Source organism: Pelomonas baiyunensis (assembly GCF_043555935.1).
GTDB lineage: Bacteria > Pseudomonadota > Gammaproteobacteria > Burkholderiales > Burkholderiaceae_C > Pelomonas > Pelomonas baiyunensis.
The window spans coordinates 225,585-279,250 of record NZ_JBIGIB010000005.1 but is presented as its reverse complement, the minus strand read 5'-3'; the positions used below and the strand labels follow the sequence as shown (position 1 = coordinate 279,250).

The following is a 53,666-nucleotide window of genomic DNA, read 5'->3' as shown; positions in this document are numbered from 1 at the left end:
ACCCCTGTCGAAGGTCAGGACGCTCAGGCCACCCAGCCGAACCAACCGGCCAGCGTGTCGAACAGCAGCGTTGCCACCGCGATGGGAATCGGCAGGCCGAGCAGCGTGCCCGCCACGTAGCTGCGCCAGCCCACGCCCGACAGCGCCAGGGTGTAGTTCAGCGCCGGCACCGAATGAAACGCCAGCCGCAAGGCGGCCACGCTGCGCACGGGGTGGGCGTCCAGCCGCGCAAACAAGCGCCGCGCCACCGGCCCTTTGAATTCACGCAAGGCATCGCCCCCCAGCGCACGCACCACCACAAAGGTCACCGTGCAGGCCACGCAGGCCGCGCCGTAGGTGGCCAGGCCGCCGGGCAATGGCCCCAGCGCCAGCACCGCGGCCGCCAGAAAAAAGGCGCCCGGCACGTGGGCCAGGTTCGCCAGCGCGAACAGCGCCGTGAACGCCGCCAGCCCCGACACCGGATGCGCCAGCACCGCCTCGCGCAGCGGCTGCAGCCCGATGTGGCTGCGCAAGCCGCTGAAGTGCACCACCGCCCACAGCAGCGCCGTGAACAGCAGCAGCGCCACCCAGCGCCCGCGCAACGAGGCGGGACGGCGACGGAGGGCGGGCGGCAGGGTCAACGCTGGGGCTTGGCGGGCTTCTTGGCGCCCGAAGTATCCGCTGGCGCCACCACGCCCTTCACGGCCGCCTGGGCCAGCTTGAAGAACACATCGGTGTTGTCGATGACGCCAGTGAAGGCCAGCGCCCCCGGGCCGTAGGCCGACAGCGGCACGTCGGTGCCGGTGTGCACGGCTTGCTCGCCCGGCACCTGGCCAGTGACCAGGTAGTCACCCAGCGCGTCGTCACGCTCCTGCGCATTGGCGGGATACCACTTCAGCGGCGCTTCGCCGGCGAAAGGCTGCTGGCTGTCACGCTGCGGGGTCTTCTTGGTGCGCCAGTCTTCGTAGCGGTCGGCATTGGCGCCGTAGCCCACCAGCAGGCGGTGGTCGATGTCGGTGGTCTGCGGGTAGCCGTCGGCCGCCAGTGCGTAGCGCGGGAACCCGGCCTTCTCGTAGGTGCCCACCACGCTGTTGCGCAGGTTGGCCGCGCCCTTCTTTCCGGCCAGTTCCACCAGCTTGGCGTCGGTCACCATCGAGCCGCCGATCAACGCCGCGCCCGAGCATTCATGGTCGGCCGTCACGATCACCAGCGTGTCGCCGTGCTCGGCCGCAAAGTCCTGCGCCACGCGCACCGCGCGGTCGAACTCCAGCGTGTCCAGCATCCAGCGCTCGGTGTCCATGTTGTGGGCTTGCTTGTCGATGGACGCGCCTTCGATCATCAGCACAAAGCCCTGCGGCGCGCGCTTCAGCACGGCCAGGGCCTTGGTGGCCATTTCGTCGAGCATGGGCTGGTCGGGCAGGCCGAAATCGTCCACCACGCTGCCGCCGCCCAGGCCGTTCTTTTCAGTGCCGCGGCGGCCGTTGATCTTGTCCAGCGCCACGTTCATGTTCGAGAACGCGAACAGGCCCAGCAGCGGGCGGGCCGGGTCGGCTTGGTCCAGCGCGGTCTTGGTGGGCGCGTAGCTGAAGCCGGCGGACTGGAAGTCGCGGATCAGGTCACGGCCCTTGTCCAGCGCCCCAGGGGCGGCACCCCAGCGCTTGACGATGTCGGCCGTGTGTGCCTCGGTGCTGGAGAAGGCGTAGTCGAACGTGTCGGTGCGGGCCGAACCGGGCGTGCCGGCCGGCAGGAACCACTTGCGGCCGCCGCCCATCAGCACGGTCAGGCCGGTGCGGCTGCGGTCGTCGAAGAACTGGTCCACGATGCCCGTGCCCGCCCCGCGGTTGCTGGTGTGCACCGCATTGCCGGCCGGCGTGGCGTCAAACACATCGGCCGTGGTGACGATGCCCAACTGCTTGCCCTGCGTACGGTGCAGGTACTCGCTGAGGTACTCGATGCGCGGGTTGTCGAAGGCGTCGACGGTGTCGTCCGGGAACACGCCCTCTTCGTTGTTGTTGTTCTTGTTGCCGCTCACATACGACGTCATGCCGGGCGACGAGTCAGTCACGATGGAGTTCAGCGACGCGGTCTTGACCATCGCCGTGGCGCTGAAGCTGTCCATGGCCAGCGGCCGCATCGCCTTGCCCTGCGCATAACCATGCACGATGCGCGCGGCCGTGCGCTGCGAGGCGCCCATGCCGTCGCCCAGCAGGATGATGATGTTCTTCACCTTGGGGCCCATCGCGGCGGTGAACGGCACCACGTCGAAGTTGCCCGTGGCCACCACCTTCTGGCCGTCGGCCTGGGTGGCTTCCACGCGGAACACGTGGCGGCCAGCCGCCTCGCTGCTGACCGCGCGCACGGTGGCAATGGCGGTTTCAGCCGCCAGTCCCTTGGTGCAGCCACTGGCGCAGTCGCGCAGGGCCACCGGTGCGGCCACCGGCTTGCCGTCGATGAAGAAGCGCGCAGCCGTGATCTTCTGGCCGGCATCGGGCTTGACCGTGGCCTGCAGGTCAAAGCGCTGCCCGGGCAGGAAGCGTGCAATCACCGGCTCGGGCTGGCCGCTGGAGAAGAGTTCGGAAGGCGGCGTCAGGCGCGACACCGTGGGCGCAGCCAGGGCCGGAGCCGACAGCGCGATCAACAACAGAGCAGTGGGTTTCATGGTGAGGCGTTCCAACAGGAAATCGGGCGTCAATGCACAGAGGCCGCGTGCGGGGCGGGCGAGCTGGCTTGCGCCGCCAGCGCGCCGGGCTCCAGCTCCAACCGCAGCCACGAGACACGGCCCGTGGCGTCTTCCGCCGGGCCGTATTGCAGCCGGCCCACCACGGCCACCGGGCCGGCCTGGTGGGCGACGATGCGGTCCCGCTGGCCCGGGGGCAGCAGCACGGTGACGGTGGTGGCGGGCAGGTCATCGGCTTCGCCGTCGGCGTGCTCCGACATGGCCACCGGCCGCGGCGTCAGCAAGAACTGACCGGCCTGGGGCTGCTCGCGCTGCACCATGAAGCCCACCAGCCGCACCGGCTGGCCGTGGGCGGCACGCAGCTGCGGCGTGGGCTCCAGCCCGTGAGGGCCGATGGGCAGCACAAAGAAGTCTCGCCAGGCCAGCGGGGTCGGGGCCGTATCGGCCCAGGCAGGCGCGCCCCCGATGCTCAACCAAGTCATCAACAACAGCAGCGAAGCAGCGCGGCGCAACATCATCCAAAACGAAGCCAAAACGGCAACAGGCAAAGCGCGCATCCTGGCGCCCGTGCATGACAGGGCCGTGAACAGCGCGGGCCACCGACCTGCGGCCCCAGCGCCGCACCTACAGTGGCACCTGTCTCGTTGAGCGCCGTGACTGGCGCCACTGCCCGCCACTGCCCGCCATGCCTCCTGCCCTTCCTGCCGCCCCGCCCGCACCCGTGTCGTTCGCTCAGGCCTTGCGCTTCTGGCTGCAACTGGGCTTCATCAGCTTTGGCGGCCCGGCCGGGCAAATTGCGTTGATGCACGCCGAATTGGTGGAGCGCCGACGCTGGATCAGCGAGGCGCGCTTCCTGCACGCCCTGAACTACTGCATGGTGCTGCCCGGGCCCGAGGCCCAACAACTGGCCACCTACATTGGCTGGCTGATGCACCGCACCGCGGGCGGGCTGGCCGCCGGGCTGCTGTTTGTGCTGCCCTCGCTGGTGTTGTTGATTGGGCTGTCGTGGGTGTACCTGGCCTGGGGCCACGTGGCGGCGGTGGCCGGCGTGTTCTACGGGCTCAAGCCGGCCGTGGCCGCGCTGGTGGCGCAGGCGGCGCACCGCATGGGCAGCCGGGTGCTGAAGAACGGCTGGCTGTGGGCGCTGGCCGTGGGCGCGTTCGTGGCCATCGCCGTGCTGCAGTGGCCCTTCCCGGCCGTGGTGGCCGCCGCCGCGCTGCTGGGCCACCTGGGCGGCCGCTGGCGCCCGCACGCGTTCTCGCTCAAAAGCGGGCACAGCGCCTCGGCCGCCGCCGGCCACGCGCCTGCGCTCATTGACGACGACACCCCCACCCCACCCCATGCCCGCTTCAGCCGCAGCGGTTGGGTGCGGGTGGCCGGCCTGGGCGTGCTGCTGGGCGGCGCCGTGCTGGGCGTGCTGATGCTGCTGCCCAGCCCGAGCACCACGCTGGTGGACATGGCGCGCTTCTTCACCCAGGCCGCGCTGCTCACCTTTGGCGGCGCCTACGCCGTGCTGCCCTACGTGTTTGACGGCGCAGTGCAGCAGCACCAGTGGCTGACCGCCGCGCAAATGATGGACGGCCTGGCCCTGGGCGAAAGCACGCCCGGCCCGCTGATCATGGTGGTGGCCTTCGTGGGCTACGTGGGCGGCTGGACCCACCAGGTCTTTGGCCCGCAGGCCCTGGCCCTGGCCGGCGCGGCGGGCGCTTGTGTGGCCACGTTCTTCACCTTCCTGCCGTCGTTCGTGTTCATCCTGGCCGGCGGGCCGTTCATCGAATCCACGCACGGCAAGCTCGGGTTCACCGCGCCGCTCACGGCCATCACCGCCGCGGTGGTGGGCGTCATCCTGCATCTGGCCCTGTTCTTTGCGGGCCACGTGGTCTGCCCCCATGGCTGGAGCGCGCCGCCAGACCTGGCCGCCACCGCGCTGGGCGTGGCGGCAGGTGTTGCGCTGATCCGGCTGCGCTGGGGCGTGCTGCCGGTGCTGGGCGCGTGCGCCGCGGCCGGCTGGGCACTGCAGGCGGCCGGGGTGGCCTGAACGCGCCGCGCTTTCAGCGCGCTGTCCGCCTTGGCCGACCCGGCCTCATCACGCAAGCCGACCCAGGCACACTCAAGCCATGCCCACCGTCTTCCGCACCCGCACCGCCGTGCGCCGCACCCTGGCCGCCTGGGTCCTGCCTGCGCTGGCCGCCACACTGATTGGCTGCAGCTTGGTCAACCCCCTGGCCAACGGCTACCTGGACATTGAAGCCACCGAGCTGCAAGCCCGCCTGAACCCACGCTTCCCGGTGCAGCAATGCAAGCTGCTGGTGGCCTGCGTGGAACTTGCCAACCCGCAACTCACGCTGCCCGAAGGCGGCGACCGCATCCACCTGCTCCTGGACGCCCGCCTGAGCCTGGGCACCCGCGAGCGCACCGGCCAAATCGGCCTCTCCGCCCGCCCGCGCTACGCCGCCGACGAGGGCCAGTTGTTCCTGGACGACCTGCAAATCACCCAACTCAATTTCGCCGGCCTGCCCGACGACTACGCCGCGCTGCTGCGCCAACGTGCGCCCAGCCTGGTGCAAGGCCAACTGCGCGCGCACCCGGTTTACGTCATCAACAACGCCACCACCCGCGGCACCCTCGCCCGCCAACTCATCAAAGACGTGACCGTGGTGGACGGCAAGCTGCGCATCCGCTGGACGCCGAAGGGGTGAGGCGCTGGTGGTGAGTTGGGGAGTGGCCGGGCCGCCTTCACAGGCGGGTGCGCGGCAAGGTGTTGGTAGGCCGTATTGGACTTGAACCAATGACCAAAGGATTATGAGTCCTCTGCTCTGACCAACTGAGCTAACGGCCCCCAGGAGGAGCGGCGGATTCTAGTCAGCGCTGGGACAGGGCCTGGCCGACCATGCGGCTGGTGATGTCGACGATCTGGATCATGCGGTCGTAGGCCATGCGCGTGGGGCCGATGACGCCCAGGGTGCCGACGACCTGCCCGTCCACCTCGTAGGGGGCGGACACGATGGACAGTTCCTCGTAGGGCACGACTTGGCTTTCGCCGCCGATGTAGATGCGCACGCCCTCGGCGCGGCTGGAGGTGTCCAGCAGGCGCATGAGTTGGGTCTTTTCTTCAAACAGGTCGAACAGGCGGCGCAGGCTGCCCATGTCGTGGCTGAAGTCTTGCACGGTGAGCAGGTTGCGCTCGCCGGACACGATGACCCGTTCTTCCTGCTGGGCCATGGCCTCGCTGCCCACCTCGACGGCGGCGCTCATGAGGCCGGCGATCTCGCCGCGCAGGGCGTCCACCTCCAGGCGCAGCCGCTCGCGCACCGCTTCCAGCGTGAGGCCGGCGTAGCCGGCGTTCAGGCGGTTGCTGGCCTCGGCCAGCTCGGATTGGGTGAGGTCTTGCGCGGTGAAGATGACGCGGTTTTGCACGTCGCCGTCGGGCGACACGAGGATGACGAGCACGCGGCGCTCGCCCAGGCGCAGGAATTCGATGTGGTGGAAGACGCTGGGCTTCTTGGGCGCGGTGACGACGCCGACGAAGCTCGACAGGTTGGACAGCATCTGCGCCGCGCTGGCGATGACGCGCTGGGGTTGGTCAGGCTGTAGCTGCGCGGTTTCCACGCCGATGAGGCCCGGCTGGGCGGTCAGCATGGTGTCCACGAACAGGCGGTAGCCGCGCGGCGTGGGAATGCGGCCGGCGCTGGTGTGGGGGCTGGCGATCAGGCCCAACTCTTCCAGGTCGGCCATGACGTTGCGGATGGTGGCCGGGCTGAGCTCCAGGCCCGAGGCCTTGGAGAGCGTGCGCGAGCCCACCGGCTGGCCATCAGCGATGTAGCGTTCGACCAGGGTTTTCAGCAGGGATTTGGAGCGCTCGTCGAGCATTTCTCCATTCTATGAACAGGCCCGCGGCTCCCGGGATCCGCAGGACCCCTGTGGTGTAATTTGCCGCATGGCCGAGCGCTTCAGACATGTCGCCATCGTGGGCAAGCATCAGGCGCCTGGCATTCGGCCGGTGCTGGAGGAAATTGCCCAGTTTTTGTGCAGCAGCGGGCTGGATGTTTCGCTGGAAGCCGACACCGCACTCAACACCGGGCTGACCGATTACGACGCCCTCTCGCACGACGAGCTCGGCAAGGTTTGCGACCTGGCCGTGGTGATTGGCGGCGACGGCACCATGCTGGGGTTTGCGCGCGAGATGGCGCCCTATGGCATTCCGCTGCTGGGCATCAACCAGGGCCGCCTGGGTTTCATCACCGACATTCCGATCGAGCGCTGGCGCGAGTCCCTCGCCCCGGTGCTGGCGGGCGACTACGAGGTGGAGCCGCGCGCCATGCTGGAAGGCGAGGTGTGGCGCGACGGCGAGGCTATCTTCACCGGCCTGGCGCTGAACGACGTGGTGGTGAGCCGCGGCGCCACGGCGGGCATGGTGGAGTTGAAGATTTCGGTGGGCGAGCATTTCGTGGCCAACATGCGGGCCGACGGCCTGATCGTGGCCTCGCCCACGGGCTCGACGGCGTACGCACTGTCGGCCGGCGGGCCCATCCTGCACCCGAGCATTGCCGGCTGGCTGATGGTGCCGATTGCGCCGCACACGCTGTCCAACCGCCCCATCGTGCTGCCCGACTTGGGCGAGGTGCGCATGGAGATCGTGGCCGGCCGGGATGCGTCGGTGAACTTCGACATGCAAAGCCTCGCCAGCCTGCTGCACGGCGACACCATCACCGTGCGCCGCAGCCAGCACCAGGTGCGCTTCCTGCACCCCAAGGGCTGGACCTATTACGCGACGCTGCGTCGCAAACTCCGCTGGTACGTTTAAAGCCTGCCCCATGCTTCGGCACCTGAGCCTCAAGGACTTCGTCATCGTTCCCGCGCTGGAGCTCGACTTCGAGCCCGGTTTTGCCGTGCTGACCGGGGAAACCGGGGCCGGCAAATCCATCTTGATCGACGCACTGCAACTGGCCCTGGGCGGCCGGGGCGACGCGGGCGTGGTGCGCGAGGGCGCAGCCAAGGCCGAGATCTGCGCCGAGTTCGACACCCCGCCCCACCTGCGCGGCTGGCTGGACGACGCGGGCTTTGACGCGGACGACGCGCTGCTGCTGCGCCGCGTGATCGACACCTCGGGCAAGAGCCGCGCCTGGATCAATGGCGGTGCCGCCACGCTGACGCAACTGCGCGAACTGGCCGACCACCTGCTGGACATCCACGGCCAACACGCCTGGCAAGGCCTCACGCGCCCGGCCGCGGTGCGCGAGTTGCTGGACGGCTTTGCCGGCCTGGACACTGCCCCGCTGGCCCGCGCCCACGCAGCGTGGAAGCAAGCGGCCGAGGCCCTGCAAAAAGCGCAGGGCCTTCAGGCCGATGCGCAGCGGGAACGTGAGCGGCTGGCCTGGCAAATTGGCGAGCTGGACGGCTTGGCGCCCGGCGAGGGCGAGTGGGACGAGTTGAACGCCGAGCACGAGCGCCTGTCGCACGGCCAAAGCCTGATCGACGCCGCCAAGGCTGCGCTCGACGCCCTGGACGACGCCGAACCCAGCGCCCAGTCGCTGGCCGGCGGCGCGCTGGACCAACTGGAGCGCGTGCTGGACCACGACGCCCGCCTGCTGCCCGCCGTGCAAGCGCTGCGCGATGTGCAGGCGCAACTGCAGGACGCGAGCCACACGCTCTCGGCCTACCTGCACAAGGCCGACCTGGACCCCGCCCGCCTGGCCGAGCTGGACGACCGCGTGTCGGCGTGGATGACGCTGTCGCGCCGCTACCGCCGCCAGCCGCAGGAACTTCCCGCGCTGCTGGCCCAGTGGCGCGCGGAACTGGCCGCGCTGGACGCCGCCAGTGACCCCGCGCAGCTGGAAGCCGCCCTGGCCGCCGCACGTCAGGCGTACGACGCGCAGGCCCAAGCCGCCACCCGCGCTCGGCAAAAGGCCGCCCCGCAGCTGGCCACCGCCGTCACCACGGCCATGCAGCAGCTGGGCATGGGCGGCGGCCGGTTCGAGATTGCGCTGAACGCGACCGACGCGCCGCAAAGCTACGGCGCCGAGAGCGCCGAGTTCCTGGTGGCGGGCCACGCCGGCAGCACGCCGCGGCCGCTGGCCAAGGTGGCGTCGGGCGGCGAGTTGTCGCGCATCGCCTTGGCGATTGCCGTGACGGCCAGCCAGGCCGCCAGCGAGCACGCCCCCGGCACGCTGATCTTTGACGAAATCGACGTCGGCATTGGCGGCGCGGTGGCCGAAACCGTGGGCCGGCTGATGAAGCAGCTGGGCCACGCTGGCGGCGGCCGCCGCCAGGTGCTGGCCGTCACCCACCTGCCCCAGGTGGCCGCCTGCGCCGACCGCCACCTCGTGGTGGCGAAGGCGCTGCAAGGCAGCAGCACCGTCAGCTCCGTGAACCCGGTGGCGGGTGAGGCCCGCGTGGCCGAAATTGCCCGCATGCTGGGCGGCGAGCGGCTGTCGTCCACCAGCCTCGCGCACGCACAGGAAATGCTGAACGCCTCGGTCGCCACGCCCAACCGCAAGGCCAAGTCATGACCCCCACGCAAGACCTGCAGCAAGGCGATGTGGTGCTGCTGACCGGCATGTCCGGCGGCGGCAAGTCGGTGGCCATGCACGCGCTGGAAGACGCCGGCTACTTCTGCGTGGACAACCTGCCCGCTGAGTTGCTGCTGGACTTTCTGCGCCTGGAACAACAGCGCGGCGAGCGCCGGGTGGCGATTGCGGTGGACGTGCGCTCCGCCAGTTCGCTGCCGCTGATGCTGCCGCTGCTGAAGGAGCTGCGAGCCCAGGGCGTGGCTGTTCGGTCGGTGTTCCTGGACGCCAACGACGACGCGCTGATGCGGCGCTTTTCGGAAACCCGCCGCCCCCACCCGCTGCGCGAAGACCGCGACGTCGAGCGCACCGGTCAGGTTCAGCGCACGGCGGACGAAAGCCACCGCCTGTTGCGCGACGCCATCCACCTGGAGCGTGAACTGCTGGGCGGGCTGAAGGCCGAGTCCACCGTCATCGACACCAGCCAACTGCGCCCGGCCCAGCTGCGCGCCTGGCTGGCCGACTTGGTGGGGCCCAACGCCGGCGCCAAGCTGACACTGGTGTTCGAGAGCTTTGCCTTCAAGCACGGCGTGCCCAGCGACGCGGACTTCGTGTTCGACGTGCGCGTGCTGCCCAACCCCTATTACGACCGCGAACTGCGCCCGCTGACGGGGCGTGACGCGCCGGTGGCGGCCTACCTGGCCGCGCAGCCGGAGGTGGGGCTGATGATGGGCCAGATCGCCGGCTTCCTGTCGCGCTGGCTGCCCAACTTCGCGGCGGACCAACGCAGCTACCTGACGGTGGCCATCGGCTGCACGGGCGGGCAACACCGGTCGGTGTACCTGGTGGAGATGCTCGCCCGCCAGTTCGGCCACCACGGCCACGTGCTCAAGCGTCACCGGGAGCTGGACGCGCGCTGAGCCTCAAGTTCAGAACAAATGTTCTAGACAACTTGTTCTAGAACACTTATTCTGAACACATGCCCTCCACCCCTGTCACCAAGCCCACGGCGGCCGAGCTCGACCTGCTGCAGGTGCTGTGGCGCCTGGGCCCGGCCGACGCCAAGGCCGTGCACGAGGCGCTGCTGGACGAACGGCCCGACGCCACCTACGCCACCGTGCTGCGCCAGCTGCAGGTGATGCACGGCAAAGGCCTGCTCACGCGCGACGAAAGCCAGCGGCCGCAGGTGTACGCCCCGGTGCAGGCGCAAGACAAGCTGCAGCAATCGTTGGTGAAGGACTTCATCGCCAAGGCCTTTGCCGGCTCGGGCAAGGCCCTGGTGCTGGCGGCGCTGAAAAACCATGTCAGCGCCAGCGAGCGCGCCGAAATTCAGCGCCTGCTGGCGCAAGGGCGGGACGACGCATGAACCTCGATCCGCTGCTGTACGCCTGGGGTTGGGCGCTGCTGAACTTCATTTGGCAGGGGGCCGTGATCGGCGCGGTGACAGCCGTGCTGCTGGCCCTGCTGCGGGGCGCCTCCGCGCGCTGGCGCTATGCCGTGTGCGGCCTGGGGCTCGCCCTGTGCCTGGCCCTGCCGCTGTGGGCCTGCCTGGACCTGGGCACCCCGGCCGACGCAGCCGATGTGGCCCACGCCACCGACGGCGCCTGGCTGGCCCTGACCGAGCAACTGCCCGCGTTGGTGGGCGCCTGGGCCGGCGGCGCGGCGCTGATGCTGGCGCGCTTGGGCCTGGGCCTGGTGTGGGTGGCGCGCGCCCGCCGGCGCAGCACGCCCGCACCGGCGGCGTGGCAGCAGCGGCTGGACGCGCTGGCGCAGTCGCTGGGGCTGAAGCGCCCGGTGCCCTTGCGCCTGCTGGCCAACATCGCCACCCCCATGGTGCTGGGCAGCTGGCGCCCCTGCGTGCTGGTGCCCGCCGCGCTGCTGACGCGCCTGCCGCCCGACTTGCTGGAAGCGCTGCTGGCCCACGAACTGGCCCACGTGCGCCGTTGGGACTACCTCGCCAACCTGCTGCAAAGCGCGGTGGAGGCCCTGCTCTTTTTTCACCCGGTGGTCTGGTGGCTCTCGGCCCGCATGCGTGCGGAGCGTGAGCTCGTGGCCGACGAAATTTCTGCCGAAGCCCTGGGCGACTCGCGTCGCCTGGCGCTGGCCCTGCATGCCCTTTCTGAACTGGATGTTCCCCACATGACGCCCCCTCTCGCCCAAGCCGCCCGCGGCGGTGACCTGCTCGCCCGCGTCGAGCGCCTGCTCGCCCCGCGCCCCCAGGCCACCGGCTGGAAGCTGGCCCTGCCCGCCCTCTTGATTGCCGCCACCAGCTTCGTGGTGCAGGCCAAAACCAAAGACACACCCCGCACGGCCGACACGCCTGCGGCCACCGCCGCCGCCACACCCGCCCCGGCCGAGGCGCCGGCCGGCCAGCCGCTGCGCCTGCCGGTGAACGCCAAGCACGTGGTGGTGGTGGATGACGCCACCGGCAAGGTGCTGATGGCCCGCGACCCCGACGCCGTGGTGCCGATTGCCTCGCTCACCAAGCTGCTGACGGCCATGGTGGTGCTGGACGCCAAGCTCGACCCGAACGAGAAGCTGCGCATCACCAACGACGATGTGGACACCCTCAAGCACAGCCGCTCCCGCGTGAAGGTGGGCACGCAGATGAGCCGCCAAGCCGCGCTGGAAATGGCTTTGATGGAAAGCGAAAACCGCGCCGCCGCCGCGCTGGCGCGCACCTTCCCGGGCGGTGAGGCCGGCTTCGTGAAGGCCATGCGCACCAAGATCCAGGCCCTGGGCCTGAAGCGCACCGCCATCACCGACCCCACGGGCCTGTCGCCCGCCAACACGTCCACCGCCACCGAGATGGCCACCATCACCGCAGCGGCGGCGCGTTACGCCGAGATCGAGCGCATCACCAGCACCAAGAAGACCCAGGTGCCGGTGGACGGCCGCCAGCGCGAGATCCGCAACACCAACCGCCTAGTGGGCGCCAAGGGCTGGGACATCCGCATCTCCAAGACCGGCTACACCGAGGAAGCCGGCCGCTGCCTGGCCATGCGCATCCTCAACGGCAAGCGCCCGGTGACCGTGGTGCTGCTGGACGCCGACGGCTCGGCCCAACGCCTGCGCGACGCTGCGCTGATTCGCAAGCAACTGGCCCGCCAGGCGTCGTGAACCGCCGCCACCTGCTCATCGCCAGTGCAGGGGGGCTGGCGCTGCGGAGCCATGCGCTGAATTTCGCCAACCGCCCCGCACCCTTCCCCATCCGCGCGGAGGTGGATCGCATCGTGGACATCGCGGTGGGCATCCGGCCGTTTCGCGCCGCGGGGCCACGCCTGGCGCTGGAGCGACACGGCAGCAAGGCGCTGGTGCACCACTACGGCCATGGCGGCAGCGGCTGGTCGCTGTCGTGGGGCTCGGCCCAGGCGGCGATGGGCCTGGTGGCAGCCAGCGGCGTGCGGCCCGGCGAGCGCATCGCCGTGGTGGGCTGCGGGGCCATCGGCCTGACGACCGCGCGCACCGCCCAACAGGCGGGTTTGAAGGTGCGGCTCTACGCCCAAGCCCGCCCGCCGCAGGTGCACTCCAGCGCTGCCACGGGGCTGTGGACCCCCGACTCCCGCATCGTCACCACCGAACACGCCACGCAACGCTGGGCCGCCGGGTGGGAAGCCATGGCCCGCGCCTCGTTTCGCGTGCACCAGAGCTATCTGGGGCTGCCCTCCGCGCCCGTGAGTTGGCACGACGGGTATGTGGTGGCCGATCAAGACTTCGACAGCCCGCTGCCGCACTACGGCCAAACGCCGGAGCCCGACTACCCCGACCTGCAAGACCGCCTGGCCCACCTGCGCCCGGGCAGCGAGCCGGTGCCCGCGGGCGAGCACCCGTTCGGCACCCGCGCCGTGCGCCGCTTCACGCAGATGGTGTTCAACATTCCGGCCTACCAGCGGCTGCTGTGGGAAGACTTTTTGCGCGAGGGCGGCGAATGGGTGCCCCGCACCTTCCGCGACGGCAAAGAACTGACGACCGTTGCCGAACGCACCGTCGTGAATTGCACGGGCGACGCTGCGCGCACGCTGTACGCAGACGTCCACATGACGCCGGTGCGTGGGCAGACAGCGCGGCTCATTCCGCAGCCGGAGGTGGACTATGCGGTGATCTACCGCGGCCAGAACTGCGTCGCCTTGCCGCGCCGCGATGGCCTCCTGGTGGCGGCCACGGGCGCGCACGATTTCGGCAGCGCCGACCTGCGCCCGGACCGCGCCCAGGCCGAGGCCGCCGTGCAGCGGCTCGCCCAGCTGTTTTAGAAGGTTTCCCAGTCGCCCTCGGCGCCCGCTGGCGCAGGTGCAGGTGCCGGCCTGGGCGCCGCGGCTGACACCGCAGGCTCAGCCTTTGCGGCCGGGGCAGGCGTCGGGGCGGGCTTCGGCGCGGACGATTTGGCGCGAGGCGAGGCGGCGGCGCTCATCGGCTTGCGGGACGCTGCGGCACCGCCCGCCTTGGGGGCTGAACGCCGGGCTGACGCGCCCACGTCAGACGCCCCAGCGCCCATCGATCCGTCCACGCGGAAAGCCGCCACCGCTTCGGACAGCTTGGCCGTTTGCATGCGCATGCTCTCGGCCGCTGCAGCGGTCTGCTCCACCAGCGCTGCGTTCTGCTGCGTGGCTTGATCCAGCTGGCTCACGGCGGCATTGATCTGCCCAACGCCTTCGCTTTGCTCCCGGCTGGACACCGTGATCTCGGCCACCAGGTCGGTCACCTTGCGCACCTCGTTCACCATCTGCCCGATGGTTTCGCGGGCCGACAGCACCTGCGTGCTGCCGTTCTCCACCTTGGTGACGCTGTCGCCAATCAGGCTCTTGATCTCCTTGGCCGCCTCGGCGCTGCGCTGGGCCAGCAGGCGCACCTCGCCGGCCACCACCGCAAAGCCACGGCCCTGCTCGCCGGCCCGCGCGGCTTCCACCGCCGCATTCAGCGCCAGGATGTTGGTCTGGAAGGCAATGCCGTCGATGGTGCCGATGATGTCGTGGATCTTGCGGCTGGCGGTGGAGATGGCATCCATGGTGTTCACCACCTCACCCACGGCCACACCGCCTGCGCCGGCCACCTCGGAGGCGTGATTGGCCAGCTGATCGGCCTGTCGGGCGTTGTCCGCCGTGGCCTTGATCTGCGCCGCCATCTGCTCGACCGACGCCGCCGTTTCTTCCAGGCTGGAGGCCTGGCTCTCGGTGCGGGCCGAGAGGTCGGCGTTGCCCTGGGCGATTTCAGCGGCCGCCACGTTGAGCTGATCGCAGCCCTGCCGCACGCCCGACACCATGCCCGCGAGGTTCTGGGTCATCTCGTCCAGCATGTCCAGCAACTGGCCCAGCTCATCACGGGTTTCGCTGTGCAGGCGTTGGGTCAGGTCGCCACTGGCCACCGCCTTCACGGCCGCCGAAGCCAGCCGCACCGGCCGCGTGATGGACCGGGTGATCACCACCGCAGCGGCAATGCCGATCGCCAAGGCGACCAGCGAGGCCAGCATGAAGGTCCACAGCACGCGGTGGTAGGCGCTCGCTGCCGATGCGGTGGCCGCAGCCGCCACCTTCTCGTTGTAGGCCCACCACTGACTCACGGCTTCACGCAAGGGCGTGAAGGCCGCCCGGCCCGCGCCGAAGGTCATCTCCTTGGCGGCCGTGCCCTGGGTGGGGTCCGCGGCGCTTTCTTCGGAGGCCTTGAGCACTTTGTCCTGCACCTGCTGGTAGGCCGCAAAACCCTCACGCGTCTTCTTCAAGAAGGCGCGGTCTTCGTCGTCAGACGCCAGCGCCTCGTAGCTCTGCAACAGCCGCGCCACGTTCTCGCGCCCCTTGGCAATGCGCGCGCCCAAGGACTTCTTTTCCTTGTCGTCGTCGGTCAGGATGTGCTGTTGCTCCAGCCGGCGCGCATCCGAAATGCCCCCGTCGATCTCGTGGATCGCTCGCAAGGACGGCAGGATGTTTTCGGGGTAGTACTCGGCGTGCTGATTGATGTTGCGGGTCAGCAAAGCCCCCACGCCGGCCATGGCCACCAGCAGCGCCAGCAGGATGAAAAACGCAAGGCCCAGGCGCGCACCAACGCGCAGATTCTTCAAGGCATCCACGGCTGTCCCCATTTGTTGTGCAGCCCATGGTGCCTCGTCCACCTGCCCACGGCAATGCGCCGGAGCGTGCAGACTGCGCAGCGACAGCTTTCTCGCAAGGCCGCTGTCGCCCGGATGCGTCGCGGGTCATTTCGAGCCCCTAGCGAGGCTCGCTGAAAGGGCCGTGTCAGGCAGCGCCCGTCAGCAGTTTTTTCAGCGGAGCCGGCAGCGCGTATTGCGGCAACTCACCCCAGGCCACCCAGGTGCCTTCGAGCACGGTGGGGACTGCGGCGCCGCGCAAGGTGTGCAGCACCCAGTCGAAGTGCGTCAACGCGTGTTCGATGCGCGGCATGGGCTCCAGCGCCGCCCCGGCTGCCGCCGCGCGCGCCGTGGCTTCGTCGTCGAACATCGGCAGGCTCCACAGCCCCGCCCACACGCCCTGCGCTGGGCGCTGCTGCAGCAAGACCCGGCCCTCACGCTCGAGCCACAACCACCAGTTCTCGCGCCGGCTGCGCTTGAGCTTGCGGGTCTTGATCGGAAACCGTGTCGGGTCGCCGCCCTGCTGCGCAGCACACAGCGACTGCACGGGGCACAGCAGGCAGTTCGGGCTGCGCGGCGTGCACACGGTCGCACCCAGGTCCATCAGCCCCTGGGTGTAGCGGTCCACCGCCTCGGCGGGCAGCAACTCGGTGGCCCGGTCCCACAGCCGCTTCTCGGCGGCGCTGCTGGCCAGGTCCCCGTCGAAGGCCAGCACCCGGCCGAGGACGCGCTTGACGTTGCCGTCCAGGATGGCCACGCGCTCTCCGAAGCAGAACGCCGCGATGGCGGCAGCCGTGGAGCGGCCGATGCCCGGCAGCGTCTGCAAGCCTGCCGCGGTGCTGGGGAACTGCCCGCCGTGCAGTTCGGCCACCGCACGGGCGCAGGCGTGCAGGTTGCGCGCCCGGCTGTAGTAGCCCAACCCGGCCCACTGGGCCAGCACCTCGTCCAAGGTGGCGGCGGCCAGGTCGGTCACCGCCGGCCAGCGGGCGAGAAAGCGCTCGTAGTAGCCCAGCACCGTGCTGACCTGGGTCTGCTGCAGCATGATTTCTGACAGCCACACGCGGTACGGGTCGCGCGTGTTTTGCCACGGCAGGGTGTGGCGCCCATGCTGGCGCTGCCAGGCCACCACCGTGCGGCCGAAATCTTGGATCAACGCTTCTGGCATGTGGGGCAAAAAAACGTGGAACGCTGGCCCTGCACCAACCGCCGGATCGCCGCGCCGCAGTGCCGGCAGGGCTCGCCCTCGCGGCCGTAGACCTGGGCTTGCATCTGGAAGCTGCCCGCCACGCCGTGCGCGTCTCGAAAGTCGCGCAGCGTGGTGCCGCCGGCCGCCAGGGCCTGCCCCAGCACCTCGCGCACCGCCGTGGCCAGCCGCTGGGCGCGGGGCCGGCTCAGCTTGCCGGCCGGCAGTCGGGGGTCGATGCCCGCCCGGAACAGTGCCTCGCACGCATAAATGTTGCCGGCTCCCACAACGATGTCGCCCGCCAGCAAAGCCTGCTTGATGGACACCCGCCGCCCGCTGAGCGCGGCGTGCAGGTGCTCACCGTCGAAGCGGGGGTCGAAAGGCTCCAGCCCCAGGCCGGCCAGCAGGGTCGAGGCCGGCGCCGCGTCCAGCCCGGCAGACCACACCACCGCGCCGAAACGACGCGGGTCGGTCAGCCGCAGCAGGCCGCGGTCAGTGTGCAGGTCGAAATGGTCGTGCGGCCCGGCAGCCGGGGTGTCCGCCAGGAACGCCAGCGAGCCCGACATGCCCAGGTGCATCAGCAGCCCGCCGGCGTCTTGCAGCGGCAGCCACAAATATTTACCGCGTCTTTGCACCTCGCCGACCACCCGGTTCAGCAGCGTTTCGGGGTCGGCGCCCAAGGGCCAACGCAGCGGTTTTCCCAGGCGCAGCCCGGTGACACGGGCCCCGTGGATGGCGCCGGCAAAGCTGCGGCGCGTGACTTCGACTTCGGGCAACTCGGGCATGGGCCGGAAATCATAATCAGGCCCTGCATTTCCGGAGTCCGAATGCCCTTGCCCCTGCGCCGCGTGATCACCGCCACCGCCCTTGCGGCGGCAGCCCTGCAAGCCCACGCCCAAGACAGCGCCCCTGCCGCCAGCCCTGCTGAACCCATCGTCAACTCGGCGATGGATGCGCCCCTGTTTTACCAACTGCTCATCGGCGAGATCGAGCTGCAGAACGGCGAGGTCGGCGTGGCCTTCCAGGTGCTGTTGGACGCCGCACGCCGCACGGCGGACGAGACGCTGTTCAAGCGCGTCGTCAACATCGCGATCCAGGCCCGCGCCGGCGACCAGGCGCTGCTGGCGGCCCGCGCCTGGGCCGACACCGTGCCCACCTCCACCGAGGCGCTGCAAAGTGTGGTGCAACTGCTGGCCTTGATGAACAAGCCCGCGGAAGTGCCCCAGCCCTTGACCGCCCTGCTGCGCATCGCGCCCGCGTCGCAGAAGGCCGGCTTCATCCTGCCGCTGCCGCGCCTGTTCCAGCGCGCGCCGGACCCCAAAGCCGTGCTGGCCGCCCTGGGCCCGGTGCTGCGCGCACAGACCGGCGCCTTGCGCCCGGCCGCGGCCTACACCGAAGCCCGACTGGCGCTGAACGCGGGCCAGAACGCCCGTGCCTGGACGCTCACGCAGGAACTCCATCAGTTGGCCCCCGAGGGCGATGACGCCCTGCAACTCGCCATCGACCTGCTGCCCACCGAACCCCAGGCCGAGGCGCTGATTGCTGAACGACTGCAACAGCAGCCCGACCGGCACGGCTTGCGCCAGGCCTACGGTCGCGCGCTGCTGCAAGCTCAGCGCCCGGTGGAGGCCGCCCGCGAGTTCCGCACGCTGACCCAGACCACGCCCGACAACCCGGCGCCGTGGCTGGCGCTCGGGGCCATCGAACTGGAGCTCAAGCACACCGCCGCCGCCGAGACCGCGCTGCGCGAAAGCCTGAAGCGGCTGGACACCCCGGCCGCCGGCTCGGAGGAAGACATCAAGGCGCGCAGCGACGGGCGCCGCCAAGCCTGGCTGATGCTGTCGCAAGCCGCCGAGCAGCGTGGCGACCTCAAGGCCGCCGAAGCCGCCCTGCAAAAGCTCGACGACAACAGCATCGAGGTGCGCTACCGCCGCGCCAGCCTGCTGGCCCGCCAGAACAAGCTGAACGACGCCCGCAAGCTGCTGCAGGCGCCGCAGGACGCTTCCGACGCGCAGGCCCGCCAGGCCCTGCTGGCCGAAGCCCAGCTGCTGCGCGAGCACCGCCAATACGCCGTGGCCCTGCAAGTGCTCAAGGGCGCAGTGCAGCGCTTCCCGAGCGACACCGACCTGCTGTACGAGCAGGCCATGATGAGCGAGAAGGCCGGCCGCTTCGAGGAGATGGAAACCCAGCTGCGCAAGGTCATCGAACTCAAGCCCGACTATCACCACGCCTACAACGCGCTGGGCTATTCGCTGGCCGAGCGCAACCTGCGCCTGCCCGAAGCCAAGCAGCTCATCGAGCAGGCGCTCAAGCTCGCCCCCGGCGAGCCCTTCATCGTCGACAGCCTGGGCTGGGTGGAGTTCCGCCTGGGCAACCTGACCGAAGCCGCCCGCCTGCTGCGCCAGGCCCACAACGCCCGCCCGGACGCCGAGATCGCCGCGCACCTGGCCGAAGTGCTGTGGGCCACCGGCGGGCAAGACGAAGCCCGGCGACTGCTGGCCGACGCCGCGCGCAAAGACCCCGGCAACGAAGCCGTGCGTGAGGTGCTGGACCGCCTGAAGGTCAAGCCGTGACGGCCGTGTCCCGAGTGCTGGCGCCATTTGGCGCGCTGGCAGCGGCCCTGACGCTGGCCGGCTGCGCCCACCTGGCGCCGGCGGGTGCACCGGCCGATTCCGCCCAGGCTGCCCCGTCAGCCCCAGCCCCTGCACGGTTGAGCGGCCGCATCAGCGTGACGGTGGCGGGTGATGCTCACACCCGCGGCACGGGTGGCGCCGCCAGCTTCGAACTGTTCGGCGGCGCCGAGGCCGGGCGGCTGGAGCTCACCTCGCCGCTGGGCGCCTTGGTCGCCCGCGCCGACTGGGGCCCGGGCCGGGTGCTGCTGCAGACGCCCAACGATGAACGCCGCTACGCGGACCTCGACGACCTGACCCGCGACCTGCTCGGCGAGCCCATCCCCGTGGCCGCGCTCTTCGACTGGCTGCAGGCCCGCCCCTGGCCGGCCGCGCCCCACCAGCGCACCGACCGCGGCTTCGAACAACTGGGCTGGCGCATCGAGCCGCGCCTGCCCGCGCTGGTCGCCACCCGGCTGGCCGACCCGGTCGTCACCCTGCGCGCCCGATTGGACGGAGGCGATGAAAGCACTCCATGACCTGGCCGCGCCGGCCAAGCTGAACCTGTTCCTGCACGTGGTGGGCAAGCGCGACGACGGCTACCACTTGCTGGAGTCCGTCTTCGTGCTGATCGACTGGGCCGACACGCTGCACATCGAGCGCCGCGACGACGGCCGCCTGGTGCGGCACGACGTGCTCGGCGGCGACCTGCCGGCCGACGACCTGTGCCTGCGCGCCGCCCGCCTGCTGCAGGCCGAAACCGGCTGCACGTACGGCGCCGACATCCACCTCGAAAAACGCCTGCCCGCCGGCGCCGGCATGGGCGGGGGGTCGTCCGACGCAGCCACCACGCTGCTCGGTCTGAACCGCCTCTGGGGCACCCGCGTGCCGCTGCCGCGCCTGCTGGAACTGGGTCTGCGCCTGGGGGCCGACGTGCCCTTTTTCCTCGGCGGCACCCCGGCCTTCGTGGAAGGCATCGGCGAAATCCTGACCCCCATCGAACTGCCCGAGCAGCGCTTTGCCGTGCTCAAAGGCCCGGGCGGACTGTCCACGCCAGAAATTTTTTCCAGCAAAAGCTTGGCAAGGTCAGAAAAGCTCGCTATAGTCATGGGCTTTCCCGCAGCGACAACAACTGCAGAGAAATTCGCAAACGGATTCGGTCGCAACGACCTGCAACCCGCAGCAGAATGGATCAGCAGCGAAGTCCGAGACGCGATCAGCTTGTTGTCCAACACGTTTGGCAACGCCCGGATGACGGGCTCAGGAGCCGCCGTGTTCTCAACGCTCAGCGCTTCGGGAAATGATGGCAAAGACGACCAGTCCCTGGCGACATTGCTTCAAGGCTTGAAAACTTCAGGCCGCGAAGGGTGGACCGGTCGAATCTGCCGCAGTGTGTCGAGACACCCGCTCGCGGGTTGGGCAAACTGAACGGTTATAGGGTGCAGCAGCTCTGTTGTGTCCTGTGTAGGGGAGTCGCCAAGTTGGTTAAGGCATCGGATTTTGATTCCGACATGCGAGGGTTCGAGTCCTTCCTCCCCTGCCAAATTTCTGTTTTTCGCTGAACCGGCTCGGCTATCAGCGAGCCACTGACTCCAGAGGCTCACAGTGCTGCTCAACACGGTTCTCTTCACCGGCAACGCGAACCCGGTCCTCTCCCAAGAAATCGCTGCACATCTCGGCCTCGAGCTCGGCAAGGCCGTGGTCGGTCGTTTCTCGGACGGTGAAGTCACCGTCGAGGTGCAGCAAAACGTTCGCGCCCGTGACGTGTTCGTCGTGCAGCCCACCTGCGCGCCCACGAACGAGAACGTGATGGAGCTGCTGATCATGGTGGACGCGCTCAAGCGCGCCAGCGCCCGCCGCATCACCGCCGTGATCCCTTACTTCGGCTACGCCCGCCAAGACCGCCGTCCGCGCTCGACCCGCGTGCCGATCTCGGCCAAGGTCGTGGCCAACCTGCTGGAAACCGTGGGCGTGGAGCGCGTGCTGACCATGGACCTGCACGCCGACCAGATCCAGGGCTTCTTCGACATCCCCGTCGACAACATCTACGCCTCGCCGGTGCTGCTGTCGGACCTGAAGGCCCGCAACTACCAAGACCTCGTGGTCGTGTCGCCGGACGTCGGTGGCGTGGTGCGCGCCCGCGCCCTGGCCAAGCAACTGGGTTGCGACCTGGCCATCATCGACAAGCGCCGCCCGGCCGCCAACGTCTCGGAAGTGATGCACGTCATCGGCGAGATCGAAGGCCGCAACTGCGTGATCATGGACGACATGATCGACACCGCCGGCACGCTGGTGAAGGCAGCCGAAGTGCTGAAGGCCCGCGGCGCCAAGAGCGTGTTCGCCTACTGCACGCACCCCATCCTGTCGGGCCCGGCCATCGAGCGCATCGCCGGTTCGCAGCTGGACGAAGTGGTCATCACCAACACCATCCCGCTGACCGACGCCGCCAAGGCCTGCAAGAAGATCCGCCAGCTGTCGGTGGCCTTCCTGTTCGCCGAGACCATCCGCCGCATCTCTGACGGCGAGTCGGTCACCTCCCTCTTCTCCGAACAGAACAACAACTTCTGATCGGAATCCCTGGCCGTCGCAAGGCGGCTTTTTCACACGGTACCTGGTCGCGGGTGCCGTTTCTCTTTTGGAGATAAACCATGAAGTTCGTCGCTTTTGAGCGCAAGCTGCAGGGGACCGGAGCGAGCCGCCGCCTGCGTGTGGCCGGCAAGGTGCCCGGCATTGTTTTCGGTGCCGGTGAGCCCACGATGATCGAACTCGATCACAACGCGCTCTTCCACGCCCTGAAGAAGGAAGCCTTCCACAGCTCGCTGCTGGACATGGAGCTGAACGGCGCCACCACGCAAGTGCTGCTGCGTGACTTCCAGATGCACCCCTACAAGCCGCAAGTCCTGCACTGCGACTTCCAGCGCGTGGACGGCACGACCAAGATCACGAAGAAGGTGCCCCTGCACTTCATCGGTGAAGACGTGTCCCCGGCCGTCAAGACCGACCACTGCACGGTCAACCACGTCGTGACCGAGCTGCTGATCACCTGCCTGGCTCAGCAACTGCCTGAGTTCATCGAAGTGAACCTGTCGGGCCTGACCAAGGGTCACTCGCTGCACGTGAACGACATCAAGCTGCCGGAAGGCATCAAGGTCGTGACGCACGGCAAGCCGAACCCCGTCATCGTCACGCCGGTCGAGCCCAAGGTCGAAGAGATCGTGGTTGCTGCTGCTCCGGCCGCCGACGACAAGAAGGGCAAGAAGGGCAAGAAGTAATTCCTGCCTGGCTTTGCGCCAACCGAAAGGGCCCTCCGGGGCCCTTTTGCTTTTTCTGCCCCTGGATAATCTCGCGCCATGATTCGCCTGCTCGTCGGCCTGGGCAACCCCGGCCCTGAATACGAAGACACCCGCCACAACGCCGGCTTCTGGTGGATTGACGGCCTGGCCCGCGGCCTCAAGGCCAGCCTGCAGCCCGACAAGGCCTACCACGGGCTGGTGGCGCGGGTGAACAGCGCCCCGGGTGCCAGCGGCCCGATCTGGCTGCTGGAGCCCATGACCTACATGAACCTCTCGGGCAAGTCGGTGGCTGCACTGGCGCGCTTCTTCAAGATCGCGCCCGAGGAAATTCTGGCCATCCACGACGAGCTGGACCTGCCGCCCGGCGAAATGAAGTTCAAGAGAGGCGGCGGCAACGGCGGCCACAACGGCCTGAAGGACATGCAGGCCCAGCTGGGCAGCGGCGACTTCTGGCGCCTGCGCCTGGGCATCGGCCACCCGGGCCACAAGGCCGAGGTGGCGGGCTACGTGCTGCGCAAGCCGCCCCTGGCCGAACGGCAGGCGGTGGAAGACTGCATCCAGAAGAGCTACGACGCCGTCGAACTGATGCTGCGCGGCGAAATGGACAAGGCGCTCACAAAAATTCACGCCAAGCCGCCCCGGCCCAAGCCCCCGCGCCCCCCGAAGCCCGACGCCGACGCGCAAACTCCGGCTTCATCATGAAGACCCTCCTGGTTCTGTGCTGTGCCCTGATCGCGTGGCCGCTGGCCGCGCAAACCGTGCAACGCCAGGCCCAGGTCTACCGCTGCGGCCCCGAGGGCCGCGACCTGCGGGACTCGCCCTGCCCCGGCCAAGAAGCGCCGGGCGGCCCCGTCACGTTTGACCAACCCAGCGACGCTGACAGCCGCGCCGCCCGTAGCCGCCACCTGGCCGAAGCCAAGCAGGCCGCCGCCCTGGCCGCGGCCCGGCGCGCCAGCGAAGCCGAAGACCGGCGCCATCGCGCCACCGCCGTGGGCCTGCAAAAGTTGCCCGAACCCGCGCAAGCCGCCAGTGCAGCCCCTTTGACGCCCGTCAAGCCGGGCAAGACTTTCAAGGCGCGGCCGCCACAGCCGGCCCCGGCGGCCTCCGCGGCCGAGCCTCGCGGTCGATAGAATCCCGCGCTGTTGGTGCTCGCACCGGCCACTCGGCCAGTGCAGTTCAACGGGAATCAGGAGGGCCCGCGGTCACGCCGCAAACCTAACCTGAGCTGTCCCCGCAACGGTAAGTGGACGAGGCTGCCGCCTCAGCGTTCGATCCACGACCACTGGCCCCTCGGGCTGGGAAGGTCTCGAATGCCGCGCCACCAGCCCGGATACCGGCCAACAACGGGGTTGCCGCGCCCAAGGCGCGCAGCCGTTTTTCAGCCACGCTGCGGGGGTCAGCAGGGCTGGGTGTCCGTTCGCGTTTCTCTCTCATGTCCCACGCTTTCTCTGCGGCCCGTCGGCCGCTGCTCGCCTTGTCCGCCCTGGCCTTGGCCGCTTCTGCGCACGCGCAAAACAAGCTCGACACCGTCGTCACCACCGCCACGCGCACCCCGCAGCGCCTGGCCGAAGTGCTGGCCGACCTGACCGTCATCACCCGCGCCGACATCGAGCGCCAAGCCGCCGCCAGCGTGGCCGACCTGCTGCGCAACAACGGCTGTGCCGAAATGGCTCGCAACGGCGGCGCCGCTGCCACCACCTCGTTGTTCCTGCGCGGTGCCGACTCGCGTCACACCCTGGTGCTGGTGGATGGCGTGCGCATGGACTCGCAGTCCACCGGCGGCGCCAGCTGGCAAGGCATGCCGGTGGCCCAGGTGGAGCGCATCGAAGTGCTCAAGGGCCCGGCCAGCGCCATCTACGGCTCGGACGCCGTGGGCGGCGTGGTGCAGATCTTCACCCGCAAGGGCGGCCGCCAGATCAGCGCGGACCTGGGCGTGGCGCTGGGCAACCTCGGCACGCACAAGGCTGACGGCGGCCTGTTCGGCAGCAGCGGCATCTTTGACTTCGCGGTCACCGGCGCCATCGAAGAGAGCGACGGCTTCAACTCCACCGTCGACTACCCCGGCTCCTTCAGCTACGTGCCCGACCGCGACGGCTGGCACAAGTACCAGGGCACGGCCCGCATCGGCGCCCAAGTGGCGCCGGGCCAGCGCGCCGAGTTCGTGGCGCTGCGCACCCACACCAACGCGCAGTACGACGGCTCCAAGTCCAAGCCGCTGGTGGACGACCACACCGTGCAAGACACCGACGCCCGCCGCCTGGCCTGGACTTCGCAGTGGACGCCTGCGCTGCAGACCCAGCTGAGCTACGGCCAGTCGCGCGATCGCTACGAAACCCAGCCCTCGCCCTACCTGACCATCACGCAGGTGCGCAACCTGGCCCTCACCGGCTCCTACGCCGTGGCTGCGGGGCAGCAGATCAACTTCCAGGGCGAACGCATCGAAGACGAACTGCAGAACAGCGGCCTGGTCACGGCCGGCGTGGGCAAGCGCCACCGCAACGCCGTGGGCGCCGGCTACCTGTTCAACCAAGGCGCGTTCAGCCTGCAAGCCCATGCCCGGCACGACGCCGACAGCCAGTTCGGCAGCGTCAACACCGGCACGCTGCTGGCGGGTTACGCCATCACCCCGGGCCTGCGCGTCGTGGGCTCGGTGGGCAATGCCTTCCGCGCGCCCACCATCTACCAGCAGGGCACGGTGTACGGCCCCGACCTCAGCAAGCCCGGCGTGAAGCCGCTGATGGCCGAGCACGGCCACAACGTCGAAGCCGGTCTGAAGTACACCGCCGGCGCGCATGAGCTGTCGCTGACGGCCTACCGCAACCGCGTGGGCAACCTCATCACCTTCGGCGCTGCCGGCAGCTGCCAGAGCGCCTTCGGCTGCTACCAGAACGTGTCGGAAGCCAAGCTGCAAGGCGTGAGCCTGGCCGGTGCCACGCAACTGGCAGCGGTGAACCTGCGCGCCACGCTGGACCTGCAAAAGCCCACCGACGCCAGCACCGGCCTGCTGCTGGCCCGCCGCGCCAAGCGCCTGGGCAGCGTGAATGCCGACACCGTGCTGGGCGACTGGACGATGGGCGCCGGCGTGCAGGCCTCGGGCGCGCGTTTCGACAACGCCGCCAACACCCGCCGCCTGGGGGGCTACGCGCTGATGAACCTGAACGCGCAGTACAAGCTGAGCCGCGACCTCAAGCTGCAGCTCAACCTGGACAACGCCTTCGACCGCGCCACCACCACCGCCTACGGCTACGCCTCGGCGCCGCGCACGGTGCTGGCCAGCCTGCGCTGGACCCCGGCGCTGTAAGCCGCCTGGCCATGCGTGCGCACCAACTCATCGTCGGCGGGCAACGCAGCGGCAAGTCGCGCCAGGCCGAGCGCCTGGCGCTGCGCTGGCCGGGGCGCGTGGTCGTTGTGGCCACGGCGCTCGCGGGCGACGACGAGATGCGCGCGCGCATCGCACACCACCGGGCCACACGCCCGGCGGGCTTCGACACGGTGGAAGCCCCGCTGCAGCTGTGCAGCGCCTTGCAGTCGGTGGACGCGGCCGACACGCTCGTCATCGTCGACTGCCTGACGCTGTGGCTGGTCAACTGGCTGATGCCAGCGCATGGGGCGGCCGACCGGGCCGGCTGGCAAGCCGAGCGCGAAGCGCTGCTCGCTGCCCTGCCGCAGTTGCAGGCCACCGTGGTGTTCGTCTCCAATGAAGTGGGCTGGGGCGTGAGCCCGCTCGGCCGCGAGGTGCGCGACTACGTGGACGAACTCGGCCGACTGAACCAGGAGGTGGCCCGCCGCTGCGGCCAGCTCACATTGATGGTGGCGGGCCAGCCCTGGACCCGCCCCGTGGAGGAGCCTCGTGATGATTGAACGCCTGTGGCGCGGCCTGCTGCTGCTCGCCTTCGCGGCCCCAGCCGCTGCGGTGGACATTCGCGACGACCTCGGCCAGCTCACCACGCTGCCGGCGCCGGCCCAGCGCATCGTGAGCCTGCTGCCCTCGCTGACCGAAACCGTGTGCGAACTCGGCGCCTGCCCGCGGCTGGTGGGTGTGGACCGCTACTCCAACTTCCCCGCCAGCGTGAACGCGCTGCCCAAGCTGGGCGGGCTGGACGACACCAACGTCGAACTCATCGCCGCGCTCAAGCCCGATGTGGTGCTGCTGGCCGTGTCCTCCCGCGTGAGCGACCGCCTGCGGGCGCTGGGCCTGCGCGTGGTGGCGCTGGAGCCGCGCAGCTACCGCGACGTGCAGCGCGTGCTGGGCGTCATCGGCCAGGTGCTCGGCGTGCCCGACGCCCAGCGCGTGTGGCGGCACATCGAAGCCGGCGTGGCCGCCGCCGCCAGCAGCGTGCCCCCCGCCGCACGCGGCCTGCGCGTGTACTACGAGGTGTCAAACGGCATCTGGGCCGCCGGCACCTCGTCCTTCATGGGTGAAACGCTCGCCCGCCTGGGCACCGGCAACATCATCCCGGCCGAACTCGGCCCCTTTCCCAAGATCAACCCCGAGTACGTGGTGAAGGCCAACCCCGGGCTCATCATGGTGGGCCAACGTGGGGCCGACGGCCTGCCGCAGCGCCCGGGCTGGGACCGCATCGACGCGGTGCGCCGCAACCGCATCTGCGTGTTCAAGCCCGAAGAAGGCGACATCCTCTCCCGCCCCGGCCCGCGCATGGCCGAGGCCGCGCAGATCATGGCGCGCTGCCTGCGCGAGAAGGCCTCGTGATGGCCGCCCTGCCGTCCGTCACCGCACGGTCATGACACTGCGTCCCGCTCCGCTGCTCGCCCTGCTGCTCGGCCTGGGCGTGGCCGGCGTCGTGGCCGGCGTGCTGTTCGGCAGCACGGGTTGGTCCGACCTCGGCGACGACACGATGTCCGTCATCCTGTGGGAGATCCGTCTGCCGCGCTCGCTGGGTGCCTGGTGCGCCGGCGCGCTGCTGGGCCTGGCCGGCGCCCTCTCGCAGGGGCTGTTCCGCAACCCGCTGGCCGACCCCTACCTGCTGGGCAGCGCCGCCGGGGCCGAGCTCGCCGTGGCGCTGACGCTGGCCTTCACCGGTGCGTCGGCCGCGCATGCCTCGCTGCTGGCCGAAATCGGCCTGACCGGCCTGGCCTTTGCCGGCACGCTGGCCGGCGTGGGCCTCACGCTCCTGCTCGCGCGGGGCGCCGAGCAAACCCTGCGCCTGCTGCTGGCCGGCGTGGTGGTGGGCGTGGTACTGAACGCGCTGACCCACCTCGTGTCGCTCTGGACGCCGGACATCCTGCGCGCCATGCAGGCCTTCATGCTGGGCAACACCGGCATGCTGGGCTGGAACAGCGTGGCCGTGATGGCCGCCACCGGCCTCGTGGCCGGGGCCATCGGCTGGCTGGGCAGCCCCGCGCTGGACGCGCTGACCCTGGGCGAAGCCACGGCCACGTCGCTGGGCATTCGCCTGCCGCTGGCACGCTTGCTGTTGATCCTGGCGTTTGCCATGGCCACCGGTGCAGCCGTGGCGCAGACCGGCATCATCGCGTTCGTGGGCCTGGCCGCGCCGCACCTGGTGCGCACGCTGTGCCCCATGCTGCACGGCTGGCTGATCCTGCTGTCGGCCGCCGCCGGTGGTGCCCTGTTGCTGGCCGCCGATGTGCTGGCCCGCGCGCTCATTCGCCCGCAGGAGTTGCCCGTGGGCCTGGTGACCGCGCTGCTGGGCGGCGCCTACCTCACCCTGCTGATGCACCGCCGCGGGGTGCTGCGCAAATGACGGCCCTGCACGCCCGCATCCGGCACCTGCGCGTCGACGGGCGCGACCTGGTGCACGACATCGACCTGCGCCTGCCTCGCGGCCGCTGGACGGCCATCGTCGGCCCCAACGGCGCGGGCAAGTCCACGCTGCTGCGCGCGATGGCCGGCCTGCAGCCCTTCGAGGGCGAGGTGCTGCTGGACGGCCGGCCCCTGGCCCAGTGGCCCAGCCGCGAACGCGCGCGCCACCTGGCCTGGATGGGCCAGCAGGAAACCGGCGCCGACGACCTCACCGCGCTGGACGTGGTGCTGCTGGGCCGCCTGCCGCACCGCCCGTGGCTGGCGCCGCCCACCGCCGCCGACCGCGCCGCCGCGCACGCCGCCATGCAGGCCACGCAAAGCTGGGAATGGCGCGACCGCCGCCTGGGCTCGCTGTCTGGCGGTGAGCGCCAGCGCGTGCTGCTGGCCCGCACGCTGGCCGTGGACGCGCCCCTCACGCTGATGGACGAACCCCTCGCCCACCTGGACCCGCCCCACCAGGCCGACTGGATGGCCGTGGTGCGTCAGCGCGTGAGCGCGGGCCACAGCGTGGTCAGCGTGCTGCATGAGCTGCATCTGGCCCTGCAGGCCGACCACCTCGTGCTGATGGCCCACGGCACCCTCGCCCACACCGGCGCCCCCGCCGACCCCGACACCCACGCCGCCCTCCAGCTCGTCTTCGGTCCGCGCCTGCACATCGCGCAGATCGACGGTCGCTGGGTGGCCTTGCCCTTATGAGTTCCCACACCACGGCCTGCCCTGCGCTCTTCATCAGCGCCCCGTCCTCCGGCTCTGGCAAGACCAGCCTCACCGCCGCCATCGCCCGCAGCCACAGCCGCCGCGGCGAACGCGTGCGGGTGTTCAAAACCGGCCCGGACTTCCTGGACCCCATGCTGCTGGAGCGTGCCAGCGGCCACCCCGCCTACCAGCTGGACCTGTTCATGGGCGGCTTCGCCCACTGCCAGACCCTGCTGGCCGAAGCGGCGCGCGAGGCCGACCTCATCCTGGTGGAAGGCGTGATGGGCCTGTTCGACGGCAACCCCAGCAGTGCCGACCTCGCCGCCGCCTTCGGCCTGCCCGTGGCCTGCGTGGTGGACGCCTCGGCCATGGCCCAGACCTTCGCCGCGCTGGCCACCGGGCTGCAACGCTTTCGCCCCGGCCTGCAGCACGGCGGCGTGATTGCCAACCGCGTGGGCGGGCTGGCCCACGCCCGCATGCTGGCCGAGGGCCTGCCGCCGGACCTGCCGCTGGTGGCCGCCGTGCCGCGCCTGGGCCACCTCAGCCTGCCCGAACGCCACCTGGGCCTGGTGCAGGCCCAGGAACTGCCGCGCCTGCACGAGCTGCTGGACGGCTGGGCCGATGCCTGGGACGCCGCGCTGCACCCCGGCCACGTCATTCCCCGCGTGACCTTCACGCACGAGCCCGAGCCGGCGCCGCAGCGGACGCTGGCCGGGCGGCGCATCGCCATTGCCCGCGACGCGGCCTTCGGCTTCATCTACCCGGCCAACACCGACCTGCTGGAAGCGCTGGGCGCCGAGCTCGTGTTCTTCTCGCCCGTGCAGCACCAGCCCCTGCCCGCGTGCGACGCGCTGTGGCTGCCCGGCGGCTACCCCGAACTGCACGCCGAGGCGCTGAGCCATCACCCCACGCTGGCGGCCGACCTGCGTGCCCACGTGGCCGCCGGCAAGCCGCTGCTGGCCGAGTGCGGCGGCATGCTGGCCCTGCTGCAAACGCTGACCGACGCGATGGGGCAGGCCCACCCCATGGCCGGGCTGCTGCCGGGCCAGGCCCGCCTGCAGGCGCGCGTGGCGGCGCTGGGCTTGCAGGCCATCGACTGGCCGGAAGGCCCGCTGCGCGGCCACAGCTACCACTACTCGACGCTGGACACGCCGCTCACGCCCGTCGCCACCGCCACCAACCCGAATGGCGGCAGCACGGCCGAGGCGCTCTACCAGCAGGGCTCGCTGCGCGCGAGCTACCTGCACCACTACTTCCCCTCCAACCCCGAGGCCGTCGCCGCCTTCTTTGGCAACCATGGACATTGAACAGCCGCCCGTTCACCGCGAACGCGTCATCCCCACCGGCGAGCGCCGGGGCCTGGTGCTGGTGCACACCGGCGACGGCAAAGGCAAGAGCACGGCCGCCTTCGGCCTGGCCCTGCGCGCCCACGGCCGCGGCAAGCCGGTGCTCATCTACCAATTCATGAAGGTGCCCAGCGCCCGCTTCGGCGAGCACCGCATCTTTGAGCAGCTGGGCGTGCCCATCATCGGCCTGGGCGACGGCTTCTCGTGGAAGAGCAAGGACCTGGAGCACAGCGCCGAGCTGGCCCGCGAAGGCTGGGCCCGCGCCGAGGCCACCATCCGCGGCGGCGAGCACTTCCTGGTGGTGCTGGACGAAATCATGTACCCGCTGCGCTACGGCTGGGTACCGCTGGACGCCGTGCTCCGGGCGTTGGCCGAGCGGCCGCCCCATGTGCACGTGGTGCTCACCGGCCGCGGCGCGCCCGCCGAGCTAATTGACCGGGCCGACACGGTGACGGAGATGACGCTGGTCAAGCACCACTATCAAGCCGGCGTGCCGGCACAGCGGGGGATTGAGGATTGAGCAGCCTTGATGCGGCCGTTGAGCGCGCCCGAGGGGCCGGCGAGGCGGGTTGCGGGCAAGGCGCGCCGACGCCGTGGGCTCGTGCCCACCAGGAGAAGCAACGCCGCCAGCGAACCGCAGCGCCGGTCCAGCAGGCGTGCAGCGGTGTTCATCGGCGTGATGAGCTATGCCGTGTCACCCAGAGATTGAAACCACGAGACGTCGATGCATAGCGAGCGATCAACGGCCGAATCAAGGCTCACCATTTGCACGACCTGCGCTGACGGGCAGGGCCAGGCCCTGCTGGAGGCGGTGGAGAACGAAGCACTGGCGCGCGACCTGCCGCTGGCCATCCACGGCCAGGCCTGCATGGCGGCCTGCAAGCAAAGCTGCACCGCCGCCCTGCAGGGCCCGGGCAAGCACAGCTACCTGTTCGGCCAGCTGCAGCCTGACGACGCCTGTGTGGACGCCCTGCTGGACGTGGCCGCTCAACACGCCGAGCCGGGCCACGGCCTGCTGGCCTGGGACCGCCGCCCCGAGCGGCTGAAGGCCGGCCTCGTGGCCCGGCTGCCGCCGCTAGGCTGAGCGCCTCGGAACCCGACGCGGATGTCTGCGCTGATGCCGCTGCTGTTGCCGCTGGCCCTGGCCATGGCCCTGGTGGTGGACCGCCTCTGGGGCGAACCGCCCACCTGGGCGCACCCGGTGGTGGGCATGGGGCGCTACCTCGGCGCCTTTCGCCTCACGCGGCTGCGGCCCCTGCCCGGCTTTGTGGCGGGCGCCCTGGCCTGGGTGTTGGGCGCGGCCTTGACCGGCGCCCTGGCGCTGTGGATCGAGCGCACGCTGCTGCACAGCCTGCAGCCCTGGGCCTCGCCAGCGCGCCTGCTGGTGGCGGGGCTGCTGCTGGGCGTGCTGCTCAAGCCCCTGCTGGCCTGGCGCATGCTGGCCGAGGAAGCCCTGGCGGTGGAGACGGCGCTGGGCTTCTCGCTGGACGCGGGCCGCGCGCGCCTAAGCCGGCTGGTGAGCCGCGACACCTCGGCCCTCACCGCCACCGAGGTGCGCGAAGCTGCGCTGGAAACGCTGGCTGAGAACCTGAACGACTCGGTCATCGCCCCGCTGTTCTGGTTCGCCCTGGCCGGCCTGCCGGGGGCGGCTGTTTACCGCTTTGCCAACACGGCCGATGCGATGTGGGGCTACCGCGACGCACGCGAGTGGTGCGGCAAATGGGCCGCCCGGGCGGACGACGCACTCTCGTGGCTGCCAGCCCGCATCACCGCGCTGTTGCTGCTGCCGCCGGTGCTGCCTGCGTTGGTGCGCGAGGCCCGCCGCACGCCGTCGCCCAACAGCGGCTGGCCCATGGCCGCGCTGGCGCTGCGGCTCAACCGCCGCCTGGCCAAGCCCGGGGTCTACGTGCTGCACGCCGGCGGCCTGCCCGCGCAGCCGGGTGACCTGCACGCGGCCCGTGTCGTGGCCCAGCAGGCGGTGTGGGCCGGCGCGCTGATGATGGCCACTCTGGCCTGGGCGCTGCGGGCATGACACCGCGGCTGCCCGTGCACGGCGGGCCCGATGGCGGGCCGCCGGTGCTGCACGACTTCTCCACCAACGCCAGCCCTCTGGGCCCACCGCCAGCCCTGCTGAACGCCGTGATGCAGGCCGACCGCAGCCGCTACCCCGACCCGCACTACCGCGCCTTGCGCAGCCTGCTGGGCGACGAGCGCCGGGTGCTGCCCACCGCAGGCGGGGCCGAGGGCATTCGGCGCCTGACCCTGGCCGCCCACCTCACCGGCCGCCGCGAGGTGTGGGCGCCCGAGCCCGGCTTTGGCGACTACGCGCTGGCCGCGCAGGCGCTGGGCATGGCGGTGCGCGCTTACGCGTCGCCCGAGGACATCCGCCCCAGCGCCACCGCCCTGGTGTGGATCTGCGAGCCCTGCAACCCCACCGGCGCCAGCGTGGCCACCTGGCCCACCCTGCAGGCCGGTGCACACGGCGCCCTGGTGGTGGTGGACCGCGCGTACGAGCCGCTGCGCCTGCACGGCGCCACGCCGGCACTGCCGCCCGGCGCCTGGCAGATGGTGTGCCCCAACAAAGCCCTCGGGCTGACCGGCGTGCGGGCCGGCTACCTCGTCGCCCCCGAAGCCGACGCGGTGTGGGCCCAGGCCCTGTCGCTGGCGCCCAGCTGGGTGCTGTCCGCCGAGGGCGTGGCCCTGCTCACGCATTGGCTCACCGCTGACACGCAGGCCTGGCTGGCCCAAGCCCGCGCCACGTTGCGCAGTTGGACGGCCCAGCAGCGCAACCTGCTGGCCGGCCTGGGCTGGGAACAGCTGCCCAGCACCACGCCGTTCTGGCTGGCCCGCCCACCCCACCACGACACGGCCGCACGCCTGCGCGAACACGCCATCGCGGTGCGCGACGCCACCAGCTTCGGCCTGCCCGGCTGGGTGCGCGTGTCCACCCAAACCCCGGCCGCGCAGCAGGCGCTGCGGCAGGTCCTGATGCAGATGCAAGGAGAGACCCGATGACCCGAGGCAAGGCCGTGATGGTGCTGGGCACCACCAGCGGTGCCGGCAAAAGCTGGCTGGCCACGGCGCTGTGCCGCTGGTATGCCCGCCAGGGCCTGAAGGTGGCGCCCTTCAAGGCGCAGAACATGAGCAACAACGCGCGCGTCGTGCCCGGCTTGCATGGAACGATGGGCGAGATCGGCAGCGCCCAGTACTTCCAGGCCTTGGCCGCGCGCCGCGTGCCCGAGGTGCGCATGAACCCCGTGCTGCTCAAGCCCGAGGCCGACACGCAGAGTCAGGTGGTGGTGCTGGGCGACGTGAACGCTGAACTCTCTCGCATGCCCTGGCGCGAGCGCAGCGCGCAACTGCGGCCCCACGCGCGCGCCGCCCTGCAGGCGCTGATGGCCGAGAACGACGTGGTGGTGATCGAGGGCGCGGGCTCGCCGGCCGAGATCAACCTCGCCGCCAGCGACTACGTGAACCTGGGCACCGCCCGCGACGCCCAGGCTGCCTGCCTGCTGGTGACCGACATCGACCGCGGCGGCGCTTTCGCCCACCTCTACGGCACGCACCAGCTCATGCCCGAGGACGTGCGCGCCCAGGTGCGCGGCTTCGTGCTCAACCGTTTTCGCGGCGATGCGGGGCTGCTCGCCCCAGGGCCGGAACAGCTGCAGCAGCTCACCGGCGTGCCCACCATCGCCACGCTGCCCATGTGGCGCGGCCACGGCCTGCCCGAGGAAGACGGCGTGTTCGACGACGCCGCCACCGGCAGCCACAGCGGCCTGCGCGTGGCCGTGGTGGCCTACCCGCGGCTGTCCAACCTCGACGAATTCCAGCCCCTGCGCCAGCTGCCCGGCGTACACCTGAGCTGGGCCCGCGAGCCGCGCGACCTGGCCGGGGCCGACTGGGTCATCCTGCCCGGCAGCAAGGCCACCGCGGCCGACCTGGCCTGGCTGCGCGCACAGAAGCTGGACCTCGCCATCAACAGCCACCGCGGCCGCATCCTGGGCATTTGCGGCGGCCTGCAAATGCTGGGCGAAGCCCTCATCGACCCGCACGGGCTGGACGGCAACGCCCCCGGCCTGGGCCTGCTGCCGCTGGTGACGGTGTTCGAGCCGCAGAAGCTGCTGCGCAGCGCCGTGTTCCAGTTCGCCGGCGACCTGAGCGGCGACTGGCAGGCCCTGGCCGGCGTGCAGGCGGCGGGCTATGAAATTCGCCACGGCCGCACCCAACCGCACGCCGGCCTGCCCGCCCCCCACGTGGCGCTGCGCAACAGCGCCGGCGAAGCGGTGGGCTGGCAGGCCGGCCGCGTGCTGGGCGTGTACGCCCACGGCCTGTTCGAGCAGCCCGCGGTGCTGAAGGCCCTATTCGGCCAGGCGGGGCGGCCGCTGGAGGCGGTGTTCGAGGGGTTGGCGGATTTCATTGACCTGCATTTCCAGCCGGGCAAGATCGCGGCCTTGATCGATTGAAAGCCCCCACCATGCGCGCCCTGCTGCTGACCGTCTGTCTCTCACTACCGGCCCTCGCCCACGCCTGGGGCGCGGACGGCCACCAGACCGTGGCCACCATCGCGGCGGGCCTGTTGCAAGGCACGCCGGCCGAGGCGCGCGTGACCGCGCTGCTGGGCGGCATGACGCTGCCGCAAGCCGCGGTGTGGGCCGATTGCGCCAAGGGCATTTCGCCGGCCCGCGGCTACAGCTACCCCAACCCCGGCAAGTACGCGGAATGCGCGCCGCTGGAGACGCCCGAGCGCATCGCCGAGATGGCGGACTACGTGAAGCGCAACGACCGGCAGTGCACGCTGGCCGGCGAGGACAGCTGCCACAAACAACTGCACTACACCGACGTGGCCCTGCAGCGAAGCCGCTACCTGCTGGGCTTTGCGGGCACGCGGGAGGACGACATCGTCGGCGCACTGCGCCATGCGCTGCAGGTGCTGCAAGGCCAGCCCGTGGCGGGGCCGCCGCAGCTGCGCAGCCCGCGCGAAGCGCTGCTGCTGGTGGCGCACCTGGTGGGCGACATCCACCAACCGCTGCATGTGGGCGCGGTGTACCTGAGCGCGCAGGGCCAGCGCGTCGACCCCGAAAAGCAAGGCTTCGACCCCGCCTCCGACACCGTGGGCGGCAACAGCCTGTGGGTGACGGCCGCCCCGAAGCCTGCCCCGCTCCCGCCGGCCGCGCCCTCCGCCCCCGGCGCGCACACCCACCCCGGCGAGCCCGTGGGCGCGGGCTTCGGCCCGGTGAAGCTGCACAGCGTGTGGGACGGCGTGCCCGAGAAGTTCAAGCCCGCCCGCGTGGATGCCGCCTGGTTGGCCGCGGCGCGCCGCCTGCCCCACCACAGCGGCGATCCGCTGGCCTGGCCGGCGCGTTGGGCCACCGAGTCGCTGGATGTGGCCCGGGAGGCGTTCGATGGCATGAGCTTCTCACCGCGCCAGGACCGCCACTGGAGCGTGGTGCTTCCCGAGGGCTACAGCCCCCGCGCGGAACAAATCAAGCACCAGCAGCTGTTGCGCGCCGGCGCCCGGCTGGCGCAGGTGCTGCAGGCGGTGTTTCCGCGCTGAGCCTTCGCGCACGGAGGCAAGGGGCGAGCGAGGCCCAAGCGCACGGAACGTTGCCGCTTCAGGCCCAGCCGGCCACGCGATCGAAGCTGCGGCCGTGCGGCCACACCGCGTCCAGCGTGGCGGCGTCAGCGCCGAACCAGCGCGCCCATTCGGTGCCGAGCTGGTCGGTGGCGGTGGACGGCAGCCACACGCCCTGGCCCACGTCATCGGGCCCGTTGGCGCTCAGGTCCGGGAAGCGGCCCAGCAGCTTGCCGCCGTTGGTGCCGCGCGCCGCGCCGCCCACGGCAAAGTGATGGCTGCCCCAGCCGTGGTCGGTGCCCGCGCCGTTGCTGGCCAGCGTGCGGCCGAAATCGCTGGCCGAGAACAGCGTGACGCTGTCGGCCAGGCCCAAGCTGGCCATGGCCGCCTGGAAGGCCGTGACGGCGCCGTCGATTTCGGCAAACAACTCGGCCTGACGCTGCAGCTGATCGTCGCCGTGGGTGTCGAAGCCGCCCAGCGAGGTGAAGAAGCATTGGCGAGACAAGCCCAGCGCGCCACGCGCCGCAATCAGCTTCGCGGCCATGCCCAACTGGCGGCCCAGCCCCGTGTCCGGGAACGGGGTGCTGACGTTGCTGCTGGCCAGCGCGCCGGCCAGCACGCGCTGCACCTCCAGGCTGCGCCCCATCAGGTTCAGCCAGGTCTGCTCGAACGGATGGCTGCGCGTCTCCGCCAGCGTGGCGGCCACGGCGGCCGAGAGCGGGTCGCTGCCGGCGCGGGCGTTAGGGTTGTAGAACTCGAAGCCGAAACGCCCGCTGGACGACACGCGGTACGGCGTCAGGCTCTTGTCCCCCGCCTCCCACACGTTGCCGCCGGACAGGCTGATGGCCGCGTAGCCCCGGTTCACCTGGCCCTCGGCCACGGCGCGCTCCAGCAGGCGGCCGCCCCAGCCGTTGCGCGGCGGCGCTTCGGGCATGCCGCTTTGCCAGGCGCCTTGTTGGTCGCTGTGCGAGAACAGGTTGCTGGGCAACGGCACGCTGCGGGCGTTGTACTGCGCCAGCGTGGTGGGCTGCAGCAGGGGGCCGGTGTTGGCGATGACGCTGGCCTGGCCGGTGTTCACCAGCCCCTGCAGGCCGGTGAACGCCGGGTGCAGGGCCAGCCCGCTCGCGTTGGAAAGGCTCAGCGGCCGCAGCGTGCTGCGGTCCAGCGCCAGGTTGGGGCGGGCCCGCTGGTAGGCGGTGTAGCGGGCGTCGGCGGGCACCAGCAGGTTGTTGCCGTCGTTGCCGCCGAACAGGAACACACACACCAGCGCGCGGTAGTCCCCCGCGGCGGGCGCGCTTTGGGCCAGCGCCTGCATCTGGGCCCAGGGGTGGAGCGCTGCGGCGGCTGCGCCCCACTGCAGCAGTTGGCGTCGACGGATCGTCATGGGAACCTCACTTCGAGCAGGGCGTGTTGGCGCGGGGCCCTCACCGCTGAATCACGTGGTCAGGGCTGAGGGCGGTCACGATCAACGCGGCCTTGACCGAATCGGTCTTGCTGTCGATCGCGCCGATGAGCGTGGTCAGCCGCTGGCGGGTGCTGTCGCTCATGCCGAGGTTGAAGAACAGCAGGTCCAGCCGGTCCACCAGTGCCTTGGCGTCCAGGGCGGCAAGGCTGGTGAGGTCCAGGTTGAGCCGGTGCTGTTCGGGCCAGCCGTAGCCGCCGCTTTGAAACAACTCGGCGAAGAAGTTCAACGAGCCCGCCACGGCGGTTTCGCCGCTGATCTGGAACTCGGGCGCCACCCAGCCCTGCGCGGCAATGGGGCCGGCCGGCTTGAACGCGGGTGAATAGAAGTTGAAGACCGACGGCGCCAGCAAGGGGCTTTGGCCCAGCGCGTCGTCCGCACTGTCGAGGTACTGGATGCGGTTCTGGCCGCTGGCGCTCTTGGCACCCAGGCCGCGCAGGACGTTGGCCAAGCGCACCACCGGCTCGCGCTGCTTGGCCACCGAAGCGGCCGGGCTGTCGCCTCGGGCTTCAGCGTCCAGCAGCACCGCGCGCACCACGGCCCGCAGGTTGCCGCGCACACCGGCGCCGTCGTTGGCGAACACCGCCGCCACGCGGCCAACGTAGGCTGCGCTGGGGTTGCTCGTCACCAGACGCTGGATGAGCTGCCGGGCGAAGAACGGCGGCACGTTGGGGTGCTGGAAGATCGCGTCCAGCGCATCGGCCATGTCCTTCTCGGGCGTTTGGCCGGCGGGCAGGGTCTTGCCGTCCAGCAGCTTTTTCTCGCCGGTGGCGTGGTAGCCGGCCCAGGCTTTCATGGGCACCACCCACAGGGCCTCATCGTTGTCGTCGTGGTTGTGGAAGAGGTCGGGCTGGTTGTTGTCCAGCCCGCCGTAGCTCCAGCCGCTGAAAGCCTGGGCAAAGCCTTTCACCACAGCCTCGTCGTAGGTGGGCTGGGTCTTGCCCGCGGCGTCGAGCTTGGGCGTGCCGTCGGCGTTCAGCTGCACCAGCCCGATGGAGAACAGCTGCAGCACCTCGCGGGCGTAGTTTTCGTTGGGGTGGGTGCCGCGCGCCGGGTCGCCCTTTTCGCTTTCCAGCAGGTTCAGGTAGTAGCCCATGGCGGGGTGCAGGGTCACGTCCTGCAGCAGCGTGCGCCAATTGCCGAAGGCGTTGCGGTTGAGCATGTCCAGGTAGCTGCTCATGGCCACGGGGCGGATGTCGGGGGCGATGTTGCTGATGACGAAGATCTGCAGCAGCGCCCAGCTCACGCGGGCGCGCAGCTGGTCTTCACCGCTCAGCCATTGCTGCCAGATCGCCTCGTAGCTGGCTTCCTCGGGCACGTAGGGCTTCTCGCCGGGCGCCTGGTCGCGGCCGCGCTGGCGGTTCAGGTAGTCGAGGTGCAGCGCCGCGGGTTGGGCGAACTGGGCATTGAGCCAGCTGTCCAGGCCCTGCGCCACCAAGGCGTCCACCTGGGCCGGGCCGGTGGCGCCGAACGTGGCCTGCGAGAGGAAGCGGGCGGCATCACGCCGCGTGGGCGGGGGTGCAGGCGGTGCACCGGGCGTGCTGGGCGCGCCCTCCCCCGGGCCGGCCGACGATGCCGCACCCCCTCCACCCCCGCAGGCCGCCAGCAAGGCGGCTGCGCTGGCGGCGGCCAATACACCGGCCGCGCGATCGGCGGCGGGTTGGGTGTCCGGCGACGTGCCCGGCGTCGGCGCACACCGGCCGTTCAAGGGGTCCAAGGTGTCGACCGTGTCGACCGGAGGGGCCGTGTCAGCCCGGTTGCTCGTGTCGTCCATGCCCACTCCCACAGCGCTGCGGCACTGTAGGCAGGCCGCAGCGCGCGCGGCGTGAGCAATGGTGAGGGGATGTAGCGGCCCCGGGCCGTGGGCCAGGGCCTTGCGCCATGGCCTTGCGCCGAAAGGGGGCGCATCCGCCGAAAGAGGTCAGGCGGCCGAGGTCAGGCGCTCGTACTTCTGCAGCAGCGTCTCACGGCTTTCCACGTGCGCCGGGTTCACCGGAATGCAGGCCACCGGGCACAGCATCACGCACTGCGGCTCGTCAAAGTGGCCCACACACTCGGTGCACTTGGCCGGGTTGATCTCGTAGAACTCCGCGCCCATCGAGATGGCGTTGTTCGGGCAGGCCGGCTCGCAGACGTCGCAGTTGATGCATTCGTCCGTGATCATCAGCGCCATGTTGCGACTCCATCGGGCTGCCGGACGAATACGGCACGCGCCTGCATGCGCGCGCCGCGCTCGGCGGGGCAAGGCATGCCTTGCCGATTCCCGCCGTGCGTGTCGGTGATCATCAGCGCCATCGTCAGCTCCCCTTGAACTTGTCGTTCAAGCGCGCCAGCACGCCGGGCGACACGAACTCGGCCACCTCGCCGCCCAGCGTCGCGATCTCGCGCACGAAGGTGCTGGAGGTGTACTGGTGGTGCTCGCCGGGGGTCAGGAAGATGGTTTCCACCTCGGGCATGAGCTTGCGGTTCATGCCGGCCATCTGGAACTCGTACTCGAAGTCGCCCCCCGTGCGCAGTCCACGCACCACCACGCGGCCGTCGTGTGCCCGCACGAAGTCGCGCAGCAGGCCGTCGAAGGCAATCACCTCGACGTTGCCGAGGGGCGCGGCCACCTCTTGCGCCATGGCCAGGCGCTCGTCCAGCGTGAACATGGTCTTCTTGTGGTGGCCCACGGCCACGGCCAGCACCAGGCGCTCGAACATGCCGGCGGCGCGGCGCATCAGGTCTTCGTGGCCGAGGGTGATCGGGTCGAAGGTGCCGGGGTAGACGGCGGTGATGGTCGTACGGGTCGTCATGGGGCGGGATTGTCCTCGCGGCGCAGCAGGTGGTAGTGCACCGCGCCCGCACGCCCCTGGCGCCACACGGTGAAACCGGCCGGCGGCGTGATGCTGTGCGGCGCTTCCACGTAGATCAGCCCGCCCTCGGCCAGCAGCGGCAGCGCTGCGGCCAGGGCTGCGTCGAACAGGTCGGCGGCAAAGGGCGGGTCCAGCAGCACGAGGTCGAAACCGCCGCGCGGTGCGGCACGCATCCAGGCCAGCGCATCGGCCGCATGCACCTTCATCGTCGTGGCCTTGAGGCGCTGAACGCTGGCGCGCAGGCCGGCGGCCAGCTTGGCATCGCGCTCCACCAGCACCACCTCGGCCGCGTCGCGCGAGGCGGCCTCAAAGCCCAGCGCGCCGCTGCCCGCGAAAGCGTCCAGCACGCACCAGCCGGTCAGCGTCTGGCCCAGCCAGTTGAAGAGTGTCTCGCGCACGCGGTCCGACGTGGGCCGCAGGCCCGGTGCGTCGGGCACGGGCAGCTTGGAGCGCTTCCACTGCCCGCCAATGATTCGAATCTCACCCATGGCCGCATTGTCCGCGGCCGCGGTGACTCACTGGCGGACCGGGATGCCCCGCGCGGCCATCAGCGCCTTGGCCTCGCCCACCGTGTGCTGGCCGAAGTGGAAGATGCTGGCGGCCAGCACCGCGTCAGCGCCGCCTTTGGTGATGCCATCGGCCAAGTCGTCCAGGCCGCCCACGCCACCCGACGCGATGACGGGCACGGGCACCGCGTCACTCACGGCGCGGGTCAGTTCCAGGTCGAAGCCGCTCTTGGTGCCGTCGCGGTCCATGCTGGTAAGCAGGATCTCGCCGGCGCCGAACTCGGCCATCTGCTGGGCCCAGGCCACGGCGTCCAGGCCCACGTTCTTGCGGCCGCCGTGGGTGTAGACGTCCCAGCCGGGGCCGCGCGCCGCGAGGTCGTCGCCCTGGCGGCGCTTGGCGTCAATGGCCACCACGATGCACTGCGCGCCATAGCGGTCGCTGGCCGCGCGGATCAGCTCGGGGTCGGCCACCGCGGCGGAGTTGAACGACACCTTGTCGGCGCCCGCGTTCAGCAGCCGGCGCACATCGGCCACGGCCCGCACGCCGCCACCCACCGTCAGCGGGATGAAGACCTTGGAGGCCACGTCTTCAATGATGTGCAGAATCAGGTCGCGGCCGTCGCTGGTGGCGGTGATGTCGAGGAAGGTCAGCTCGTCGGCGCCCTGCTCGTTGTAGCGGGCGGCGATGTCCACCGGGTCGCCGGCGTCCCGCAGGCCGACGAAGTTGACGCCTTTGACGACGCGACCGGCGGTCACGTCCAGGCAGGGGATGATGCGTTTGGCGAGCATCGGTCAGCGGCGCGTGGCCGTCCAGAGCCGCTGACGCGCCCCCTCGGGGGGCAGCGAACGGAGTGAGCGTGGGGGCATCATCAGCCCAATGCAGCCATCAGCTCGTCCGCACGGGCCTGGCCGGCAGCGAAGTCGAGATCACCGGTGTAGATGGAGCGACCGCAGATCACGCCCTCCACGCCATCGCCGAACACGGCGCACAGGCGCTCGATATCGGCGATGTTGGACAGGCCGCCCGATGCGATGACGGGAATGGTCAGCGCCTGGGCCAGCTTGACGGTGGCCTCGATGTTGATGCCGGTCAGCATGCCGTCGCGGCCGATGTCGGTGTAGATGATGCCTTCGACGCCGTAGTCCTGGAACTTCTGGCCCATGTCGACGACTTCGTGACCCGTGAGCTTGCTCCAGCCGTCGGTGGCGACCTTGCCGTCCTTGGCGTCCAGGCCCACGATGATGTGGCCGCCAAAGGCGCTGCAGGCGTCCTTCAGGAAGCCGGGGTTCTTCACCGCGGCCGTGCCGATGATGACGTAGCTCAGGCCGTCGTCCAGGTAACGCTCGATGGTGTCGAGGTCACGGATGCCACCGCCCAGCTGGATGGGGATCTCGTCACCCACCTCTTTGATGATCGCCTTGATGGCCGGCTCGTTGACCGGCTTGCCCGCGAAGGCGCCGTTCAGGTCCACCAGGTGCAGGCGACGCGCGCCGGCATCCACCCAGCGGCGGGCCATGGCGGCGGGGTCTTCACCGAAGGTGGTGGAGTCGTTCATGTCGCCTTGCTTGAGGCGGACGCAGCGACCGTCTTTCAGGTCGATGGCAGGGATCAGCAGCATGGCCGGGGGCTAGGTCAAAACAAGGGTTGGAAGGCGTGGTGACTTACCGAGTGGCCGCCGTGGAACCGGCTCTGCCGGGCCACCAGCGGCGCCCCCTTGAGGGGGCCGGCGAAGCCGGTAGGGGGTGGGGTGGTCCTCAGGGCTTCCAGTGCAGGAAGTTGCGGTAAAGGGCGAGGCCCAGCGCAGCACTTTTCTCGGGGTGGAATTGGGTCGCAAAAATGTTATCCCGCGCGACTGCACAGGTAAAGCGCAGGCCATAGTCGGTCTCGCCCGCGCTGTGTTCGGGCAACGCCGTCGTCGCGTAGAAGCTGTGCACGAAGTAGAACCAGCTGTCGTCCGGGATGCCGGTCCACACTGGATGCGGGCGCGGCTGGTGCACGCGGTTCCAACCCATCTGCGGCACCTTGAAGCGGCTGCCGTCTTCCTGCAAGCGGCCTTCCAGGCGGAAGCGCTGCACGCGGCCCGGAATCAGCCCCAGCCCCGGCGTGTCCTGCTCCTCGCTGTGGTCCAGCAGCATCTGCATGCCGACGCACACGCCCAGCAGCGGCTTGGTGGCGGCAGCTTCCAGCACGGCTTCCTTGGCGCCTGAAGCGGCCAGCTCCGCCATGCAGTCCCGCATGGCGCCCTGGCCCGGCAGCACCACGCGTTCGGCAGCGCGGATGACCTCGGGGTCGCAGGTGATGGCGACGTCGAAACCCTGGCCCTCGGCCGCATGCATGACGGCCTGCGACACCGAGCGCAGGTTGCCCATGCCGTAGTCGACAACGACGACCGTGCGCGCCCCTCGCCGAACGGGTACGTTCGTCGATCCCCCGAGAGGATGCGGGCCGGCTTGGGACGGCCCGGCGCTCGGCCCTTCGGTGCGCGTCACAGCGACCCCTTCGTCGACGGAATCACGCCGGCCGAGCGGGCGTCGGCCGTTGTGGCCATGCGCAGCGCGCGGCCGAAGGCCTTGAACATGGTCTCGGCCTGGTGGTGGGCGTTGTGGCCCTTCAGGTTGTCGATGTGCACCGTGGCCAGCGCCGCGTTGGCAAAGCCCTGGAAGAACTCGAAGGTCAGCTGCGTGTCGAAGGCCCCGATGCTGCCGGCCGTGAATTTGCAGTCCATGTGCAGGCCCGGGCGGCCGGAGAGGTCGATGACCACGCGCGAAAGCGCCTCGTCCAGCGGCACGTAGCTGTGGCCGTAGCGGGTCAGGCCCGCCTTGTCGCCCACGGCCTTGGCGATGGCCATGCCGAGTGTGATGCCCACGTCTTCCACCGTGTGGTGGCCGTCGATGTGCAGGTCGCCCTCGCAGTGGATGTCCAGGTCGATCAGGCCGTGGCGGGCGATCTGGTCGAGCATGTGGTCGAAGAAGCCGATGCCGGTGTGCAGCTTGGACTGGCCCGTGCCGTCGAGGTTGATGCGCACGGTGATGCGCGTCTCGCGGGTGTTGCGGGTGACTTCGGCGGTGCGTGGGGTGGTCATGACAGGCAACTCGTGAGTTCGGCCAGCAGGCGGGTGTTGTCGTCGGGCGTGCCGACGGTGAAGCGCAAACAGTTGGCCAGCAGCGGGTGCATGGCCGAGACGTTCTTGATCAGCACGCCGCGCGCCTTGAGCGCGGCAAAGGTGGCCGCCGCGTCGGGCACCCGCGCCAGGATCATATTGCCCTGACTCGGCCACGCGTGGACGCCCGGCAGCGCCTGCAGCGCCGCAAACAAGCGCTCGCGCTGCTGCCGCAACTCGGCGGCCTGTGCGGCGTAGACGTCGGCGTGTTCCAGCGCGAAGAAGGCGGCCTCGGCGTTCAGCACGCTGATGTTGTAGGGCGGGCGCAGCTTCTCGACCTGATCGACCAGCGCGGCGGCACCCAGCAGGTAGCCGATGCGCACGCCGGCCAGGCCGAACTTGCTCATGGTGCGCATGACCAGCACGTTGGGCTGGCGGGCCATGAGGCCGAGGCTGTCCTGGCTGGCGAAGGGCTGGTAGGCCTCGTCCATGACCACCAGGCCCGGCGCGGCCTGGGCGATGCGTTCAATGACGCCAGCGTCCCACAGCGTGGCCGTGGGGTTGTTCGGGTAGGCCAGATAGATGAGCGCGGGCTGGTGCTGCGCAATCGCGGCCAGCATGGCGGCTTCGTCGAGCTCGAAATCGTGAGCCCGCAGCGGCACACCCACAAAGTTCAGCCGGTGCTGCCGGGCCAGGGCCTCGTACATCACAAAGCCCGGCACCGGGGCCAGCACCGTGGCGCCGGGCTGGGCGACGGCCAAGGTCAGAAGGCCGATGAGTTCGTCCGACCCATTGCCCAGCGTGACACCCACCTCGTCGCCCACGCCGGCGTGGCGGGCCAGCGCGCGGGCCAACTCGGCCGTCCGCTCGGCGGGGTAGCGGTTCAAGGCCAACGCCCCCAGGCGAGCGCCCAGCGCCTGCTGCAGCTCGGGCGGCAAGCGGTAGGGGTTCTCCATCGCGTCGAGCTTCAGCGCGCCGGCACTGGGTTGCACGACGTAGGCGTGGGCGGCCCGCACGTCCGGGCGGATGCAGGCGAGCGCTTGTTGCAAGGGGTCGGTCATGGTGCGGTGACGAGCGGGTTGAGCACTTGCACGCTGTCGTACACCGCTTCATGCGGCAACGCCAGGCTCAGCAGCCGGGTGCAGCCTTGCGCCTTGGCGCTGGCCACAACCAAGGCGTCGGCAAACGGCAGGCCGAAGCGGCTTTCCAGCGACCAGGCGGCTTCCACCGTGGCCTGGTCAGCCTGCCACGGGCGCCAGTGCTGGTAGCGGCGCACCTCGGCGCGCACGTCGCCCTGGGGCATGGGCGGTGACACGCGCTGGGTGGCGAGCAGGTAGAAGTCGGTCAGCACCTGCACCGAGACGCGACCGGTGCGCGCCGTCCAGAGCGTGCGGAGCCAGGCGAGCACCTGTTCGCGCTCGGCCGGGCGGGCGCCGTCTTCGCTGAACAGCAGCACCGAGGTGTCGACAAACACCGGCTCGCTCATCGCACCTCCCGGCCCGGGTAGGGATGTCCGTCAGAGGCCCAGCTGCGCTCCCGGTGCAGCCAGTCTTGCAGCGCACGTTCGTAGGCGTCGTCGTGCCGCATCTTCTCGGCCAGCAACTCGCCCAGCAGGCGCGACACGCTGGTGTTGCGCCGCGCGGCCTCCAGCCGGGCCCACTCGGCCACAGCGTCGTCCATCGAGACGGTCACGTTCTTCATGGACCGGAGGTTACACGAAGTTCGTGTTCCACGAACTTTGTGTCGCGTTAACCCTGAGGCCGAAACCACAACTCCGGTCGATCCAACGGGGTGGCCTTGGGCAGCAGCGGGTTGTGCAACTCCAGGACCCGTCGGCTGCCCAGCCGGGCGCGGGCCAGGTCGTCGCCGTGGTGCTTGAGGAACAGCCGGTCCCACGCTCCCGTGGTGCGCAGGCGGTGCAGGCCCAGCTCGATGGCTGCGGCCAGCTCGTCATCGTCGGGCGCCACGAAGTAGTACACCGCCGCGGGGTAATGCAGGCAGACGTCCGGCACCACGGTGAGGCCCTGGCCGTAGCGGTCGTGCTCCCACCACACCTCCTCCACGGAGCGCGGAAACGCGTCCGCCCGCCCCAAGCGCAACTGCTTGAACATCGCGTCATAGCTGGGAGACACCACCACCCGCAGCCCGTTGGCCTGCAACACACCGGTGTCGGGCCACTCCAAGCCCTGCAACATGGAAAACGCGCGCAGGTCGGCCAGCGTCTGCACCTCCCGCAGCCGCTCCGACACCTCGTGCGGTGCCAGCAGCAAGCGCCACCCGAACAAGCCTTTGAAGATGGGCAGCCGGATCGGCCGGGCCTGCTGCTCACGCTCCACCGAGGTCATGGTCCAGACCACATCCAGCCGGCCGCTGTGCCGCCCCAGCTCCTGCAGTGCACGGTTTTGCGGGATGAGCTCGGGCGTGGGCTCCAGGGTCACGGGCAGGCCCGCGGCGGCCAGCGCCTGGTCCAGCAGCACGGCCGCATAGTTCTTCATCAGGTCAGCCCGGGCCGACACCCGCGGGATGAGCAGGCGGCGCGGCGCCGCCTGGGCTGAGGCCAGCGAAGCACCCGCCGCGGACAGCAGGAAATTTCGTCGACACAAAGACATGGGCGCAGCGTAGCCCAAGCAGGTGACCGAGGTGAAGGCGGGCCGACGCCATCGCTGCCCCCCCACCCCGCCTGGGGTAGCCTTGGCGCCCCGTGATGTCCTGAGGTGTTGATGTCAGCGTCCCGCCCGACCAAGAAGCCCCTGCAAGCCACTGTTGCGCGCCTGACCCGCACCGGCCGCGCGCTGGGCAAGCTCAAGCCCCAGCCCGTGCACCCGGCGCAGGCGCTGCACGACATCCAGGCCCGCCGCAGCGCGCGCCGTCGCAGCTCGGGCCTGCAACTGGTGCTGGCCGACCGTGTGGACTTCCTGAACCCCGCGCACTGGGACCGCCTCGCCACGCATTCGGTGTTCCTGTCGCGCGAGTACCTGCGCGTGCTGGAGGCCCATGCCCCCGACAACCTGGAGCCGCGCTACGCCATGGCCTATGCCGACGGCGAGCCGGTGGCTGCGTTGCTGCTGCAGCGGGTGACGGTGAGTGGCCCCCAGCTGCGCAAGCCGGGCCGCGTTTCGGGCCTGAAGCGGCTCGTGCAAGCGCCGATGCAGGGCCTCCAGGAACACCTGCTGGTGTGCGGCAACCTGTTGGTGTGGGGGCCGCGCGCCATGGCCTTGAGCCCTGACGTAGACACCACCCTGCTGTGGCACGGCATTGGTGAAGCCATCTACCGCCTGCGCCGCGCAGACAAGCTGCAAGGCCAGTCAGACCTGGCATTGATCAAGGACCTGCCCCTGCCCGGCAGCGACGCCCCTGCCGCCCTGCGCCTGCTGGGCTACCGCACCGTGGACACCGAACCCGACATGGTGCTGACGCTGCGCCCCGAATGGCGCACCTGGGACGACTACCTCGCCAGCATGACCTCGGGCTACCGCAGCGCCGCCAAGAAGCTGCTGAAGGACTGCACCGCGGCGGGCGTGAGCTTGCGCGACATCACCGCCGAAGACATGCAGGCCCGCGCCGACGAACTGCACGCGCTGTACAGCCAGGTGCACGAAGCCCAAGGGCTGCGGCTGGCCACCCTCACGCCGGGTTACCTGCCGGCGCTGGCCGCCGCCCTGGGGCCGCGCTTTCGCTGCCGGGTGGCCGAACACGCCGATGGCCGATGGCTGGGCTTCGTCACCAGCGTGCACGACGGCGACACCACGCTGGGTTACTACATCGGCTACGACCGGGCCGCGAACGCCGACGCCCCGATCTACCTCACGCTGCTGCAGTCCACCGTGCAAGACGCGATCGCCTTCGGCTCGTCGCGCCTGAGCCTGGGCCGCACGGCGCTGGAACCCAAGGCCAAGATGGGCGCCAAGCCTGAGCCGCTGAGCTGTGCGGTGCGCCACCGCGTGTCGGCGCTGAACTGGATCACGACCGCGCTGACCCGCACCGCCGAGCACGACGAGCCGCCCGAACGCAGCCCGTTCAAGGCCGTGCCGACCGACGCCGCCTGAGCGTCAGGCGCGGGTCACTTCAAGCGCAGTTCTGCCGCGCGTGCATGGGCCTGCAAGCCCTCGCCGTGCGCGAGTGTGGACGCGATGCCGCCCAGCACCTGGGCGCCCTGCTCGCTGACCTCGATGAGGCTGCTGCGCTTTTGGAAGTCGTACACGCCCAGCGGCGATGAGAAGCGCGCCGTGCTGGCGGTGGGCAGCACGTGGTTGGGGCCGGCGCAGTAGTCGCCCAGGCTCTCGCTCGTGTACGCACCCATGAAGATGGCGCCCGCATGGCGCAGCAGCGGCTCCCAGCGGGCCGGCTCGGCGGCGCTGATCTCCAAATGCTCGGGCGCGATGCTGTTGCTGATCTCGCAGGCCTCTTCCATCGACCGCGTGTGGATCAACGCACCGCGGCCCTGCAGCGAGGCGCGGATGACGGCTTCGCGCGGCAACGTGGGCAGCAGGCGCTCCATGCTCGCTTTCACGGCGGCGAGGAAGTCGGCGTCCGGGCTGAGCAGGATGCTCTGCGCCAGTTCGTCGTGCTCGGCCTGGCTGAAGAGGTCCATGGCCACCCAGTCCGGCGGCGTGGTGCCGTCGGCGATGACCAGAATCTCGCTCGGGCCGGCAATCATGTCGATGCCGACCTGGCCGAATACATGCTTCTTGGCCGAGGCCACGTAGGCATTGCCCGGCCCGGTGATCTTGTCCACGCGCGGCACGGTGGCCGTGCCGTAGGCCAGCGCGGCCACGGCCTGGGCGCCGCCGATGGTGAACACGCGGTGCACGCCGGCCACGGCCGCCGCGGCCAGCACCAGCGGGTTGCGCACGCCGTCGGGCGTGGGCACCACCATGATGATCTCCGGCACGCCGGCCACATGGGCCGGGATGGCGTTCATCAGCACGCTGCTCGGGTACGCGGCCTTGCCACCGGGCACGTAGATGCCTACGCGGTCCAGCGGCGTGACCTTCTGGCCCAGCAGGGTGCCGTCTTCATCGCGGTAGCTCCAGCTGCGGCCGGACGCTTCCAGTTGACGCTCGTGGTAGGCCCGCACCCGGCGCGCAGCGGCCTGCAAGGCCTCGCGCTGCGCCGCTGGAATGGAGGCGAGCGCGGCCTGCAAGTCGGCCTGGGTCAACTCCAGATCCGCCATGGCGGCGGCCTGCACCCGGTCGAAGCGGGCGGTGTAGTCCAGCACCGCGGCGTCGCCCCGGGCCTGCACGTCGGCCAGGATCTCGGCCACGCGGCCTTCGATGGCCGCATCCGTCTCGGCCGACCAATGGCGCAGGCGCTCGAACTCGGCGGTGAAGTCGGCAGCGGCGGTCGAGAGTTGGCGAATCATGCGGAGACGGCGCCGGCGAAGGCGTCGATGAGGGGGCGCAGGGTGTCGCGCTTGAGCTTGAGCGCGGCTTGGTTGACGACGAGGCGGGAGGAGATGTCCATGATCTGCTCCACCTCCACCAGCTTGTTGGCGCGCAGCGTGCCGCCGGTAGAAACCAGGTCGACGATGGCGTCGGCCAGGCCGGTCAGCGGAGCCAGTTCCATGGAGCCGTAGAGCTTGATCAGGTCCACGTGCACGCCCTTGTCGGCGAAGTGCTGGCGGGCGATCTCGGTGTACTTGGTGGCCACGCGGATGCGCGAGCCTTGCTTCACGGCGGCGACGTAGTCGAAGTCGGCACGCGTGGCCACACTCATGCGGCAGCGGGCGATGTTCAGGTCCAGCGGCTGGTACAGGCCGTGCGAGCCGCCCTGGGCCAGGGCCTGCTCGTGCAACACGTCGCGCCCGGCAACGCCCAGGTCGGCGCCGCCGTACTGCACGTAGGTGGGCACGTCGCTGGCGCGCACCAGCACCACGCGCACGCCCTCGCGGTTGGTCGGCAAGATCAGCTTGCGCGAGGTTTCGGGGTCTTCGAGCACCTCGATGCCGGCGGCGCGCAGCAGCGGCAGGGTCTCTTCAAAGATGCGGCCCTTGGACAGCGCCAGCGTCAGACCTTGGTTGGCACTCATTGCGCGAACTCCTCGGGCGTCAGCGTCTTCATCGACAGCGCGTGGATTTGCTCGCGCATGCGGTCGCCCAAAGCAGCGTACACACGCTGGTGGCGCTTGATGCGGGTGAGGCCGGCAAACTCGGCGGACACGATGGTCGCGAAGAAATGTCGACCGTCGCCCTCGACTTCCAGGTGCGCGCAGGGCAAGCCAGCGGCAATGAAATCGCGTACTTCGAGCGGGGTCGGGTCGGCCATCACGGGGTCCTTCTGGAAAACCCGTGATTCTAGGAAGGGTTGCAACGCGCGGCCTTCGGCCCGCTGCAAACCCCGCTTCAGCCCCGGATTCAGGATCGAATCTTGTAGCCGCGCTGCAGCAGGCTCAGCGCCAAACCGGCCGTGGCCACGAAGCTGAAGCCCACCACGGCGAGGCTCAGCCACGGCGACACGTCGCTCACGCCGAAGAAGCCGCGGCGGAAGCCGTCGATCATGTAGAAGAACGGGTTCAGGTGGCTGATGCCCTGCCAGAACCCAGGCAGCGAGTGCACCGAGTAGAAGACGCCCGACAGGAAGGTCATCGGCATGATGATGAAGTTCTGGAAGGCGGCCAACTGGTCAAACTTCTCGGCCCACAGCCCGGCGATCAGGCCCAGCGTGCCCATCAAGCCAGCGCCGAGCACGGTGAAGGTCAGCACCCACAGGATGTTGTCCAGGCCCGGCGGCGCAAACCACGCCGTCACCAGCAACACGCCCGTGCCCACCGCCAGGCCCCGCACGATGGCCGCGCCCACGTAGGCGACGAACCACGCCAGCGGTGACAGCGGCGTCAGCAGCAGGAACACGAGGTTGCCGGTGATCTTGCTCTGAATGAGGCTGGACGAGCTGTTGGCGAAGGCGTTCTGCAGCACGCTCATCATCACGAGTCCCGGAATCAGGAACTGCGTGTAGCCGACGGTTTCGTACACCTTCACGTGGTCTTCCAGCGTGTGGCCGAACACGAGCAAATACATGCAGGCGGTGAGCACCGGCGCGGCCACGGTCTGGAAGCTGACCTTCCAGAAGCGCAGCACTTCTTTCTTGAACAGGGTGGAGGCGCCGTTCATGCTGCGTCTCCTTGCATGATGTTGAGGAACACGTCTTCCAAATCGGCGCGGCCGATCTCCAAATCTTCGACCGGCACGCCCGCAGCGCGCAGCGTGGCCAGGGTGGTTTCCACTTCAGCGGCGTCATGCGCCGTCACTTGCACGATGCGCCCCGTCACGCGAGCGCGCGCCGCGATCTCCGCCGGCAGCGCCACATCCGTCTTGAAGCGCAGCATGGTGTGCGCCGTGCCGGCCAGCAACTGCGAGGTGCGGTCCAGCGCCACCAGCCGCCCGCCCTTGAGCATGCCGATGCGCTGGCACAGGGCCTCGGCTTCTTCGAGGTAGTGGGTGGTCAGCAGCACCGTGTGGCCCTCTTTGTTCAGGCGGGCGATGAACTGCCACAGCGTCTGGCGCAGCTCCACGTCCACGCCGGCCGTGGGCTCATCCAGCACGATGACCGGCGGGCGGTGCACCAAAGCCTGCGCCACCAGCACGCGGCGCTTCATGCCGCCCGACAACTGGCGCATGTTGGCGTTGGCCTTGTCGGCCAGGCCCAGGTTGGCGAGCAGTTCGTCGATCCAGTCGTCGTTGTGCTTCACGCCGAAGTAGCCGCTCTGGATGCGCAGCGATTCGCGCACGCTGAAAAACGGGTCGAACACCAGCTCCTGCGGCACCACGCCGAGTGCCTTGCGGGCCGCGGCGTAGTCGTTCACCACATCGTGGCCCATCACGCGCACGCGCCCTTCGGTCGCTTTGGCCAGGCCGGCCAGCACGCTGATCAGCGTGGTCTTGCCGGCGCCGTTGGGGCCGAGCAGGCCGAAGAACTCGCCGCAGGGGATGTCGAAACTGACGCCGTTAAGCGCCTTGACCTGCCCTCCCCGGTAAGTTTTCTTGACGTTCTCGAACGAGATGGCGGGGGGCGAAGCGGTCGAACTGGGCATAGGCTTGGAATTCTAGAAGTCGACCCTGTCGGCGCGCTTTTCGCTGCCAGAATGACCCGATGACCTGTCGGCTCCCACGCTCGCTGCGCTCGCTTCCCCGCATGAAAGCGCAACGGTCGTTCGGGGCGATCGCGCGCTCCTGACATGCCCACGCCCAAACGCCCCCGCCGCACTGCCGAGCGCATCCTGGAGGTCACGCTGGACCTCTTCAATGCCTTCGGCGAGCCGAATGTGTCGACGACGCTGATCTCGGCGGAACTGAAGATCAGCCCGGGCAACCTGTACTACCACTACCCGGCCAAGGACGAGCTCGTCAACGCGCTGTTCGGCCGCTACGAGGCCGAGCTGAACGAACTGCTGGCCGCTGCCGACAACGTGCGCAACGTGGAGGATGCCTGGCTGTTCTTCCACATGCTGTTCGAGCTGATCTGGAAGCACCGCTTCCTCTACCGCGACCTGAACGACCTGCTGTTCAAGAACCGCCGGCTGGAAACCCACTTCCAGGCCCTGCTAGCCGCCAAGGAGCAGGCCATGCGCCACGTGCTGTCGGGCCTGCACCTGGGCGGCGCGCTGAAGATGGACCTGCGCGAGGCCGCGCCCACGGCCAATGCCATGGTGGTGGTAGTGAGCTACTGGCTGAGCTACGAATACGTGCGCGACCCGCGCCACGCGCTGGAGCCCGACCGTGCCGGCGCCGCCCTGCTGCGCGGCGCCTTCCACGCGCTGTCCCTGCTGCTACCCTACCTCGAGCCCGCGTCGAAAGACCACCTCTTCAAGCTCGCCGGCCAATACCAATCAACCTAGGAGACAAGCCATGGCCAAGTGGACCGCCTTTCCCTACGACAACGCCGCCTTCGTCTACACCCCGGCCACGCTGAAGAAGCACTGGGCCCGGCTGCACGCCGGCGACGCCGAGCCCTTCCCCAAGGACGCCGCAGTCGTGCAGGCCTGGATCCACTTCCACGCTGGGGAATTCCAGGCCGCCTACGACGCCGGCCTCGCCGCCGGGGGCGCGGGCCTCACCGTGGCGAACAAGGCCCAGGGCATCTACGCCAACTACCTTGAGAAGAAGGAGAAGGTGAAGCTGGAGATGTTCCTGGAAATCGCCGAGCGGGCCGAAGCCCAGCAGGCCGAGGAACCCAAGAACGCCAACGCCTACTACTGGCAGGCCTACGCGCTGGGCCGCTACGGCCAGGGCATCAGCGTGGCCAAGGCGCTGGCGCAGGGCCTGGGCGCCAAGGTCAAGGGCGCGTTGGAAACCACCATCAACCTCGCCCCCAAGCACGCCGACGCGCACATCGCGCTGGGCGCCTTCCACGCCGAGGTGATCGACAAGGTCGGCAAGCTGCTGGGCAAAACCCAGGGCGCAGACACGGCCACGGGCCTGAAGATGTTCGAGCAGGCCTTGAAGCTCAACCCCACCAGTGCCATCGCGATGATCGAGCGCGCCAATGGCCTGGTGATGCTGGAAGGCGACAAGCGGCTGAAGGAAGCCGAGCAGCTGTACGCCGATGCCGCCGCCTGCGAAGCCATGGACGCCATGGAACAACTGGACATCGAGCTCGCCAAGGAAGAGCTGGACGAGTGATCTCCGGCGCCAAGCGCGCATTAGTTCACGCCCGCTGCGGCGGGTCGTGAACTGCATCACACCCCCTCTCCCGCGCCTCCGGGGGTGGCAGCGCCGCCCCAGCGGCGTAAGCTTCGCACCCATCCGCCACCCCACCACCGCGAGACCGCACCATGAAGTTCCTGATCCCTGCTTTCGCTGTCGTCACCGCTTTCGCCGCCCAGGCCGCCAACAACGCCACGCCCGAGCAAGCCGAGCTGCGCGCTGAATGCGCCAAGAGCTACGAAGCCACCAGCAGCATCTCGACCCCGGTCTCGGCCAACGAATACCAATTCGTCTACGCCAACGGCAAGTACAAGGGTGAAGCCAAGCCCGGCAAGCTGCTGGCTTGCACGAACGACCAGTACGCCGCCTACCTGGACAAGGCC

57 protein-coding genes, 2 tRNA genes and 1 riboswitch (1 of these 60 only partly in view) are annotated in these 53,666 nt (G+C 70.0%); of the genes, 32 read left to right on the top strand and 27 right to left on the bottom strand.

Features of this window, described 5'->3' with window-relative positions; translation table 11 throughout:
* Positions 1–23: 23 nt before the first annotated feature.
* The 3 genes from ACG01O_RS18120 to ACG01O_RS18110 are packed head-to-tail and all read right to left on the bottom strand — an operon-like array spanning position 24 to position 3,138.
* Entirely contained in the window at positions 24–620 is a 597-nt protein-coding gene (locus ACG01O_RS18120; protein ID WP_394386792.1) for a VTT domain-containing protein, read from the bottom strand.
* A complete protein-coding gene (locus ACG01O_RS18115; protein ID WP_394386790.1) occupies positions 617–2,638 on the bottom strand; it encodes an alkaline phosphatase in 2,022 nt (673 codons plus the stop codon). The genes ACG01O_RS18120 and ACG01O_RS18115 overlap by 4 nt, the downstream gene beginning before the upstream one ends.
* A gap of 29 nt (positions 2,639–2,667) precedes the next feature.
* Positions 2,668–3,138: a hypothetical protein gene (locus ACG01O_RS18110; protein ID WP_394386788.1), complete on the bottom strand. Its 471-nt coding sequence runs from the start codon at positions 3,136–3,138 to the stop codon at positions 2,668–2,670.
* Positions 3,139–3,341: 203 nt separating this feature from the next.
* On the opposite strand from ACG01O_RS18110, the gene chrA reads away from it, so the two are divergent.
* On the top strand, positions 3,342–4,694 hold the full coding sequence (chrA, locus tag ACG01O_RS18105) for a chromate efflux transporter (RefSeq protein WP_394386786.1): 1,353 nt from the start codon (positions 3,342–3,344) through the stop codon (positions 4,692–4,694).
* A gap of 79 nt (positions 4,695–4,773) precedes the next feature.
* Positions 4,774–5,355 (top strand): DUF1439 domain-containing protein, encoded by a 582-nt coding sequence (locus ACG01O_RS18100; protein ID WP_394386784.1) that lies wholly within the window; start codon positions 4,774–4,776, stop codon positions 5,353–5,355.
* Positions 5,356–5,418: 63 nt separating this feature from the next.
* Here the strand turns inward: ACG01O_RS18100 and ACG01O_RS18095 are convergent.
* Positions 5,419–5,495: transfer RNA gene (locus ACG01O_RS18095), tRNA-Ile, on the bottom strand.
* Positions 5,496–5,518: 23 nt separating this feature from the next.
* Positions 5,519–6,526 (bottom strand): heat-inducible transcriptional repressor HrcA, encoded by a 1,008-nt coding sequence (gene hrcA, locus ACG01O_RS18090; protein WP_394386782.1) that lies wholly within the window; start codon positions 6,524–6,526, stop codon positions 5,519–5,521.
* A 67-nt stretch (positions 6,527–6,593) separates the two neighbouring features.
* On the opposite strand from hrcA, the gene ACG01O_RS18085 reads away from it, so the two are divergent.
* The 6 genes from ACG01O_RS18085 to ACG01O_RS18060 are packed head-to-tail and all read left to right on the top strand — an operon-like array spanning position 6,594 to position 13,412.
* Positions 6,594–7,460, top strand: a complete 867-nt coding sequence (locus tag ACG01O_RS18085) for an NAD kinase (protein ID WP_394386780.1) — start codon at positions 6,594–6,596, stop codon at positions 7,458–7,460.
* A 10-nt stretch (positions 7,461–7,470) separates the two neighbouring features.
* Complete coding sequence (gene recN, locus ACG01O_RS18080; RefSeq protein ID WP_394386778.1) at positions 7,471–9,165, top strand: DNA repair protein RecN; 1,695 nt, start codon at positions 7,471–7,473, stop codon at positions 9,163–9,165.
* The gene (gene rapZ, locus ACG01O_RS18075) at positions 9,162–10,082 is read left to right on the top strand and encodes an RNase adapter RapZ (RefSeq protein WP_394386776.1); all 921 of its coding nucleotides are present in this window, start codon (positions 9,162–9,164) and stop codon (positions 10,080–10,082) included. Before recN ends, rapZ begins: the two co-directional genes overlap by 4 nt.
* 59 nt (positions 10,083–10,141) lie before the next feature.
* Entirely contained in the window at positions 10,142–10,528 is a 387-nt protein-coding gene (locus ACG01O_RS18070; RefSeq protein ID WP_394386774.1) for a BlaI/MecI/CopY family transcriptional regulator, read from the top strand.
* Complete coding sequence (locus ACG01O_RS18065; RefSeq protein ID WP_394386772.1) at positions 10,525–12,282, top strand: M56 family metallopeptidase; 1,758 nt, start codon at positions 10,525–10,527, stop codon at positions 12,280–12,282. Before ACG01O_RS18070 ends, ACG01O_RS18065 begins: the two co-directional genes overlap by 4 nt.
* The gene (locus tag ACG01O_RS18060; RefSeq protein WP_394386770.1) at positions 12,279–13,412 is read left to right on the top strand and encodes an FAD-dependent oxidoreductase; all 1,134 of its coding nucleotides are present in this window, start codon (positions 12,279–12,281) and stop codon (positions 13,410–13,412) included. Before ACG01O_RS18065 ends, ACG01O_RS18060 begins: the two co-directional genes overlap by 4 nt.
* On the opposite strand, the gene ACG01O_RS18055 is transcribed toward ACG01O_RS18060, so the two are convergent.
* From ACG01O_RS18055 to mutM, 3 genes are all read right to left on the bottom strand, one after another.
* Entirely contained in the window at positions 13,409–15,220 is a 1,812-nt protein-coding gene (locus ACG01O_RS18055) for a methyl-accepting chemotaxis protein (protein ID WP_394386768.1), read from the bottom strand. The two genes, ACG01O_RS18060 and ACG01O_RS18055, sit on opposite strands and share 4 nt — an antisense overlap.
* Before the next feature lie 166 nt (positions 15,221–15,386).
* Positions 15,387–16,403, bottom strand: a complete 1,017-nt coding sequence (mutY, locus tag ACG01O_RS18050; RefSeq protein ID WP_394386766.1) for an A/G-specific adenine glycosylase — start codon at positions 16,401–16,403, stop codon at positions 15,387–15,389.
* On the bottom strand, positions 16,388–17,206 hold the full coding sequence (mutM, locus tag ACG01O_RS18045; RefSeq protein ID WP_394386764.1) for a bifunctional DNA-formamidopyrimidine glycosylase/DNA-(apurinic or apyrimidinic site) lyase: 819 nt from the start codon (positions 17,204–17,206) through the stop codon (positions 16,388–16,390). Before mutM ends, mutY begins: the two co-directional genes overlap by 16 nt.
* Positions 17,207–17,248: 42 nt before the next feature.
* Between mutM and ACG01O_RS18040 the strand changes: the two genes are divergently transcribed.
* The 20 genes from ACG01O_RS18040 (at position 17,249) to ACG01O_RS17945 (ending at position 35,701) form a co-directional block, all read left to right on the top strand.
* On the top strand, positions 17,249–18,994 hold the full coding sequence (locus tag ACG01O_RS18040) for a tetratricopeptide repeat protein (RefSeq protein WP_394386762.1): 1,746 nt from the start codon (positions 17,249–17,251) through the stop codon (positions 18,992–18,994).
* Positions 18,991–19,569, top strand: a complete 579-nt coding sequence (locus tag ACG01O_RS18035) for a lipoprotein insertase outer membrane protein LolB (protein WP_394386760.1) — start codon at positions 18,991–18,993, stop codon at positions 19,567–19,569. The genes ACG01O_RS18040 and ACG01O_RS18035 overlap by 4 nt, the downstream gene beginning before the upstream one ends.
* Positions 19,553–20,458, top strand: coding sequence for a 4-(cytidine 5'-diphospho)-2-C-methyl-D-erythritol kinase (ispE, locus tag ACG01O_RS18030; protein ID WP_394386758.1), 906 nt, complete (start codon positions 19,553–19,555; stop codon positions 20,456–20,458). The genes ACG01O_RS18035 and ispE overlap by 17 nt, the downstream gene beginning before the upstream one ends.
* 38 nt (positions 20,459–20,496) lie before the next feature.
* A tRNA-Gln gene (locus ACG01O_RS18025) sits at positions 20,497–20,573 on the top strand.
* Between the two features lie 62 nt (positions 20,574–20,635).
* Positions 20,636–21,598, top strand: coding sequence for a ribose-phosphate pyrophosphokinase (locus tag ACG01O_RS18020; RefSeq protein WP_394386756.1), 963 nt, complete (start codon positions 20,636–20,638; stop codon positions 21,596–21,598).
* 80 nt (positions 21,599–21,678) lie between these two features.
* Positions 21,679–22,302: a 50S ribosomal protein L25/general stress protein Ctc gene (locus ACG01O_RS18015; RefSeq protein ID WP_394386754.1), complete on the top strand. Its 624-nt coding sequence runs from the start codon at positions 21,679–21,681 to the stop codon at positions 22,300–22,302.
* A gap of 78 nt (positions 22,303–22,380) precedes the next feature.
* Entirely contained in the window at positions 22,381–23,025 is a 645-nt protein-coding gene (gene pth / locus ACG01O_RS18010; protein WP_394386752.1) for an aminoacyl-tRNA hydrolase, read from the top strand.
* A complete protein-coding gene (locus tag ACG01O_RS18005) occupies positions 23,022–23,453 on the top strand; it encodes a hypothetical protein (protein ID WP_394386750.1) in 432 nt (143 codons plus the stop codon). Before pth ends, ACG01O_RS18005 begins: the two co-directional genes overlap by 4 nt.
* Positions 23,450–23,679: riboswitch (cobalamin riboswitch) on the top strand. (Overlaps the previous gene by 4 nt.)
* Positions 23,680–23,755: 76 nt before the next feature.
* Positions 23,756–25,624, top strand: coding sequence for a TonB-dependent receptor domain-containing protein (locus tag ACG01O_RS18000; protein ID WP_394386748.1), 1,869 nt, complete (start codon positions 23,756–23,758; stop codon positions 25,622–25,624).
* Positions 25,625–25,635: 11 nt separating this feature from the next.
* On the top strand, positions 25,636–26,184 hold the full coding sequence (gene cobU, locus ACG01O_RS17995; protein WP_394386746.1) for a bifunctional adenosylcobinamide kinase/adenosylcobinamide-phosphate guanylyltransferase: 549 nt from the start codon (positions 25,636–25,638) through the stop codon (positions 26,182–26,184).
* Entirely contained in the window at positions 26,177–27,034 is an 858-nt protein-coding gene (locus ACG01O_RS17990; RefSeq protein WP_394386744.1) for an ABC transporter substrate-binding protein, read from the top strand. The genes cobU and ACG01O_RS17990 overlap by 8 nt, the downstream gene beginning before the upstream one ends.
* Positions 27,035–27,065: 31 nt before the next feature.
* On the top strand, positions 27,066–28,046 hold the full coding sequence (locus ACG01O_RS17985) for a FecCD family ABC transporter permease (RefSeq protein ID WP_394386742.1): 981 nt from the start codon (positions 27,066–27,068) through the stop codon (positions 28,044–28,046).
* Complete coding sequence (locus ACG01O_RS17980) at positions 28,043–28,801, top strand: ABC transporter ATP-binding protein (protein ID WP_394386740.1); 759 nt, start codon at positions 28,043–28,045, stop codon at positions 28,799–28,801. The genes ACG01O_RS17985 and ACG01O_RS17980 overlap by 4 nt, the downstream gene beginning before the upstream one ends.
* Positions 28,798–30,108 (top strand): cobyrinic acid a,c-diamide synthase CobB, encoded by a 1,311-nt coding sequence (locus ACG01O_RS17975; protein ID WP_394386738.1) that lies wholly within the window; start codon positions 28,798–28,800, stop codon positions 30,106–30,108. Before ACG01O_RS17980 ends, ACG01O_RS17975 begins: the two co-directional genes overlap by 4 nt.
* Positions 30,098–30,667: a cob(I)yrinic acid a,c-diamide adenosyltransferase gene (cobO, locus tag ACG01O_RS17970; protein ID WP_394386736.1), complete on the top strand. Its 570-nt coding sequence runs from the start codon at positions 30,098–30,100 to the stop codon at positions 30,665–30,667. Before ACG01O_RS17975 ends, cobO begins: the two co-directional genes overlap by 11 nt.
* 204 nt (positions 30,668–30,871) lie before the next feature.
* The gene (locus ACG01O_RS17965) at positions 30,872–31,231 is read left to right on the top strand and encodes a DUF1636 family protein (RefSeq protein WP_394386734.1); all 360 of its coding nucleotides are present in this window, start codon (positions 30,872–30,874) and stop codon (positions 31,229–31,231) included.
* Positions 31,232–31,252: 21 nt separating this feature from the next.
* Positions 31,253–32,179 (top strand): adenosylcobinamide-phosphate synthase CbiB, encoded by a 927-nt coding sequence (cbiB, locus tag ACG01O_RS17960; protein ID WP_394386732.1) that lies wholly within the window; start codon positions 31,253–31,255, stop codon positions 32,177–32,179.
* Complete coding sequence (locus tag ACG01O_RS17955; RefSeq protein WP_394386730.1) at positions 32,176–33,162, top strand: pyridoxal phosphate-dependent aminotransferase; 987 nt, start codon at positions 32,176–32,178, stop codon at positions 33,160–33,162. The genes cbiB and ACG01O_RS17955 overlap by 4 nt, the downstream gene beginning before the upstream one ends.
* Complete coding sequence (locus ACG01O_RS17950; RefSeq protein ID WP_394386728.1) at positions 33,159–34,610, top strand: cobyric acid synthase; 1,452 nt, start codon at positions 33,159–33,161, stop codon at positions 34,608–34,610. Before ACG01O_RS17955 ends, ACG01O_RS17950 begins: the two co-directional genes overlap by 4 nt.
* Before the next feature lie 11 nt (positions 34,611–34,621).
* Positions 34,622–35,701 (top strand): S1/P1 nuclease, encoded by a 1,080-nt coding sequence (locus ACG01O_RS17945; RefSeq protein ID WP_394386727.1) that lies wholly within the window; start codon positions 34,622–34,624, stop codon positions 35,699–35,701.
* Positions 35,702–35,759: 58 nt separating this feature from the next.
* Here ACG01O_RS17945 and ACG01O_RS17940 read toward each other — a convergent pair whose 3' ends face one another.
* The 14 genes from ACG01O_RS17940 to ACG01O_RS17875 form a co-directional block, all read right to left on the bottom strand.
* Positions 35,760–37,103, bottom strand: a complete 1,344-nt coding sequence (locus ACG01O_RS17940) for a DUF1501 domain-containing protein (protein WP_394386725.1) — start codon at positions 37,101–37,103, stop codon at positions 35,760–35,762.
* A 40-nt stretch (positions 37,104–37,143) separates the two neighbouring features.
* Positions 37,144–38,955, bottom strand: coding sequence for a DUF1800 domain-containing protein (locus tag ACG01O_RS17935; RefSeq protein WP_394386723.1), 1,812 nt, complete (start codon positions 38,953–38,955; stop codon positions 37,144–37,146).
* 147 nt (positions 38,956–39,102) lie between these two features.
* The gene (locus tag ACG01O_RS17930; protein WP_394386721.1) at positions 39,103–39,354 is read right to left on the bottom strand and encodes a YfhL family 4Fe-4S dicluster ferredoxin; all 252 of its coding nucleotides are present in this window, start codon (positions 39,352–39,354) and stop codon (positions 39,103–39,105) included.
* Positions 39,345–39,476 (bottom strand): hypothetical protein, encoded by a 132-nt coding sequence (locus ACG01O_RS17925; RefSeq protein ID WP_394386720.1) that lies wholly within the window; start codon positions 39,474–39,476, stop codon positions 39,345–39,347. The genes ACG01O_RS17930 and ACG01O_RS17925 overlap by 10 nt, the downstream gene beginning before the upstream one ends.
* A 2-nt stretch (positions 39,477–39,478) precedes the next feature.
* Positions 39,479–39,976, bottom strand: coding sequence for a pantetheine-phosphate adenylyltransferase (gene coaD / locus ACG01O_RS17920; RefSeq protein ID WP_394386719.1), 498 nt, complete (start codon positions 39,974–39,976; stop codon positions 39,479–39,481).
* On the bottom strand, positions 39,973–40,524 hold the full coding sequence (gene rsmD / locus ACG01O_RS17915) for a 16S rRNA (guanine(966)-N(2))-methyltransferase RsmD (protein ID WP_394386717.1): 552 nt from the start codon (positions 40,522–40,524) through the stop codon (positions 39,973–39,975). The genes coaD and rsmD overlap by 4 nt, the downstream gene beginning before the upstream one ends.
* A 27-nt stretch (positions 40,525–40,551) precedes the next feature.
* Positions 40,552–41,331 carry an imidazole glycerol phosphate synthase subunit HisF gene (hisF, locus tag ACG01O_RS17910; protein WP_394386716.1) on the bottom strand — a complete coding sequence of 260 codons (780 nt, stop codon included), beginning with the start codon at positions 41,329–41,331 and terminating at the stop codon, positions 40,552–40,554.
* A gap of 80 nt (positions 41,332–41,411) precedes the next feature.
* Positions 41,412–42,161, bottom strand: coding sequence for a 1-(5-phosphoribosyl)-5-[(5-phosphoribosylamino)methylideneamino]imidazole-4-carboxamide isomerase (gene hisA, locus ACG01O_RS17905; protein WP_394386714.1), 750 nt, complete (start codon positions 42,159–42,161; stop codon positions 41,412–41,414).
* A 136-nt stretch (positions 42,162–42,297) separates the two neighbouring features.
* The gene (gene hisH / locus ACG01O_RS17900) at positions 42,298–43,032 is read right to left on the bottom strand and encodes an imidazole glycerol phosphate synthase subunit HisH (protein ID WP_394386712.1); all 735 of its coding nucleotides are present in this window, start codon (positions 43,030–43,032) and stop codon (positions 42,298–42,300) included.
* Positions 43,029–43,625 carry an imidazoleglycerol-phosphate dehydratase HisB gene (gene hisB / locus ACG01O_RS17895; RefSeq protein WP_394386711.1) on the bottom strand — a complete coding sequence of 199 codons (597 nt, stop codon included), beginning with the start codon at positions 43,623–43,625 and terminating at the stop codon, positions 43,029–43,031. The genes hisH and hisB overlap by 4 nt, the downstream gene beginning before the upstream one ends.
* The gene (gene hisC, locus ACG01O_RS17890) at positions 43,622–44,704 is read right to left on the bottom strand and encodes a histidinol-phosphate transaminase (protein ID WP_394386710.1); all 1,083 of its coding nucleotides are present in this window, start codon (positions 44,702–44,704) and stop codon (positions 43,622–43,624) included. The genes hisB and hisC overlap by 4 nt, the downstream gene beginning before the upstream one ends.
* Positions 44,701–45,129, bottom strand: a complete 429-nt coding sequence (locus tag ACG01O_RS17885) for a PIN domain-containing protein (protein WP_394386708.1) — start codon at positions 45,127–45,129, stop codon at positions 44,701–44,703. The genes hisC and ACG01O_RS17885 overlap by 4 nt, the downstream gene beginning before the upstream one ends.
* A complete protein-coding gene (locus ACG01O_RS17880) occupies positions 45,126–45,344 on the bottom strand; it encodes a CopG family transcriptional regulator (RefSeq protein WP_394386705.1) in 219 nt (72 codons plus the stop codon). The genes ACG01O_RS17885 and ACG01O_RS17880 overlap by 4 nt, the downstream gene beginning before the upstream one ends.
* 47 nt (positions 45,345–45,391) lie before the next feature.
* Positions 45,392–46,252: a substrate-binding periplasmic protein gene (locus ACG01O_RS17875; protein ID WP_394386703.1), complete on the bottom strand. Its 861-nt coding sequence runs from the start codon at positions 46,250–46,252 to the stop codon at positions 45,392–45,394.
* Positions 46,253–46,363: 111 nt separating this feature from the next.
* On the opposite strand from ACG01O_RS17875, the gene ACG01O_RS17870 reads away from it, so the two are divergent.
* Entirely contained in the window at positions 46,364–47,689 is a 1,326-nt protein-coding gene (locus ACG01O_RS17870) for a GNAT family N-acetyltransferase (protein WP_394386701.1), read from the top strand.
* Positions 47,690–47,703: 14 nt separating this feature from the next.
* On the opposite strand, the gene hisD is transcribed toward ACG01O_RS17870, so the two are convergent.
* From hisD to ACG01O_RS17845, 5 genes are all read right to left on the bottom strand, one after another.
* Positions 47,704–49,005 (bottom strand): histidinol dehydrogenase, encoded by a 1,302-nt coding sequence (gene hisD / locus ACG01O_RS17865; RefSeq protein WP_394386699.1) that lies wholly within the window; start codon positions 49,003–49,005, stop codon positions 47,704–47,706.
* On the bottom strand, positions 49,002–49,670 hold the full coding sequence (gene hisG, locus ACG01O_RS17860; protein ID WP_394386697.1) for an ATP phosphoribosyltransferase: 669 nt from the start codon (positions 49,668–49,670) through the stop codon (positions 49,002–49,004). Before hisG ends, hisD begins: the two co-directional genes overlap by 4 nt.
* Positions 49,667–49,906 carry a BolA family protein gene (locus tag ACG01O_RS17855; RefSeq protein WP_394386695.1) on the bottom strand — a complete coding sequence of 80 codons (240 nt, stop codon included), beginning with the start codon at positions 49,904–49,906 and terminating at the stop codon, positions 49,667–49,669. The genes hisG and ACG01O_RS17855 overlap by 4 nt, the downstream gene beginning before the upstream one ends.
* Positions 49,907–49,995: 89 nt before the next feature.
* The gene (locus tag ACG01O_RS17850) at positions 49,996–50,751 is read right to left on the bottom strand and encodes an ABC transporter permease (protein ID WP_394386693.1); all 756 of its coding nucleotides are present in this window, start codon (positions 50,749–50,751) and stop codon (positions 49,996–49,998) included.
* Complete coding sequence (locus ACG01O_RS17845; protein WP_394386691.1) at positions 50,748–51,671, bottom strand: ABC transporter ATP-binding protein; 924 nt, start codon at positions 51,669–51,671, stop codon at positions 50,748–50,750. Before ACG01O_RS17845 ends, ACG01O_RS17850 begins: the two co-directional genes overlap by 4 nt.
* 144 nt (positions 51,672–51,815) lie before the next feature.
* Here ACG01O_RS17845 and ACG01O_RS17840 point away from each other — a divergent pair, with 144 nt between their 5' ends.
* From ACG01O_RS17840 to ACG01O_RS17830, 3 genes are all read left to right on the top strand, one after another.
* Positions 51,816–52,475, top strand: a complete 660-nt coding sequence (locus tag ACG01O_RS17840) for a TetR/AcrR family transcriptional regulator (protein WP_394386689.1) — start codon at positions 51,816–51,818, stop codon at positions 52,473–52,475.
* Between the two features lie 10 nt (positions 52,476–52,485).
* Complete coding sequence (locus ACG01O_RS17835) at positions 52,486–53,259, top strand: tetratricopeptide repeat protein (RefSeq protein WP_394386687.1); 774 nt, start codon at positions 52,486–52,488, stop codon at positions 53,257–53,259.
* Positions 53,260–53,411: 152 nt separating this feature from the next.
* A protein-coding gene (locus ACG01O_RS17830; RefSeq protein WP_394386685.1) for a hypothetical protein crosses the window boundary here: on the top strand, positions 53,412–53,666 show its 5' portion. The gene runs 87 nt beyond the window's last position; 255 of the gene's 342 nt are visible here — the first part of the coding sequence; its start codon is at positions 53,412–53,414; its stop codon lies off the right edge, out of view.

What these genes read in the sequence shown, in the direction of transcription:
- ACG01O_RS17880 (WP_394386705.1), bottom strand. Translation starts at nt 45,344, where the DNA reads ATGAAGAACGTGACCGTCTCGATGGACGACGCTGTGGCCGAGTGGGCC.
- ACG01O_RS17955 (WP_394386730.1), top strand. Translation starts at nt 32,176, where the DNA reads ATGACACCGCGGCTGCCCGTGCACGGCGGGCCCGATGGCGGGCCGCCG.
- hisG (WP_394386697.1), bottom strand. Translation starts at nt 49,670, where the DNA reads ATGAGTGCCAACCAAGGTCTGACGCTGGCGCTGTCCAAGGGCCGCATC.
- rapZ (WP_394386776.1), top strand. Translation starts at nt 9,162, where the DNA reads ATGACCCCCACGCAAGACCTGCAGCAAGGCGATGTGGTGCTGCTGACC.
- recN (WP_394386778.1), top strand. Translation starts at nt 7,471, where the DNA reads ATGCTTCGGCACCTGAGCCTCAAGGACTTCGTCATCGTTCCCGCGCTG.
- ACG01O_RS18040 (WP_394386762.1), top strand. Translation starts at nt 17,249, where the DNA reads ATGCCCTTGCCCCTGCGCCGCGTGATCACCGCCACCGCCCTTGCGGCG.
- ACG01O_RS17845 (WP_394386691.1), bottom strand. Translation starts at nt 51,671, where the DNA reads ATGCCCAGTTCGACCGCTTCGCCCCCCGCCATCTCGTTCGAGAACGTC.
- chrA (WP_394386786.1), top strand. Translation starts at nt 3,342, where the DNA reads ATGCCTCCTGCCCTTCCTGCCGCCCCGCCCGCACCCGTGTCGTTCGCT.
- hisB (WP_394386711.1), bottom strand. Translation starts at nt 43,625, where the DNA reads ATGACCACCCCACGCACCGCCGAAGTCACCCGCAACACCCGCGAGACG.
- rsmD (WP_394386717.1), bottom strand. Translation starts at nt 40,524, where the DNA reads ATGGGTGAGATTCGAATCATTGGCGGGCAGTGGAAGCGCTCCAAGCTG.
- hisF (WP_394386716.1), bottom strand. Translation starts at nt 41,331, where the DNA reads ATGCTCGCCAAACGCATCATCCCCTGCCTGGACGTGACCGCCGGTCGC.
- mutY (WP_394386766.1), bottom strand. Translation starts at nt 16,403, where the DNA reads ATGCCAGAAGCGTTGATCCAAGATTTCGGCCGCACGGTGGTGGCCTGG.
- ACG01O_RS18005 (WP_394386750.1), top strand. Translation starts at nt 23,022, where the DNA reads ATGAAGACCCTCCTGGTTCTGTGCTGTGCCCTGATCGCGTGGCCGCTG.
- hisA (WP_394386714.1), bottom strand. Translation starts at nt 42,161, where the DNA reads ATGCTGCTGATCCCTGCCATCGACCTGAAAGACGGTCGCTGCGTCCGC.
- ACG01O_RS17945 (WP_394386727.1), top strand. Translation starts at nt 34,622, where the DNA reads ATGCGCGCCCTGCTGCTGACCGTCTGTCTCTCACTACCGGCCCTCGCC.
- ACG01O_RS17990 (WP_394386744.1), top strand. Translation starts at nt 26,177, where the DNA reads ATGATTGAACGCCTGTGGCGCGGCCTGCTGCTGCTCGCCTTCGCGGCC.
- mutM (WP_394386764.1), bottom strand. Translation starts at nt 17,206, where the DNA reads ATGCCCGAGTTGCCCGAAGTCGAAGTCACGCGCCGCAGCTTTGCCGGC.
- hrcA (WP_394386782.1), bottom strand. Translation starts at nt 6,526, where the DNA reads ATGCTCGACGAGCGCTCCAAATCCCTGCTGAAAACCCTGGTCGAACGC.
- hisC (WP_394386710.1), bottom strand. Translation starts at nt 44,704, where the DNA reads ATGACCGACCCCTTGCAACAAGCGCTCGCCTGCATCCGCCCGGACGTG.
- ACG01O_RS17835 (WP_394386687.1), top strand. Translation starts at nt 52,486, where the DNA reads ATGGCCAAGTGGACCGCCTTTCCCTACGACAACGCCGCCTTCGTCTAC.
- ACG01O_RS17885 (WP_394386708.1), bottom strand. Translation starts at nt 45,129, where the DNA reads ATGAGCGAGCCGGTGTTTGTCGACACCTCGGTGCTGCTGTTCAGCGAA.
- ACG01O_RS17950 (WP_394386728.1), top strand. Translation starts at nt 33,159, where the DNA reads ATGACCCGAGGCAAGGCCGTGATGGTGCTGGGCACCACCAGCGGTGCC.
- ACG01O_RS17965 (WP_394386734.1), top strand. Translation starts at nt 30,872, where the DNA reads ATGCATAGCGAGCGATCAACGGCCGAATCAAGGCTCACCATTTGCACG.
- cobO (WP_394386736.1), top strand. Translation starts at nt 30,098, where the DNA reads ATGGACATTGAACAGCCGCCCGTTCACCGCGAACGCGTCATCCCCACC.
- ACG01O_RS18000 (WP_394386748.1), top strand. Translation starts at nt 23,756, where the DNA reads ATGTCCCACGCTTTCTCTGCGGCCCGTCGGCCGCTGCTCGCCTTGTCC.
- cobU (WP_394386746.1), top strand. Translation starts at nt 25,636, where the DNA reads ATGCGTGCGCACCAACTCATCGTCGGCGGGCAACGCAGCGGCAAGTCG.
- coaD (WP_394386719.1), bottom strand. Translation starts at nt 39,976, where the DNA reads ATGACGACCCGTACGACCATCACCGCCGTCTACCCCGGCACCTTCGAC.
- ACG01O_RS17875 (WP_394386703.1), bottom strand. Translation starts at nt 46,252, where the DNA reads ATGTCTTTGTGTCGACGAAATTTCCTGCTGTCCGCGGCGGGTGCTTCG.
- ACG01O_RS17935 (WP_394386723.1), bottom strand. Translation starts at nt 38,955, where the DNA reads ATGGACGACACGAGCAACCGGGCTGACACGGCCCCTCCGGTCGACACG.
- ACG01O_RS18085 (WP_394386780.1), top strand. Translation starts at nt 6,594, where the DNA reads ATGGCCGAGCGCTTCAGACATGTCGCCATCGTGGGCAAGCATCAGGCG.
- hisD (WP_394386699.1), bottom strand. Translation starts at nt 49,005, where the DNA reads ATGATTCGCCAACTCTCGACCGCCGCTGCCGACTTCACCGCCGAGTTC.
- ACG01O_RS18070 (WP_394386774.1), top strand. Translation starts at nt 10,142, where the DNA reads ATGCCCTCCACCCCTGTCACCAAGCCCACGGCGGCCGAGCTCGACCTG.
- ACG01O_RS17850 (WP_394386693.1), bottom strand. Translation starts at nt 50,751, where the DNA reads ATGAACGGCGCCTCCACCCTGTTCAAGAAAGAAGTGCTGCGCTTCTGG.
- ACG01O_RS17940 (WP_394386725.1), bottom strand. Translation starts at nt 37,103, where the DNA reads ATGACGATCCGTCGACGCCAACTGCTGCAGTGGGGCGCAGCCGCCGCA.
- ACG01O_RS17980 (WP_394386740.1), top strand. Translation starts at nt 28,043, where the DNA reads ATGACGGCCCTGCACGCCCGCATCCGGCACCTGCGCGTCGACGGGCGC.
- ACG01O_RS18110 (WP_394386788.1), bottom strand. Translation starts at nt 3,138, where the DNA reads ATGACTTGGTTGAGCATCGGGGGCGCGCCTGCCTGGGCCGATACGGCC.
- cbiB (WP_394386732.1), top strand. Translation starts at nt 31,253, where the DNA reads ATGTCTGCGCTGATGCCGCTGCTGTTGCCGCTGGCCCTGGCCATGGCC.
- ACG01O_RS17975 (WP_394386738.1), top strand. Translation starts at nt 28,798, where the DNA reads ATGAGTTCCCACACCACGGCCTGCCCTGCGCTCTTCATCAGCGCCCCG.
- pth (WP_394386752.1), top strand. Translation starts at nt 22,381, where the DNA reads ATGATTCGCCTGCTCGTCGGCCTGGGCAACCCCGGCCCTGAATACGAA.
- ACG01O_RS17925 (WP_394386720.1), bottom strand. Translation starts at nt 39,476, where the DNA reads ATGGCGCTGATGATCACCGACACGCACGGCGGGAATCGGCAAGGCATG.
- ACG01O_RS18115 (WP_394386790.1), bottom strand. Translation starts at nt 2,638, where the DNA reads ATGAAACCCACTGCTCTGTTGTTGATCGCGCTGTCGGCTCCGGCCCTG.
- ACG01O_RS18065 (WP_394386772.1), top strand. Translation starts at nt 10,525, where the DNA reads ATGAACCTCGATCCGCTGCTGTACGCCTGGGGTTGGGCGCTGCTGAAC.
- ACG01O_RS17870 (WP_394386701.1), top strand. Translation starts at nt 46,364, where the DNA reads ATGTCAGCGTCCCGCCCGACCAAGAAGCCCCTGCAAGCCACTGTTGCG.
- ACG01O_RS18100 (WP_394386784.1), top strand. Translation starts at nt 4,774, where the DNA reads ATGCCCACCGTCTTCCGCACCCGCACCGCCGTGCGCCGCACCCTGGCC.
- ACG01O_RS17985 (WP_394386742.1), top strand. Translation starts at nt 27,066, where the DNA reads ATGACACTGCGTCCCGCTCCGCTGCTCGCCCTGCTGCTCGGCCTGGGC.
- ACG01O_RS17840 (WP_394386689.1), top strand. Translation starts at nt 51,816, where the DNA reads ATGCCCACGCCCAAACGCCCCCGCCGCACTGCCGAGCGCATCCTGGAG.
- ACG01O_RS17930 (WP_394386721.1), bottom strand. Translation starts at nt 39,354, where the DNA reads ATGGCGCTGATGATCACGGACGAATGCATCAACTGCGACGTCTGCGAG.
- ACG01O_RS18015 (WP_394386754.1), top strand. Translation starts at nt 21,679, where the DNA reads ATGAAGTTCGTCGCTTTTGAGCGCAAGCTGCAGGGGACCGGAGCGAGC.
- ispE (WP_394386758.1), top strand. Translation starts at nt 19,553, where the DNA reads ATGAAAGCACTCCATGACCTGGCCGCGCCGGCCAAGCTGAACCTGTTC.
- ACG01O_RS17855 (WP_394386695.1), bottom strand. Translation starts at nt 49,906, where the DNA reads ATGGCCGACCCGACCCCGCTCGAAGTACGCGATTTCATTGCCGCTGGC.